This window comes from Geoalkalibacter sp., from assembly GCF_030604225.1.
Lineage (GTDB): Bacteria > Desulfobacterota > Desulfuromonadia > Desulfuromonadales > Geoalkalibacteraceae > Geoalkalibacter.
This window is the reverse complement of record NZ_JAUVWH010000007.1, coordinates 1-46,698: the sequence shown is the minus strand read 5'-3', so window position 1 is coordinate 46,698 and position 46,698 is coordinate 1. Positions and strand designations below refer to the sequence as shown.

The following is a 46,698-nucleotide window of genomic DNA, read 5'->3' as shown; positions in this document are numbered from 1 at the left end:
GAGGCTTGCCGCCAAGCCTTGGGCGAGGGTCGGATAGCGCAACTCCACCCCCAGCTCGCGCAGCATCCTGTCGTTGCACAGCAGACGTTCCTCGGTGAAATAACTCAGCAGCAGGGGCTTCATCACCCGGCGCGCCTCGTCCAGGGGAATCCGCGGCGGGCAGGCCAAACCCGCCGCCGCGGCCACGGCGGCAAAGTAGGCGGTGGCCGAACAGGGCTCCAGATCGCAGACGTTGTACACCGCCCCCGCCGCGCCCCGCTCAGCCGCCAGACAGACGCGCGCCAGATCCTCCACGTGAATGCGGCTGGTGGGACGGGATTGCTCCTCGACCAGCAGGGGATGGCCGGTCTGCAAGTGGTAGAGGGGCAGCCGACCCGGCCCATAAATGTTGGTGACGCGCAGGGTCACGACGGCCACCGCCTGGTCCTTTCCCCAGGCGCGCAGGGTTTCCTCGGCATCCAGCCGACGCCGGGCGCGGGAGGTCAGGGGATGCGGCGCCACCTCTTCCGTCGCCGGCAAACCGCCCGTATCGCCGTACACGCCGCTGGTGCTCAGGTAAACCAGCCGCGCCGGCATCTCGCCGGGGGTCAGGGCAGCGAGGAAATTTTTCACCCGCGCATCGCTGTAGCCTCCGCCCTGAGGCGGCGCGAAATAATAGACCGTCGCTCCGCCGACAGGCAGCGACGGCAGACTCTCCCGCCGGTCCAAATCACCCACCAGGGCCGTGATCCCCAGCCCGCGCAACGTCTCGGCCTGCCGGCCATCGCGCACCAGGGCCCCGACCGGACGGCTGTCCGCCAAGGCAAGCCGCGCCAGGCGGCGCCCCAGATCGCCGCAGCCGACGATGAACAGAGCGCCCGGGGTCGTCTGATCCTTCATAGCTGATGTCCCTTGATGCAATTGCGCCCCTCGCTCTTGGCTTCGTAGAGGCGGCGATCGGCGCATTCGATGAGGGTTTCCATGGGCAAGCGCTGCTGCGGCGCCATGCGGGGCAGGCTCGCGACGCCAAAGCTGGCCGTCACCCGCAGGGCCCCAGCCGTCGTGAGGATGTCACGCTCGGCGAAACAGCGACGCAGCCGCTCGGCCACGACCAACGCCCCTTCCAGAGGAGTTTCCGGCAACACCACGAGAAACTCCTCGCCCCCGTAGCGAACCGCCCAGTCCAGATCCTGGCGCAGGGCTTCGCCCACGCAGGACGCGCACTGTCGCAGCACCTCGTCCCCCACCAGATGGCCGAAACGATCGTTGACGTCCTTGAAATGGTCGAAGTCGAACAGCAGGATGGACAGCGGACGCCCGTAGCGCACCGCGCGCTTGATTTCCTGGGGCAAATGCTCCACCAGGTAGCGGCGGTTGAAAAAGCCGGTGAGCGCATCGATCACCGAGAGGCTCTTGAATTCCTCCAGGCTTTTTTTCAGGGATTGCTCGAGGGCGAGGATACGCCGGGCGATCTTGAGGCGCGCCCGCAGCTCGGCCGCGCCCACGGGCTTGACCAGATACTCGTCGGCGCCGGCTTCCAGGCCCTCGAGGAGATCCTCCTGGGAGTCGCGCGCGGTCAGCACGATGATGTAGATGTAATGGTTCTGAAAGCGCGCGCGGATGGTGCGGCACAGATCCAGGCCGTCCATGCCGGGGATAGCCAGATCGGTGACGACGATGGGGAAATACTCCCCTTCCAACTGGGCGAGGGCCTGCGGCCCGCTGCCGACGCAGACGGAAGCGTGGCCCGCCTCGCCGAGCGTTTCCTGCAGCAGGCGGCACAGGGGCGGATTGTCCTCGACGATGAGCACCGGATAACCGGGGGGTGAACTGCTTGGGGCATGCATCATGGAACAGGACCTTTCCTGAGAAAGAAACCTTTGACGAGCTACGGGTTTTCCTCACCCTTGCGGCGCCCGCGCCAATCGCGGATGCTCCAACTCAACTGGTTCCACATGCCGCGCAGCATGCCGGCTTCCGCCACGGACAGTCCCGCCCGGCGAAAAATGTCGCGCAGCGGATTCATCACCGCCTCGGGGCGCGCCGGGTTGAGAAAGGCGATGCGCTGGAGAACCGCTTCCATCTCGGCAAACAGGGCCGTCAGTTCGCCCTGGGCGGCGGGTTCCCCGGCCTCCGGCGCGCCGCCTTCGCCAAATGCGCCGCGACAGGTTTCATAAAGACAGACCAGCACCGCCTGCGCCAGGTTGAGGGAACCCTGGCGCGCACTGGTGGGGATGGTGACGGCATGGCTGCACAAGGCCACCTCGGCATTGGTCAGCCCGGCGTCCTCGCGGCCGAACACCAGGCCGGCGCGACCGGCGGCGGAGAGTCCGGCCAAGTGCGACGGCAACTGGGCCACATCCAGCAGCTCGCCGCGCAAACGCCCGGCTCGCCGCGTGGTGGCCACGCTGATTTCGAGATCGGCCAGGGCGTCCTCGAGACTCCCGTAAAGCTGTGCTTGTCCGAGCAGATCGGCGGCGAACACCGCCATTTTATGCGCCTCGGGATGCAGATGCGGACAGGGATTGACCAGACGCAGGTCGCTTACCCCGAAATTGGCCATGGCGCGACACACCATGCCGATGTTGCCGGGATGGCGGGGTTCGACCAGAATGACGGCCAGGCGCTCAGGCAAGGACAAAGAATTCATGACGGACAGACTCGACGGATCAACGCAAAAAGGGGAGCGGCGGGGCTCCCCTTTTTGCTGGTTGCGCAAAAATTTCAGGCACCGGTCACGGTCAAACCGGCGGGCGGGGTGAAGGTGCGCGTCCCGGCCTCCTGATCGAGCATCAGCAAGCCGCGGCCGTCGCCCTCGACGCGCTTGAGCTTTTTCTTCATCAGCCCGAAGCTCGCCTCTTCCTCCACCTGCTCGGTGACGAACCACTGCAGAAAGATCTGGGTGGCATGGTTGCTTTCGGCGCGGGCGAGATCCATGAGTTTGTTGATGCGATCGGTGACGAAATACTCATGCTCCAGGGCATACTCGAAGACGTCGTAGGGCGAGGCATAGTCGCCCTTGGGCGCGTCAATGGCGTGGAGCACCGCCCGTCCGCCGGCCTCGCAGATGAAGTTGAAAAACATTTCGCCGTGGGTCATTTCCTCCATGGCCTGCACCCGCATCCACACGGCAAAGCCGGGCAGATCCTCGGACTCGAAATAGGCGGCCATGGCCTTGTAGAGATAGGCGGAGAAAAATTCGTTCTTCATCTGCTCGTTCAGGGCATCCTGCAGGGTCTGGCTCAGCATGGCAAATCCTCCGCAAAGGTTGAATAAAGGCTTGGGGTCGTTGAGAGACTGACCGATCCGGTCAATTTATACCAGGCATGTCGGGTTTGTCCAGGCAGGGCCAATAACGAAAAAAGGCAGATCCACCCGCGGCGAACCTGCCCTTGAAACCCTTGCACGGAAACGCGGCTCAGCGATCGTCGAAGACGATGCGACGCAGGCCGTCGATGGCGATGTTGCTGCGATTGATTTCGTCGGTGAAGGGATTGCGAAAGGCGTAGGTCAGATAGGTGCAGTCACAATTGGAAGGAAGAAAGGCGTCCTGCACGATGAACTTGCGACCGTCGACCTTGCGGGTCAATTCGATCTCGCCGGCGCTGATGTCGTTGCCGAACATGCTGTAACTGGCATTGGGGCTTTCGAAAAAGACGACCTCGCCGACGGAATCCATGGGAACCTCGATGGCGGTGCCATTCAGCCAACCCTTGATGACGCTGCGGTCCTCGATGCGAAAAAAGCTGATTTCCTGCCCATCGATGGTGACAAATTTGCCCGAACGGGCGGAGGCCCCCACGGCGGTACCGACCAGCAGGGCCAGGACCAGCATAGGGATGGCGACAAGGCGCAGCCACTTGCAGACATTCATTTCAAAAATCTCCTTTTTATTGTTAATCAAATGACAGAAGTTCTGAAAAGAAAAATTCCGTCGGGCATCCTAGGATCAAGCGGAAGACGTCCTTGACCGACCCTGGAGTCAAGCCGCCGAATATTGCCCGGCGAATTAGCTACCTTTTAAATGGCTGCTGCCAGCATCATCTCTTAGCAGTTTTTGAAAAAAAATTCAACGGTTTTTCCCCGTTTCCACCTGCGGTCAGCCCAAGAAAATCGAGGTCGCCCGAGCTTGATCGGCGGGACGTACGCCCGGTGTCGCCCGCGGAAAAAACCCCGGATTCTCTCGCCCCTGAGCCCTAAACATGCTAACATGCGCGCCGCGCTTGCCAAGCAGCCACATGCAAACCTTTTATTCCTTGAGGTTCCAATTTGCACATAAAATCCGCCGAATTTCTCAAAAGCGCCGTCCACCCCGAGCACTATCCCGAGGAAAGCCTGCCGGAAATCGCCTTTGCCGGACGCAGCAACGTCGGCAAAAGCTCGATGATCAACTGCCTGCTCGGGCGCCGCGGCCTGGTGCGCACCTCCTCGACGCCGGGGCGCACCCAACTGCTCAACTTCTTTACCGTCAACGACGCCTTCCAGTTGGTCGACCTGCCCGGCTACGGCTTCGCCAAGGTGCCCCTGGCGGTCAAGCGCGCCTGGGGACCGATGATCCGCACCTACCTCGAAAAGCGTCGCAGCCTGCGGGCCGTGGTGCTGATCCTCGACATCCGGCGGATTCCCAGCGAGGAGGATTTGCAATTTCTCGATTGGCTCGAGGAATACCAGATCCCGACCATCCTGGTGGTGACCAAGGCGGACAAGGTGACACGGGGCCGGCGGCCGGCTCTTCTTAAGAAAATCGCCGAGGCCTGCGCCCTGCCGGTGGATGCCTTCACCCTGTTCTCCGCCACCAGCCGCGAGGGTCGCGAGGAAGTCTGGGAGCGGGTCGCCCAGGCCCTTGCCCCGGAGGAAAATCCTTGATTTTTCGACCATTGACAGAATTCCATGCCTCTGCTACAAGAGGCTTTGTCTCTCATTTACGTCCATAGAACCATTTTTGTTTCGGGTGCCCGCCCCAGCCACGGCGACGGCGGGAGAATAGGGAAGAGGGTGCGAATCCCTCGCTGCCCCGCAACTGTAAGCGGTGACGAACGCCGGACGACATGCCACTGTTTCCTCGAGAAACGGGAAGGCCCCGGCCAGTAGGAGGATCCGCAAGCCAGGAGACCTGCCCGAACGCCGGTTTGCTCATCCTTCGCGGGAAGGGGTGGGGCCTGTCGTTCGCCTTCATGAACCCCGGCCTCTTTCGCGGAGACCGGGGTTTTTTCGTGGCACACGAAAAGGATGCGCGTGGAAGCGGGATTGATTCAGGTCTATACCGGCGAGGGCAAGGGCAAGACCACCGCCGCCCTGGGGCTGGTGGTGCGCGCTCTCGGTCAGGGACTGCGCGTTCTGCTGGTGCGCTTTCTCAAGACCGAGCAGCCCGCCGGCGGGGAAGTGAGTTTCCTGGAAAAGAGTCCCGGTCTGGACATCCTCAGCGCCGGGGTCGGCGGCATTTACCAGAGCCGGGACCGGGAGTTGCTGCGGCGCAGCGTCACGGAAACCTTTGCCGAGGTCAAACGGCGACTGGCGAAGGAACCCTACGACCTGGTGGTGCTCGATGAGATCAACGGCGTCCTGCACCGCGAATTGCTCGACCTAGGCGACTTTCTGCAATTTCTCGACGAGCGCCCCCCCGGCACGGAACTGGTGTTGACGGGGCGCAACGCCCGGCCCGAGGTGATCGAACGCGCTCACCTGGTCAGCCGCGTCGATAAGATCAAGCATCCCTTTGATCAGGGCATCGCCGCGCGACGCGGCGTGGAGTTCTAGACGCCATGGCACCTGTGGTTTTCATCACCGGCGGGGCACGCTCGGGCAAGAGCGGCTTCGCCCAGCGCCGGGCCGAAGCCTGCTCCGGCCCCCTGCTCTACCTGGCCGCCGCCCAGGCCGCCGATGCGGAGATGGCCGAGCGCATCCGCCTCCATCAGGCCGAGCGCGGCGTGCGCTGGCAGACCCGCGAGGAACCCCTGGAGATTGCCCGCGCCCTGGCAGAGGCTTCGGGTTACGGCGCAGTGCTCTTCGATTGCGTCACCCTGTGGTTGAGCAACCTGCTCTTTCAGCACGAGGAAGATCAGGACAAGATTCTTGAAGCCGTCGACCGCTTGGCCGCCGTGCTGCCGGGCATAAAGATCCCGGTGTTTCTCGTGAGCAACGAGGTCGGCAGCGGCATCGTGCCGGAAAACCGCTTGGCGCGCCTGTTCCGCGACCTGGCCGGCACCGCCAACCAGCGCCTGGCCGCCGTGGCCGACGAGGCCTGGCTGGTCGCCGCGGGCTGCCCATTGCGCCTAAAATAACCTTGTATTTTTTGGAGAAAATCCCCATGCCCGCCCCCACCCTGGTCCAGGCCCTGTCGGCCATCCGCCCCGTCGACCTCGAGCGCATGGCCGCCGTGCAGGCGCGCCTCGACCGCCAGACCAAACCGCGCGGCTCCCTGGGCCGACTGGAGGAATTCGCCCGCCGCTATGTCGCCATCACCGGCCGCGAGGATATCCGCCGCAAGGAAATCTACACCTTCGCCGGCGACCACGGCGTGGCCGAGGAAGGGGTGAGCGCCTTCCCCCGCGAGGTGACGCCGCAGATGGTCTACAATTTCCTCGCCGGCGGGGCCGGGGTCAACGCCCTGGCCCGGCACGCCGGCGCCGAGGTGCGGGTGGTGGACATGGGCGTGGATCATGATTTCGGCGCGCAGCCGGGCTTGATCGCCCGCAAGATCGCCCCCGGCACCGCCAATTTCCGCCGCGGCCCGGCCATGACCCGCGCCCAGGCGCTTGCGGCGGTGGAAACGGGCATCGCCCTGGCCGATGCGGCGGCGGACGCCGGCGTCGACCTGCTCGGCACCGGCGACATGGGGATCGCCAACACCACGCCTTCGGCGGCCATCGCCGCGCTGTTCAGCGGCTTGCCCGTCGCCCAGGTGACCCATCGCGGCACGGGCATCGACGATGCCGCCCTGCGGCACAAGATCGCCGTCATCGAGGAAGGCCTGCGCGTCAACCAGCCCAATCCCCAGGATCCCCTCGACGTGCTGGCCAAGGTCGGCGGCTTCGAGATCGGCGGCATCGCCGGACTGGTGCTGGGCTGCGCGGCGCGTTCCCTGCCGGTGGTGGTGGACGGCTTCATTTCCACCGCCGGCGCGCTCATCGCCTGCGAACTGCACCCGCAGGTACGCGAGTATGTGTTCGCCGCCCATCGCTCGGTGGAAGTCGGCCACGCGGTCTTGCTCGAACGCATGGCCCAGCAGCCCATTCTCGACCTGCACATGCGCCTCGGCGAAGGCACCGGCGCCGCCCTGGCCATGAGCCTCATCGAAGCCGCCCTGCGCGGCCTGCGTGAAATCCAGACGTTCGACGAAGCCGGTGTCAGTCGCGGGAGGGACCAATGAAAACAGAATGGCAGGAACTACGCATCGCCGGGGCTTTTCTGACCCGCTTTCCGGTGGCGCGCGGCGTGGAAGCGCCCCCGGAGCGCCTCGGCCGCAGCATGGCATTTTTTCCCGCCGTCGGCCTGATCCTGGGTCTGGGCCTGGTGGTGCTCAACTGGGCGCTGGGCGCCTTTCTGCCGCGCGCGGTCCTCGACTGCCTGCTGATCCTGCTGCTCATCGCCGCCACCGGCGCCCTGCATCTCGACGGCATGGCGGATCTGGTCGACGGCCTGGCCGGCGGCAAGGACCGCGAGGGCATCCTGCGCATCATGAAGGACAGCCGCGTCGGCGCCATGGGCGTCATCGGCCTGGTCATGGTGCTGTTGCTCAAGTACCTGTCCCTCTACAACCTGCCCGAGGGATACAAGGCCGCGGCCCTGCTCTTCATGCCCTGCGCGGGGCGCTGGATTCAGGTGGTGCTGGCTTCCTTCTGCCGCTACATCCGCCCCGAGGGCGGCACCGGCGGCGCCTTCGTCGACCATGCCGGCGAGCGTGAATTTCTCATCGGCACGGCGACCCTGCTCCTCGCGGCGCTGGTCCTCTTCGGCCTCAAGGGCATCTTCCTCGTGTTCCTCATCGGCCTGGCGGCCATGGTGCTGCTGCGCTTTTTCGAGGCGCGCCTCGGCGGGGTGACGGGCGATGTTCTCGGCGCCGCCACGGAAGTCGTGGAAGTGCTGACCCTGCTGCTGATGCTGGCGGTTCTCGGCGCATGACGTCCCACACCCGCGTCTACCTCATGCGCCACGGCCAGGTCGAAGGCTTCGGCAACAAGCGCTACAACGGCCAGGCCGACGTGGCTCTCACGCCCCTCGGGCGCAGCCAGTCCGAGCAGCTTGCCGCGCGTCTCGCCGAGCGCCCCCTCGCCGCGGTCTACAGCAGCGACCTGTCGCGTTGCGCCTACGCCGCCCGCTGTATCGCGACCGCCCGCGGCCTGGAGCCGGTCTTGCTGCCGGAGGTGCGCGAACTGCACATCGGCGCCTGGGAAGGACGCACCTGGCAGGAATTGCAGGATCTCTACCCCGACCAGTGGCAGGCGCGCCTCAGCGACCTGGTCAACTACCGCGTGCCCGGCGGCGAGAGCCTCGCCGAGATGGCGAAGCGCGTGCGACCGGCCCTGCACGCCCTCGTCGCGCGGCATCGCGGCGAGGAAATCGTGCTGGTGGGCCATGGCGGCGTCAATCGCGTGATCCTCCTCGACGCCATCGGCGCTCCCCTCAAGCAGATGTTCGCCATCGAACAGGATTATGCCTGTCTCAACCTCATCGACTATTTCGCCGACGGCAACGCGGTGGTGAGACTGCTTAATGGCTGAGGCGATTCCCAGCGTCCTGGTCGCCGCCCCGGCGAGCGGCAGCGGCAAGACCACCCTGACCCTGGCCCTGCTGGCCGCCCTGCGCCGACGCGGGTTGCGGGTGGCACCTTTCAAGGTCGGTCCCGATTTCATCGATCCCGGCCACCATGCCGCCGCCTGCGGGCGCCCGTCGCGCAATCTCGACGGCTGGATGTGCGATGAAACAACCGTGCGCGATCTTTTTGCGCGCGGCAGCCGGGACGCGGATATCGCAATCATCGAAGGCGTCATGGGCCTGTTCGACGGAGCCTCCGGCCATGATGACCAGGGCAGCAGCGCCGAGATCGCCCGCTGGCTTGGCGCCCGGGTGCTGCTGGTCATCGACGCCCGCGCCCAGGCGCGCAGCGCCGCCGCCCTCGCCCAGGGTTTCACCCGTTTCGATCCGCGCCTGCAATTTGCCGGGGTCATCTGCAACCGCGTCGGCAGTCCCCGCCACGCCGCAATCCTGCGGCAAGCCTTTGCCTCCGTGGCTGGCCTGCCGCCCCTGCTCGGCTGCCTGCCGCGCGACGCCGAATTGAGCCTGCCCGAACGCCACCTCGGCCTGGTCACCGCCGAGGATGCCGCGCCCGGCGAGGATTTCCACCAGCGCCTCGCTGACTGGCTGGAGCGCCACGTCGATCTCGACCGACTTGTCCCCTGCGTCCCATCGGCCCCCTGCGTCCCATACAACTGCGCCCCGGCCCCGCGGGCAAACCACGGGGCGCGCATCGCCGTGGCCCGCGACCAGGCCTTCTGTTTCTACTACCCGGACAACCTCGAACTGCTGGAAGCCGCCGGCGCCCAACTGGTATTTTTTTCGCCCCTGCGCGACCAGCGGCTGCCGGACAACATCGACGGCCTCTACCTGGGCGGCGGCTACCCCGAACTCCACGCCGCGCAGTTGGCCGCCAATACCACCCTGCTCGCCGCGCTCCGCCAAGCGGCGGAGCGGGGACTTCCCATCTACGCGGAATGTGGCGGTCTGATGCTGCTTGGTGAAAGCATCGACGGCCAGGCCATGGCCGGGGTATTTCCCGCCCGCGCGACGCTGCTCAAACGGCGCAAGGCCCTCGGCTACCGGGAAGTGACCCTGACCGCCGACGGCCTGCTGGGACCGGCGGGCACGCGCCTGCGCGGCCACGAATTTCACTACTCGGAGATGGCCATGCCGCCCGAGGTCGCGCGCACCTATCGCCTGACGCGCCGCGACGGGGAGCTGTTGCCCGACGAAGGCTACCGCCGGGGCAACGTGCTGGGCAGCTACGTTCATCTGCACTTCGGCAGCCATCCCGCGGCTGCCGCCCATTTCGTCAATTTTTGCCGCAAAGGAGCATGATTTCCATGAAGACCGCCATTTTGCTCATGGGCCACGGCTCGCGGGTCGCCGCCGCCAACGACGCCCTGCACGCCATTGCCGCCATGGTGCGCGAGTGCACCGGCTTCAACATCGTCGAAGTCGCGTTTCGCGAACAGCACGCGCCCAACATCCAAAAGGGCATCGACGCATGCGTGGCCCAGGGCGCGCAACGCATCCTGCTCTATCCCTATTTTCTCTTCGCCGGCGCCCACGTGCTCGAGGATCTGCCGGAAGAAATGGCGGAAGCAGCCGCCCGCTATCCCGGCCTGGAAATGGCCCTCGGCGAGCCCCTCGGCGTGCACCCCAAGCTCGGCGAAATCGTCTGCGAGCGCATTGATCACGCCCTGGCCCGGGCCGGCTGGCAGGCCTCGCTCAACACCGCCAAGGCCGGCTGAGCCGCGGCCATGGACGACACCGCGATTCTGCGCGACCCGGCGGCCATCGAGGCGCAAAGCTTCGCCATCATCGATGACGAGGTCGGCGCCCATGCCTACGACAAGCAGCAGTGGCCCGTGGTCCGGCGTGTGATCCACACCACCGCCGACTTCGAATTCGCCCGCACCACCTGGTTCACCCCGGGAGCGGTGGACGCCGCCCTGAACGCCCTGCGCGGCGGGTCGCGCATTCTCTGCGACACCAACATGGTTCTGGCCGGGGTCAACAAAACACGCCTCGGCGCCTTGGGCGGCCGCCTCGCCTGTCATGTGGCCGACGCCGATGTCGCCGCCGCGGCCAAGGCCCAGGGCATCACCCGCTCGATTCTCGCCACGCGCAAGGGCGTCGCGGATGGGGCATCAATTTTTCTCATCGGCAACGCGCCCACCGCGCTCTACGAACTGCTGCGCCTGGCGGCGGCCGGGGTGGTGCGCCCGGCCCTGGTGGTGGGCGTGCCGGTGGGCTTTGTCGGCGCCGAGGAATCCAAGGAGGCACTGCTCGCCTCCGGCCTGCCGGCCATTGTCTGTCGCGGCCGCAAGGGCGGCTCGGCCATCGCCGCGGCCATCCTCAACGCCCTGATGATCCTCGCCGAGGAGGATTGAGCATGGCAATGTCAGGTCCTGTCCGCCGATCCCTCCCCCCCCCCTTTGCCAAAGGGGGAGGCCTCGCGGTATGTTTCCTGGTTCTGGTCATGGGGGTGATCCTTGTGCCCGCCAACGCCGCGGCCATGCACATCTCCGAAGGGATCCTGCCCGCCGGCTGGGCGCTGTTCTGGTTTCTCGCGGCGGCCCCCTTTGTCGCGCTGGGGGTCCGCCAGATCAACCGCCGCAAGAAGATCGACCCCATGTACATCCCCCTGCTCGGCATCTTCGGCGCGGCGGTGTTTGTTTTCAGCTGCTTTCCCATTCCGGTGCCGGTGGCGGGCAGCACCGCCCACCCGGCGGGCACGGGCCTGAGCGCGATTTTTCTCGGGCCCTTCGCCAGCGTGGTCATTGCCTTCCTTTCCCTGCTGCTGCAGGCCCTGTTCCTCGCCCACGGCGGCCTCACCACCCTGGGCGGCAACACCTTTTCCATGGGTGTGGTCGGCTCCTTCGGTGCCTTCGGCGCCTTTCTCCTCACCCGTCGCCTCGGCCTGCCCCTGTTCTGGTGCGGCTTTGCCGCCGGGGTGGCAGCGGATCTGCTCACTTATCTGAGCACCTCCCTGGAGTTGGCCCTGGCCCTGCACGGGGACCATTCCTTCTGGGGGGTTCTGGGACAGATCTATCTGGCGTTCATGCCCACGCAAATTCCCTTGGCGCTGCTCGAAGGGGCCGTCACTGGCGGCATCCTCGTCTATGTGCGCAGGAACCGTCCCGACATCCTGCGCAAGGTCGGACTAACCCGGGAGGCGGCGACATGAAAAACGCCCTGGCCCTTCTGGCATTGCTGCTGAGCCTGGCCCTTGGCGCGGCGGCGGGCGCCGAGGAGGAGCGCCCCAAGTGGCCCGGCGTCGATGAAATGGTGGTGGAGAAATTCGCCCGGGAGTTGGGTCGTGAACCGCGCGAACCCTTCATCGACACCGATCAGGGCGATTTGCTGCTGTTTCTGTTCGCTCTGGCCGGCGCCGCCGGCGGCTTCGTCATGGGCTATTACTGGCACAAGATTTTCGTGGCCGGGAAAAAGGAACCGCCATCCCAATGAGCGGCGCTCATCAGTTCATCGACGCCCAGGGCGACAGCCGCCGCCTGCTGGTGGCCCTCGACGGCCGCGTCAAGCTGGTGCTGTTGCTTGCCGCCCTGCTCGTCAACCTGTTGGCCGGCGGCCTGCGCGTGCCCCTGCTGCTGTTGCTGCTGGCGGCGGTCTTGGTCATGGCGGCAGGCGTGCCGCCCCGGGCCTTCGCGAAGCGCATGGCGGTGCCGGTCCTCATCGCCCTGGTGGCCCTGCTCACCCAGCTGTTCTGGGTCAAGGACGGCGAACTCCTGCTGCGCGTGCCGCTTCTGGCCTGGGAATGGCTCATCACCAGCGGTGGCGTGCGGCGCGGTCTGGAGCTGGCCCTGCGCATCCTCGGCGGCATGGGCGTGCTGCTGTTCTTCGCCCTGACCACGCCCCTGCCCGAGTTGCTGCGCGCGGCGCGTTTCTTCCGCTGCCCGCCGGTGCTGGTGGAATTGGCCATGATCATGTACCGTTATATTTTTCTGCTGCTGGAGGAAGGGGTGCGCGTCCGCAACGCGCAGAAAAGCCGCCTGGGCTACGTCAGCCCGCGCGCCGGCCTGAACTCCTCGGCGATCCTCGGCGGCATGCTGATCCTGCGCACCTTCGACCGCGCCGAGCGCAACTTCGCCGCCATGCTGTGTCGCGGCTACCGAGGCGCCCTGACCGACGTCATGACGCGCCCGCTGCCCAAGCGCGACGCATGCGTCCTGCTTTTCGGCCTAGGCCTGCTGCTGACAATTTTCACCCTGCGCTGATGGTTTTTTCATCAGCTTTGGTCTTTGCCTTTCACCTATGACAAATGACCAAGGACAAACAACGGTTTTTCCCATGCCCCTGCTCAAAATCGAGAATCTGCACCATACCTACGAGGACGGCACCCCCGCCCTCAACGGCATCGACCTGGAAATCGAGCCGGGCGAGTTTCTCGCCGTGCTCGGCTCCAACGGCAGCGGCAAGACCACCCTGATCAAGCACCTCAACGGCCTGCTGCGTCCCACCCTCGGCCGGGTGCTGTTCACCGGCAAGCCCATCGAGAGCGTCGCCGATCGCGAGGTGTTCAGCCGCATCGGCATCGTCTTCCAGGATCCCAACGACCAGTTGTTCGCCTCCACCGTCGAGGAAGACGTCGCTTTCGGCCCGACCAACATGGGCCTCGCGCCCCAGCAGGTCAAGGAACGGGTGCACGAGGCCCTGCACCGGGTGGGCATGGAGGACTTCGCGCGCAAGTCGATCCATGCCCTCTCCCACGGTCAGAAAAAACGCATCTGCGTCGCCGGCATCCTCGCCATGGCGCCCCAGGTGATCATCCTCGACGAACCGACGGCGGGCCTCGATCCCATGGGGGTGCATTCCCTCATGCACCTGCTGGAGGATCTCAACAAGAAACAGGGCGTGACCATGATCATGGCCACCCATGTGGTCGATCTGGTGCCCCTGTTCATGAGCAAGATCGCCATTCTGAGCAAGGGCCGCGTCCTGCGCTTCGGCACCCCCGGCGAGGTGTTCGGCGATGCCGAGGCCATCGAGAAGGCCAAGCTGCACCTGCCCCTCATCGCCGAGCTGATGAACATTCTCAAGACCCGCGACCACGTCAAGCTGCACCACATTCCCCTCACCGTGGGCGAGGCGCGGCGCGAGATTCTGCGGCTGCTTTCGGTGCAGGATGTCATCGAACGTGTCTAAAAAACGGGGCCGCACCCTGCGCAGCGGCTTCACCACCGGCGCCTGCGCGGCCGCGGCGGCGCGCGGCGCGGCGCTGATGCTGCGCGACCAGCGGCGGGTGGACGAGGTCGACATCGCCCTGCCCGCCGGCTTTACCGCGACCTTTGCCCTGCACGGCCAGCGCTTCGATGGCCAAAGCGCCAGCTGCTTCGTGGTCAAGGATGCGGGCGATGATCCCGATGTGACCCACGGCGTCGAGCTCCATGCCGAGGTCCGTCTCGGGCGCGGTGAAGAGGATATCCTGATTGTCGGCGGGACCGGCATCGGGCGCGTCACCAAGCCGGGGCTGGCACTGCCCGTGGGTGAGTGGGCCATCAACCCCGTGCCGCGCCGCATGATCGCGCAGGCGGTGCTGGAGGTGCTGCCGCCCCGGTCCCCGTCGCTGAGGCCCCAGGTCGTTGTGAGCATCCCCGACGGCGCGCGGCGCGCGGCGCAAACCCTCAATGCGCGCCTCGGCATCCTCGGCGGACTGTCCATTCTCGGCACCAGCGGGGTGGTGCGACCCATCTCCCACCAGGCCTGGACCGACACCCTCGATGTCGCCCTCGACGTGGCGCGCGCCGCCGGTTGCCGCCGGGTGGTGCTCTCCACCGGGCGCAGCAGCGAATTGGCCGCCCGGAACGTCCTTGGCCTGCGCGAGGAAGCCTTCATCATGATGGGCGATTTCACCGAGTACTGCCTGACCGCCTGCCACCGCAAGGGCATCGCGGACCTGATCCTCGCCGCCCAGTTCGCCAAGCTGGTCAAGATCGCCTGCGGCCATGGGCACACCCATGTGCGCAGCGCGCGTCTCGACCTCCTCGAACTGGCCGGTTGGGCGGCAACCCTCGGCCTTGACGGATCCCTGATTAAAAAGATAGAGTTTGCCAACACCGCGCGGGAGGTGCTGGCCGAACTGGGGCCGCACCATCCTCTCGTCGACGAGGTGGCCCGGCGCGCCCTGATCTGGATCGGCCGGCGCGCCCCCGGCGCGGAGCGGGGCATCCTGCTGGTCGGTTACGATGGAAACGCGGTGCGCCGCTTCGGCCCCCCAGGGCTCTTTACGGAAGGAACGGTTCCATGAGCAAGAAAATTTACGTCATCGGCGCGGGCGTCGAGGGACAGGAAGGCTTCGGCCGCCGCGCCCTGGAACTGATCGCCCAGGCCCAGGTGCTGATCGGCGGCGAGCGGCAGCTGGCCCTGTTTCCCGAGCATCCCGGTCGCAAGGTGGCCGTCACCAACAATCTCGCCGAGATCGTCGAGCTGCTCAACGGCATCCAGGACAAGGCGGTGGTGCTGACCTCCGGCGACCCGCTGTTCTTCAGCATCGGCCGCTATCTGCTGCGCAACCTGCCCGGCGCGGAGCTGGAATTCGTCCCCAACGTCAGTTCCGCCCAGTACGCCTTCGCCAAGATCAAGGAACCCTGGGACGACGCGGTGTTCATCAGCGCCCACGGCCGCGGCCTGAAAAAGGCCGTGGACCGCATCGTCGCCAACGACAAGGCGGCGATTCTCACCGACGAGGTCAACACGCCCCGCGCCATCGCCGAGGAATTGGCGGCGCGCGGGCGCGAGGGCTATGCCGCCTACCTGTGCGAGGAACTGGGCACGCCGCGCGAGCGCATCCTCGCCACCGACGTCAAGGGCCTGCTGGAGATCGAGGCGGCGCCCCTCAACGTGCTCATCCTCATCAAGGAATACGACGCGGACGGCGACGCCTACGTTCCCACCCTGGGCATTCCCGACGAGGCCTTCGCCGCCGTCAAGAAGCTCATCACCAAGGAGGAGGTGCGCGTTATCACCCTGGCCAAGCTGCAGTTGCGCCACGACATGACGTTGTGGGACATCGGCGCCGGCTCGGGCTCGGTGAGCATCGAAGCCGATCACCTGCTGCCCAACGGGCGCATCTTCGCCGTCGAGCGCAATGCCCAGTGCCTGCAGTTCATCCGCGACAATCTGCGCAAGTTCAACACGCGCAACGTCTCCCTGGTGGAAGGCGAGGCGCCCGCCTGCCTGGAGGCCCTGCCCGACCCCGATCGCGTGTTCATCGGCGGCTCCGGCGGCAATCTCTGGGACATCCTGCACAGCGTCGACGGCCGCCTGAGCGCCGGGGGACGCATCGTGCTCAACGCCATCACCCTCGACACCCTCACCGGCGCCACGGAATTCTTCGACAACGCCGGCTATGACGTCGAGGTGACCGTGGTCAACATTTCGCGCACCCGGCCCCTCACCGACTACAAGATGTTCGAGGCCAACAACCCGGTGTTCATCATCACGGCCGCCAAGGGATGAAGATTTTTCCCCTGGCCATCGTCGGCGTCGGCCCCGGCGATCCCGAACTGGTAACCCTCAAGGCGGCGCGCCTCATCGGCGCCGCCGACGTGGTCCTCGCCCCCCTGGGCGACCGCTCGGACGCGAGCATCGCCGAGGGCATCATCGCCGGACTGGTCGACCGCGACCGGCAGCAGGTGATCCGCCAGGTCTATCCCATGTCCAAGAACCCGGCGGAGATGGAGGGTTTCTGGCGCGACGCGGCGCGCCAGGCGGCGGCCTTGGTGCGCGCCGGGAAAAAAGTGGTGTTCATCACCCTCGGCGACCCCCTGCTCTACAGCACGGCCCTCTACCTGGCGCGCGAACTGCGCGACCAGGCCCCCGAGATCGCCGTGGACTTCGTCTCCGGCGTCTCCTCCATCAACGCCGCCGCCGCCCGCGCCGGCCTGCCCCTGGCCCTCGCCGACGAACGCCTGGCGGTGCTGCCTGCCACCTTCGAGGGCGACAAGCTGCGGCGCGCCCTGGAGGATTTCGACACCCTGGTGCTCATGAAGGTGCATCGGGTGTTCGACAAGATATGCGCGTTGTTGCAGGACATGGATCTGTTGCGGCAGGCCGTTTACCTCAAGCGCGTGGGCCTGGCCGAGGAGCGCCTGTTCACCGACCTTACCCGCGTCACCGCCGAGGATCTGGATTACCTGTCACTGATCATCGTGCGAAAATAACCCGCCTGGAGAACATCGTGCCAAAAGTCCTCTTCGTCGGCGCCGGACCCGGCGACCCGGAACTGATCACCCTCAAGGGCCTCAGAAGCCTGCGCCAGGCCGATCTGGTCGTCTATGCCGGCTCCCTGGTGAATCGCGCGCTGCTGGCGGAACTCAAGCCGGAGGCCCGGGCGGTGGACAGTGCGCCCCTGGCTCTGGAGGAGATTGTTTCCTGCATGGCCGCGGCCGTGGCGGAAGGCAAAAGCGTGGTGCGCCTGCACACCGGCGATCCCAGCATCTACGGCGCCATTCAGGAGCAGATCGAGGCCCTGGCCGCCCTGGGCATCGGCGCCGAAGTGATTCCCGGCGTGACCGCCGCCTGCGCTGCCGCCGCCGCCCTCGGCCAGGAGTTGACTCTGCCGGAAGTCTCCCAGACGGTGGTCATCAGCCGCCGCGAGGGACGCACCCCGGTGCCCGAGCGGGAACAGCTCCAACGCATTGCCGCCTTGGGCGCAACCCTGTGTCTCTACCTGTCCGTGGGCATGATGGAGGAAGTCGTCGCCGAACTGCTCGCCGGCGGCGCCTACCTCCCCACCACCCCGGTGGCGGTGGTGAGCAAGGCGAGCTGGCCCGACGAACGGCGCATCGAGGGCACCCTGGGCGACATCGCGGATAAAGTCAAACAGGCAGGCATCAGCCGTCAGGCCATCATCCTCGTTGGCGACGTCCTCAACGCCCGCCGCCAGGGCGTCGGCGAAAAATCCAAACTCTACGACCGCAACTTCGTCCATGGATTTAGGGGCTAAGGTTTTCTACCAAGGGCCAAGGACAAATGACCAAGGACAGCCTTTAACCATGATCGCCATCATCGCCATTACCCCCGGCGGCGCGGCCCTCGCCCGTCGTTTGAGCCGTGAACTGCCGCACAGCGCGGTGTTCGCCCCGGCGCGCCTGGCGGAGGCCGGCGACCAGGTATTTCATCAGCCCCTCGCCGAGTTGCTGCCCGAGCTTTTCGCTCAGGCGCGCGGCCTGGTGTGCATCATGGCCGCCGGCATCGTCGTGCGCCTGCTCGCGCCGCATTTGAAAAACAAGGCGGAAGACCCGGCGGTTGTGGTCATGGACGAGGCCGGACACTTCGCCGTGAGCCTGCTCTCCGGCCATCTCGGCGGCGCTAACGACCTGGCCCGGCAGACCGCCGCGGCGGTGGGCGCCCAGGCGGTCATCACCACCGCCACGGACGTCAACGGACTCATGGCCTGGGACGACATTGCCCGCCGCGAACAGCTGACTATCGAACCCCTGAGCAACATCCGCCGTCTCAACCGCCTGCTTTTGGAGCGCGCGAACATCGCCCTGGTGGATCGTCGCCGGCGCGTCAGCCACTACTTTCTGCCCCACAGCGGCGTGACCCCCGTCGCCAATTTCGCCGAAGCCATGCAAAGCCAGTTTGCCGGACAGGTGTTCGTCACCCACCGTGTTCTGGGCCGGGTGGGCGCGCCGGACAATCTGTTGCTGCTGCGCCCCAAGGATCTGGTGGTGGGCATCGGCTGCAATCGCGACACCAGTGCCGCCGAGATCGAGGCGGCGGTGCTCGCCGAGTTCGCCGCTGCCTTTCTTGCGCCGGCCAGCATCGCCGCGCTTGCCACCATCGAAGACAAGGGCGATGAAGCCGGCCTGCTCGCCTTTGCCGAGAAGCTGGGCGTGCCCCTGCGGCTATTTTCCGCCCGGCAGCTCAATGCCGTCGAGGCGCCCTCGCCCCCTTCACCCCACGCCCTGGAAGCCGTCGGCGCCAAGGGCGTCTGCGAGCCGGCGGCCCTGGTGGCGAGCGGCGCACGCACGCTGCTGATCAAGAAAAAGAAGCGCGGCAACCTCACCCTGGCCGTGGCGGAGTTGGCCTGATGGGCAAGCTCTTCGTCATCGGCCTGGGTCCCGGCGGCCCGGAGCACCTGACCCCGGCGGCGCGCGCCGCGCTGGAAGAGGCGCAGGTGGTGGTCGGCTATCAGACCTACATGGATCTGGTGATGCCGCTGCTCGAAGGAAAAAAACTTCTGGTCTCGGGCATGCGCCAGGAGGTGGAGCGCGCTCGGCAAGCCCTGGCCGAGGCCGTGCGGGGCGAGGTCGTTGCCCTGATATCCTCGGGCGACGCCGGTATCTACGGCATGGCCGGGTTGGTGCTGGAGACGGCCCAGGGCAGCGACACCGAGATCCAGATCATCCCCGGCGTGTCGGCGGTGCAGGCCGCCGCCGCGGCCCTCGGCGCGCCCCTCATGCATGATTTCGCCGTCATTTCCCTCTCCGACCTGCTCACCCCCTGGGAGCTCATCCGCCGCCGCCTTGACGCGGCGGGCCGCGCCGATTTCGTCGTCGCCCTCTATAACCCACGCAGCCACGGCCGCGCCACCCAACTCGACGACGCGCGGCGCATTCTGCTGCGCCATCGCCACCCGGAAACGCCGGTCGGTCTGGTGCGTCATGCCGGGCGCGCCCAGCAGCAGGCCTGGGTCGCGGAACTGGGCTCATTCGACGACAGCGCAGTGGACATGAGCACCCTGGTGATCGTCGGCAACAGCAGCACCTTCGTCGACGGCGCGGGGCGCATGATCACGCCCCGAGGCTATGCAAACCGTTACCAAGAAGCCGGCATCGGGCAGCGACACTGCCAGACTCGGGCGGCGGCAACCGAGGCGGGGCAACCGCCGGCCCAGGCGTTGTTTGTCGGCGGGACCGGCTCGGACGTGGGCAAGAGCGTGATCGCCGCCGGACTGTGCCGCCTGTTCCGGCGCCGGGGCTTTTCGGTGGCGCCCTTCAAGGCGCAGAACATGGCCCTCAACTCGGCGGTCACGCCCGAGGGCGGTGAAATCGGCCGCGCCCAGGCCCTGCAGGCGGCGGCCTGTGGTCTTGCGCCGCACACGGACATGAACCCCATCCTGCTCAAGCCCAATTCGGAAACCGGCTCCCAGGTTATCGTCCAGGGTCGGGTGCTGGCCAACATGAGCGTACGCGACTACCACGCCTTCAAACCCGAGGCCTTCGCCCGGGTGCGGGAATCCTTCGCGCGGCTGGCCGCCGCCCATGAGCTGATCGTCATGGAGGGGGCGGGCAGCATCGCCGAGATCAACCTGCGCGAGCACGACATCACCAATCTCAAGGCCGCGGCGCTGGCTCAGGCGCCGGTGCTGCTGGTGGCCGACATCGACCGCGGCGGGGTGTTCGCCGCCATCCTCGGCACCCTGGAACTGCTGCGTCCCGAGGAGCGCGCCCAGATCGCCGGGGTGATCATCAACCGTTTTCGCGGTGACGCGAGCCTGCTCGCCCCGGGCATCGCCGAAATCGAGGAGCGCACCGGCGTCCCGGTGCTGGGCGTGGTGCCCTGGATCGATCTGCGCCTGCCGGAAGAGGACTCCGTGGCCCTGGCGCGCAAAAAGGCCCAGGGCGGACGCCCCCTGCGCATCGCCGTCATCCGCCTGCCGCGCCTGTCCAACTACACGGATTTCGACGCCCTGGAGCGCGAGGCCGACGTGGATCTGCTCTATGCGAGCAGCGCGGAGGAACTGGCCGACTGCGACCTGCTGATCCTGCCCGGCAGCAAGAATACCCTGGAGGATCTCGCCTGGCTGCGGGAGCGGGGGCTGGCGACTGCGATTCTTGCCCATTATCGGGCGGGTGGACGGGTGATCGGCATCTGCGGCGGCTTCCAGATGCTCGGCCAGGGGATCAGCGATCCCTCCGGCATGGAATCCGCCCAGGGCGAGATGGCGGGACTGGGCCTGCTTGACATTTTCACCACCCTACGCAGCGCCAAACAGACCCATTTGGTCAGCGCCCTGCCCCTGCCCGCCGCGACCGCCCTCGGCTTCGCACCCGAGGCAGTGCTCGGCGGCTATGAAATCCACCTGGGCGAAACCGTTCGCGGCGCCCAGGCGGCGCCACTGCTGAGGCTCAGACGCCAGGGCGAGGATCGGGAACTGGAGGACGGCGCCCTGAGCGCGGATGGCCGGGTGTGGGGCACTTATCTGCACGGCCTTTTCGACAATGCCGTGGCGCGCCGTGCCCTGCTCGCCCCCTTGCGCCAGGCACGCGGGCTGGCCGCGCCAGACGCGGACAGCCACGACCTAGATGCCGAACTCGACCGACTGGCCAATCACCTCGCCGCCCATCTGGATCTGGACCGCCTCGGCGCCCTGCTGCATCTTGACCTTCGGGAGACCTCCTCATGCTTGGCTGGCTGATCCTCTGCGCCTTTGCCCTCGACCTGCTCCTCGCCGAACCGCGCCGCATTCCCCATCCGGTGGTGGGCATCGGGCGGCTCATCGAAAAACTCGAAATCGCCCTCGCCGTGCTGCGCAACCGGCGCCGCGCGGGCATCATCCTGGTGATTCTCACCCTGCTCATCACCGGCCTGGTCACCTGGGGTCTGCTCGCCCTGTTCAGGGGCATCCATCCTTTCCTGGGCTTTGCCCTCGGGGTGTGGATCGCCTTCACCACCCTGGCGCTGCGCTCCCTGCACAAGGAAAGTCGCGAGGTGGTGCGCTGGGTGGAAAAGGGCAACCTGTCCGAGGCACGCCGCGCCCTGTCCCTCATCGTCGGCCGCGAAACCCGTACCCTCGACGAGCAAGGGATTCTCAAGGCCTGCATCGAAACCGTGGCGGAAAACACCTCCGACGGCCTGGTGGCGCCCCTCTTCTACCTGTTCATCGGCGGGCCGCTGCTCGCCATCCTCTACAAGGCGGTCAACACCCTCGACAGCATGGTCGGCTACCTCACCGACCGCTACCGGGAACTGGGCTGGGCGGCGGCCAGGATGGACGATCTGGCCAACTGGATTCCGGCGCGCCTCACCGCCTTTCTGATGATCGTGGCGGCCTTTCCCTTGGGCCTCAACGGCTTCAACGCCCTGCGCATCACCCTGCGCGACGCGCGCAAGCACCGCAGCCCCAACGCCGGCTGGCCCGAGGCGGCCGCCGCCGGGGCCCTGGGCATCCAGCTCGGCGGGCCGGCGGTGTATTTCGGTGAGCGGGTGGAAAAAGTGACCCTCGGCGACGCCGAGCAGCCCGTAACCCTGGCCAGCTACTACCGCATGGTGCGCCTCATGTACCTGACCGCCATTCTGGCCCTGGGGCTCGGCTTGGCCGTGCTCGGACTGATTTTCTGAGGAACGGGGCAGGTCATGAAATCCCCCGAGCACGGCGGCAACGTCCTGCAAACAGCCCGCGAACTGGGCCTGTCGCCCGAGGCCATCCTTGATTTCTCCGCGAGCATCAATCCCCACGGGGTGCCGCAAGGCGTCCTGGCCGCCATCCGCGCGTCCCTGGCACGCATCCAGCACTATCCCGAAATCGACGGCGGGTCCCTGCGCGAGGCCCTGGCCGCCCATCACCGCTTGCCGGCGGAGCATTTCCTGCCGGGCAGCGGCTCCACGGAGCTCATCTACCTCTTGCCGCGCGTGCTGCGTCCCCGGCGTGCCCTGCTGGTGGCGCCCTGCTTCAGCGAATACGAGCGCAGCCTGAGCCAGGTCGGCTGCGCCGTTGAATTTCTGCCCCTCTCCCCGGCCGACGGCTTCAGTTTCGATCCCCAGCGCCTACTCAACCGCCTCGAACCGGACACGGATCTGATCCTCATCGCCAACCCGGCCAATCCGACGGGTCGCGCCACCCCGCCCGAGGCGTTGCTGGACTTGGCCGCCCGCGTTCGGGAGCAGGCCCTGGTGCTGATCGACGAGGCCTTTGTCGATTTCTGTCCGGAGCATTCCCTGCTGCCGTACCTGGGCAAGGAGCGCAACCTGTTCGTGCTGCGCTCCCTGACCAAGTTCTACGCCATCCCCGGCCTGCGCGCCGGCTACCTGGCCGGTCCCCCGCGAACCGTCGCGCGCCTGGCCCAGGCCCGCGAGCCCTGGACGCTCTCGACGCCGGCACTGGCCGCGGCCCATGCCTGCCTGGCGGAAGAGGCGTTTCGCCGCCAGACCTGGGAGCTCATCCCCCAGTGGCGCGAGCAATTGCAGCGGGGCTTGGAGGAACTGGGGCTAAGGGTGTTTTCGAGCTCGGCCAACTACCTGCTGGCCCGTCTTGGGGAAGGCGCGCCGAGTGCCACGCAGGTGAGCGCGGGTCTGCGCGAAAAGGGCATCCTGCTGCGCGATTGCAGCAATTTTCCGGGGCTGGATCAACGCTATGTGCGCGCGGCGGTGCGCCTGCCCGACGAGAACCGTCGGCTGCTGGCGGCGTTGCGGCTCATTCTGCAAAAGTCCGACATCTAGAGGGTACCGCGCGGACCGGCGCCGCGTCTTTTCCAGTCGCTCAGCCGCATGGCCGGCGCTTCGATCCTGGCCAGCAGCCCCTCCAGCCAACGCCGGTACCAGGGGCGCCGCCGCCATTCCTCGTAGCTGATTTCCGCGCTCACCGCCAGGGCATTTTCAAACAGCACGTGCAGCTGCTCGGCAATCAGTCCGTCGGCAAGTTCCTGATTGGCCTCCAGATTCCAGCGATGATTCCAGCGGTCGAGGTTGCTCGAGCCCAGGCTCGCCCAGCCGTCGCACAGCACGAACTTGGCGTGCTGAAAGCGCGGCTGGTACTCGAAAATCCGCACGCCGTTGCGCAGCAGCGGTTCGTAGTAGCGCCGCCCCAGGTGGCGGATGCTGGGGTGATCGCTCAAGGGGCCGGGCAGCAGCAGGCGCACGTCGATGCCGCGCCGTGCCGCCTGCTGGAGAGCGCGCCGCAGTTTGAGAGGCGGCAGGAAATAGGCGGTGGCCAGCCACACCCGATAGCGGGCTTGGCGCACCTGCATGACAAAGGAGCGCAGGATTTCCGAACGGCTCATGGCCCGGCCGTGAATGGCGACACGCCCGGGACTGCCGGGCGCAAGCAGCGGCGGCGTCTCCAGGTGCAAAGCTGGAGGATCGTCCACGACGCGCCGCCAGGTATCGCAAAACAGAGCCTGCCAGTCGGCGACGCAGGCCCCGCGGATTTCGAGCATGGTTTCATGCCACCAGCGCTCGGGCGACAATTGCGGATCGAAATCGTCGCTAATGCCGGCCCCGCCGGTAAAGGCCACCTCGCCGTCCACCACCAGCAGCTTGCGGTGGTCGCGGATCAGCAGGCGCACGAATCCACGCCAGCGCAACGGATTGAAATAGGCCAGCCGGATACCCGTGGCGGCCAGCCGCTGACGGTCGGGGCGCCGCAGCCAGAACGCCCCCAGATCATCGAGCAGAACCCATACCTCCACCCCCCGCGCCGCCGCCTCCCCCAGAGCGGCAATGAAGCGATCGGCGGTTTTCCCCGAATCGACCAGGTACATTTCCAGGAAAATGTAGCGGCGCGCCCCGGAAATGGCTTCCAGCATGGCGGGATAGAACTCGTTGCCGTTCACCAACAGACGAAACTGGTTCCCCGCGCGCCAGGTGAAGCGATATTTGCCCTTCTTCTCCCGATGCATCCGCCCTCCTCAGCCGTCCCGCCAGTCGAGGCGTCCCTCGGGGCGCGCGCCCCGAAAGTCTCCCTACTTCAGACACTCGCGGATCGCCTCCTCTTTTCTCATCCGCTTCAGGATCTTCTTCTCCGCTTCCACCAGGATGAAGATCGATGCCGTGAGGATCAGGAGACGCAGCCAGTCCCCGAGAGGCAGTCCCGCCGTGCCGAACAGGGCCTGGAACGAGGGCAGGTAGGTAAAAAACAGCTGCAGAACGACGATGATCCCCACCGCGCCGAGGATGACCCGGTTTCCCAGCAGGCCCTCGCGGCTCAGCACCGATTGGTGCAGATAGCGAATATTGAACAGGTAGAAGATCTGATAAAAGATCAGGGTGTTGACCGCGGTGGTGCGCGCCACCTCAAGGGTTTCCCCGTGGAAGCGATCCCACAGGAAAAGTCCCAGGGTGCCCATGACCATGACCGCCGAGATAAAGACGATGCGCCACCCCAGGAAGGCCCCGATCAGGGGCTCGTCGGGGGAACGCGGCACGCGACACATGACGTCGCCCTCGGGCTTTTCAAAGGCCAGGGACAAGCCGAGGGTCACCGCGGTCACCATGTTGACCCACAGAATCTGCAAGGGCGTGATGGGCAACTCGATACCCATCATGACCGAGGCGATGATGATGCCCGCCTGCGCGCCGTTGGTGGGCAGAATGAAGCCGAGGGTCTTCTTGATGTTGTCGTAGATGGTACGGCCTTCCTCGACGGCATGGGCAATGGAAGCGAAATTGTCATCCGCCAGGACGACCTCCGCAGCCTCCTTGGCGGCTTCGGTTCCCTTGAGACCCATGGCCACGCCGACATCGGCGCGCTTGAGGGCCGGCGCATCGTTGACCCCGTCGCCGGTCATGGCGACCACCTCCCCGCCCTCCTGCAGGGCGCTGACCAGGCGCAGCTTGTGTTCCGGGCTGACCCGCGCGAAGATATCCGCCTTGCGTGCGACGACCTGCAATTGATCCTCATCCATCTCTTCGAGTTGCTTGCCCGTCACCGCGGCGCGCTGGGACTTCAAGCCGATCTGCTCGCCGATGGCGGAGGCGGTCAGGGCATGATCCCCGGTGATCATCTTCACCCGGATGCCCGCGTTGTGGCATTGCCTGACCGCCTGCACCGCTTCTTCCCGAGGCGGGTCGATGAGGCCGAACAGACCGAGCAACGTCATCTCTCCCGCCACATCGGAAAAACCCAGTTCGCGCTTGTCGCCGACCGGCTTGCTCGCCAACGCCAGGGTGCGTTGCCCCAGGCGCGCGATTTCCTCGATTTTTTCCTGCCAGAACCCTGGATTCAAGGGCTGGTCCTGCCCCTCGAAACGCTGCCGGGAGCAGATTTCCAGCACGCGCTCCGGAGCGCCCTTGAGGTAGATGAAGCCATGGCCCGCATGGTCATGGTGCAGGGTTGCCATGAATTTGTGCTCGGATTCAAAGGGAATGGTGTCGACGCGCGGGTACTCCTGCCGGCAGAAATCCTCGTTAAGCCCGGCCTTCATCGCCAGGGCCAGCAGCGCGCCATCGGTGGGATCGCCCTGGACCTGCCAGCTTCCGGAACGCTGCCGCAAGGCTCCATCGTTACAGAGCAGCGCGCCGCGTGCCGTTTCGAGCAGCAGCGCATCCTCATCGGGCGCCACCTCCCGTCCGTCGCGGGAAAAACCGCCGTGGGGATCATAGCCCACGCCCTCGATCCGATAGAATCCCTCGGCCGTCACCAGGGTGGTCACGGTCATTTCATTGCGGGTGAGGGTCCCGGTTTTATCCGAGCAGATCACCGTCACCGAACCCAGGGTTTCCACGGCGGGCAGGCGGCGGATGATGGCGTTGCGCCGCGCCATGCGTTGCACGCCCAACGCCAGGGTAATGGTGATGATGGCCGGCAAGCCCTCGGGAATGGCCGCGACGGCCAGGGCGACGGCGGCGAAAAAGAGTTCGACGAAGGAATAGTCGCGAATCAGCAGGCCGAATCCCAGGGTGCCCAGGGTCAGAGCCAGAATGACGGCGGTCAGCCACTTGCTGAATTCGCCAATGCGCCGGGTCAGGCGCGTCGTCAAACTCTCCACCCGCGCCAGCAGGGCGCTGACCTTGCCGAGTTCGGTGGCTTCGCCGGTGGCCGTCACCACGCCCGTGCCCTGGCCGTAGCTCACTAGCGTGCCGGAGAAGGCCATGCTCGCGCGATCGCCGAGGGCGGCGTCCGGCGCGACGGCCGCCGTCGTCTTTTCCGAGGGCACCGATTCCCCCGTCAGGGCCGCCTCCTCGATGCGCAGATCCTTGACCTTGATGAGCCGCAGGTCGGCGGGCACCTTATCGCCCGATTGTAGAAACACGATGTCGCCGGGCACCAGATCCTCGGCCTTGACGGCGACCCGGTGCCCGTCGCGCAAGACCATGGCTTCGTGAGTCAGGATGCCGCGAATGGCATCGACGGCTTTTTCCGCCTTGCCCTCCTGGATAAAACCGATCAGGGCATTGATCACCACCACGCCCAGTATCACGCCGGCATCGAGCCAGTCGGCCAGCAGGGCGGTGACGGCCGCCGCCCCCAGAAGCACATAGATCAGCAGGTTGTGAAACTGCATGAAAAAGCGCGCCCAGGCACTGCGCTGGCGCGGCGGCGGCAATTGGTTGGCTCCATAACGGCGCAGGCGCTCCTCGACCTCGGCGCCGCTCAGGCCCTCTTCCGAGCCACCGAGGCGATTCATCACCTCCTCGATGGTCAGGGCGTGCCAGATGGCACCAGGATAACCCTTGTCCGCGCCTTTTCCCACATCACTCATGCTCGCCTCCCCGCGCGACAGACCCTTGGGCCACCGTCCTCTCCCCCGGCGTCTCCGCTTCCACGACGGATCGGCCGTTCTTCAGCACGGAGCGCCATTTCAAGCGGCCCTCGCTGAAGGTCTGCGGCTCACCGTGGGAAACCACCAGCCAGTAGGCAATCGCCATGGCCAGGGTCACCCCCGCCGTCGCCCAGACATATTCAGGCGCGATGACCTCGAAGTCGAGAATGATGACCTTACGGGCGATGGCCATCAGCGCGGTGGCCAGGACGATCTTGACGTGGATCACGTCGTCGCGCAGGTAAATGATGATGTTGACGAAGATTTCGATGGCGATGAGCACCGCCATGAAGGCTCCGAAAGTGGCCAGAATATCGCTGATGGTGAGCATCATGAAGGGCGGCTGGGTGAGTTTCTTGTACAGCACCCAGCACACATCGACCACACCCCAGATAATAACGGCGGTCATCAGCACGGCCAGAACACGCACGGCCCAGCGGATGATCGCGCGCAAATGCTGCACCAGGGGTTCCTTGGGATTGTAAAATTCATCCATAAGTCGTTTCGCTCCCGGTCAATGGCAGTCGCAGTCGGCGAGCTGCTTTTGTGCATCGCACCGGCAGTCATCGCCCGAGGCCGAACACCTGCGGCGCATGGGGGGGCGCCGAAAAAAAAGCCCCATGGCGAGGCAGGCAAAGGCCATCAAGAATACAAATAAGACTGCAAGAAAAACCCTCATGTGACGAACATCTCCCTGTGGTCGAGATCCTGGCGGCGAAAAAACTTTCCCGGATGCGGGAGAGCGATCTACATTCCGAAATCGTCGTAAAAGATACTCTCGGGCTCGACGCCCAGATTCTCGAACATCTCACGCGCCGCCACCAGCAGCATGGGCGGACCGCACAGATAGTACTCGCAATCCTCGGGCGCGGGATGATCCTTGAGGTAGCTGTCGTGGAGCACCTGGTGAATGAAGCCCTTGGGGCCTTGCCAGTTATCCTCGGGCAGGGGTTCGGAGAGCGCCACATGCCAGGTGAAGTTGTCGTGTTCGGCGGCGAGTTTCTTGAAATCCTCGTCGTAGAAGAGTTCCTTGAGGCTGCGCGCCCCGTACCAGAACGACATCTTGCGCTTGGTTTTGACCCTTAACAGCTGGTCGAAAATGATGGAGCGCAGGGGCGCCATGCCGGCGCCGCCGCCGAGGAAGATCATCTCGGCCTCGGTGTCGCGGGCGTGGAAATCGCCGAAAGGACCGCTGATGGTCACTGCGTCGCCGGGCTTGAGGCTGAAGATGTAGGACGACATCTTGCCCGGCGGCACCTCGGGATGATGGGGCGGCGGGGTGGCGACGCGCACGTTGAGCATGATCACCCCCGGTTCCCCCGGATAGTTGGCCATGGAATAGGCGCGCTCCACGGGATTTTTCACCACCGAACGATACTGCCAGATGTTGAAGCGATCCCAGTCGGCGCGGAAGCGCTCGTCGATGTCGAAATCGCGATAGTCGATCTCGTGGGGCGGCGCCTCGATCTGGATATAGCCGCCGGCGCGAAAATCCACCTCCTCGCCCTGGGGCAGTTCCAGCACCAGTTCCTTAATGAAGCTGGCGACATTGCGGTTGGACTTGACGGTGCAGCGCCACTTGCGGATGGCGAAAATTTCCGGCGGCAGCTCGATCTTGAGATCCTGCTTGACGCTGACCTGACAGGAGAGCCTGAGCCCCTCGCGCTCCTCGCGCCGGTTGATGTGACCGGTTTCCGTGGGCAGGATCGCCCCGCCGCCTTCCTTGACCTTGACGATGCATTGACCGCAGGAACCGCCGCCGCCGCAGGCCGAAGGGATGTAGATGCCCTGGCCGCCCAGGGTCTGCAACAGCTTGCCGCCGGGGTTGACCCTGAGGGCCTTGTCCTCCTCATCATTGATGAGAATCCGCACCTTGCCGCGCGGCACCAGGAAAAAGCGCGCCGTCATGATGAGCGCCACCAGCAGCAGGATGATGGCGGTGAAGAGCGAGACGCCGAGAATGACTTCGATCATGGGCAAACCTGTAGCACCGTCATAACTGAATCCCCGAAAACGCCATGAACGCCAGGGACATGAGTCCGGCGACGATGAAGGTGGCGCCCAGCCCGCGCAGGCCGGCCGGGATGTTGCTGTAGTTGAGCCGGGTGCGGATGCCGGCCAGGGCGGTGATGGCCAACGCCCAGCCGGTGCCGCTGCCCAGGCCGAAGACCAGGCTCTCGGTGAAATCGTAGCTGCGCTCCACCATGAACAGCGAACCGCCGAGGATCATGCAGTTGACGGTGATCAGCGGCAGAAAGATGCCCAGGGCCGCATAAAGCCGCGGCACGTGCTTATCCAGAACCATTTCCAGGATCTGCACGATGGCGGCGATGACGCCGATGTAGCAGATCAGGCCGAGAAAGGTCAGGTCGATTTTGTCGAGACCCGCCCAGGACAATCCGCCTTCGCGCAGCAGGTAGCGGTAGATGAGGTTGTTGACCGGCACGGTGATGGTCTGCACCACGATCACCGCCAGCCCCAGGCCCAGGGCCGTGTCGACCTTCTTGGACACGGCGAGGAAGGTGCACATGCCCAGGAAGAACGCCAGGGCCATGTTCTCGATGAACACCGCGCGGATGAAGATGTTCAGATAATGCTCCATCAGCCCCGTTCCTCCACCTGTTCGGTCTTCCAACCGCGCAGCGCCCAGATGAGCAGGCCGATGATGAAAAAGGCGCTGGGCGGCAGCAGCATCAGGCCGTTACTGACATACCAGCCGCCGGCCTGGGCCAGGCTCAGCACCTGCACCCCGAACAGACTGCCCGAGCCGAAGAGTTCGCGCAGGGTCGCGACCAGCAGCAGCACCAGGCTGTAGCCCAGACCGTTGCCGATGCCGTCGAGAAAGCTCTGCCCCACGGAATTCTTCATGGCGAAGGCCTCGGCGCGCCCCAGCACGATGCAGTTGGTGATGATGAGACCGACGAACACGGAGAGCTGCCTGCTCACCTCGGGCAGAAAGGCCTGGATCACCTGATCGACGACGATGACCAGCGAGGCGATGATGGTCATCTGCACGATGAGACGGATGCTCTCGGGAATCTCTCGCCGGATGAGGCTCACCGAGGCACCGGCGCAGGCGACGACGAAGATCACCGCCAGGGACATGACCAGCGCCGTCTGCAAACGGGTGGTCACGGCCAGCGCCGAGCAGATGCCGAGAATCTGCAAAGCGATGGGATTGTTGTCGAACACCGGCCCGAATAGGGTCTTGCGCAAATCAGCCATGGAAGCCCTCCCGCCTTAGCCGCTCCAGGTAGGGACCGAAACCATCGGCGCCCAGCCAGTAGCGCAGCAGATTGCCCACCCCACGCGCGGTCATGGTCGCCCCCGACAGGCCGTCCACCTGGAACCGCGCCTGGGGATCGGCGGCATCGACCTGGCCGCGCAGCACCTCGATGCGCACCTGTCCCTGCTCGTCGAAGGCCTGCTTGCCGGGCCACTGGGCAAGCCAGCGCGGATTATCGATTTCGCCACCCAGGCCCGGCGTCTCGGCATGGTCGTAAAAACCGAAGCCGGCCACCGTGACCAGATCGGCTTCCAGGGCCAGATACCCATGAAGCGTCGACCAGAGCCCCTTGCCGTACACCGGCAGCACCAGCTGCCGCACCTCATCCCCCTCGCGGATCAGATAGACGGGCAGCAGGCGCGGCCGGCTGCGCAGGCCGGCCAGGTCGGCCTGGGAGGGAATGGCGCGGGCCAGGGCCGAATCACCGGCGGCGCGCTGGGGGTCGAAGGTGTTCGGATCGAAGTCCTCGCTGTATTGGGCGGTATCCAGCTCGACGAGACGCGCCTCGACCCGCTCGCGCCAGAAATCCGCGGGGTCTGTCCCCGGCGTGAGCAGCCCGGTGACGCGCAGCACATTGCGATAGTGGATGCTGAGGGCGTCGCGCTCCTTCTTGGCGCGCAAACCGGCGGCGGTGCCTGACACCAGCAGCGAGCAGACAAAGCACACCAGAAAAGCCACCAGGAAGGTGCGTCCCACGGAATCATTGGCCATAGCGCAGTCTCCGGCGGCGCAGTTGCGCCTTGAGCACGAAACGATCCATCACCGGCGCCAGCACGTTGCCAAACAAAATGGCGAGCATGGTGCCCTCGGGAAAAGCCGGATTAAGCACCCGCACCAGGATCAGCATGACGCCGACCAGCAGCCCGTAGCACCATTTGCCGGTGTGGGTCAGGGCCGAGGACACGGGATCGGTGGCCATGAACACCAGGCCGAAGGCCAGGCTGCCCAGCACCAGATGCCAGTGGGGCGGCACCGAGAAGAGCAGGTTGCTCTCGCTGCCGACGGCGAACAGCAGGGCGGACAGCCCCAGGACGCCGACGAGGACCGCGAGCATGGTGCGCCAGGACGCGACGCCGGTCACGAGCAGGATCGCCGCGCCGATGAGACAGGCCAGCGCCGAGGTTTCGCCGGGCGCTCCGGGAATCGTGCCGAAAAACGCCTGCGCCCAGCTCAGGTTCTGCTGCACCTCGGCAAGCCCCCCATGGGCCGCCAGGGCCAGGGGCGTGGCGGCCGTCACCCCGTCGATGGGCACATAGGAGTTGCCCGCGGAAAACTGCCCCGGATAGGCGAAATAGAGAAAAGCATAGGCGGCCAGGGCCGGGTTCATGAAATTGCGCCCCGTGCCGCCGAAAATCTCCTTGGCCAGAACGATGCCGAAGGTCACGCCCAGGGCCGCCTGCCACCAGGGCATCGCCGGCGGCAGGATCAGGGCCAGCAGCAGCCCGGTCACGCCCCAGCCCTCGCTCATTTCCAGGTTGCGCACCGAGGCAAAGAGCGCCTCCCAGAAAAAGGCCGTCGCCCAGCACACCAGCAGCAACGGCACGAAGTACAGAGCGCCCAGCAACAGGTTGTCGCCCAGGTAGGCGGGATCGTTGCCGACACCGAGAAAACGGAATACGCCTTCGCGCCAGGTGAAGAGTTCGTCGATCCCGTTGGCCTGCATGACCAGATGCATCTGGTAGCCGCTGTTCCACATGCCGAACAGGGCGCAGGGCAACAGCGCCAGGATCATCACCATCAGGATGCGCTTGAGATTGAGGGCGTCGCGCAGGTGAGGCGCACCTTGCGTGGGGCCGGGCGCGGTGCGCCAGTAGCCTGTCAGGGCGCGTTTGACGGGAGCAAGCCGATCCGCCGCCATTATCCCTCCTTCTCGATTTCGTCGAGCAGGTCCCGCAGCAGCGGACCGAAATCATTTTTCCCCGGACAGACAAAGCTGCACAGGGCCAGATCTTCCTCGGCCAGTTCCAGGCAGCCGAGGGCCCGCGCCTCATCCATATCGCCGGCAGCCAGGGCGCGCAGCAGGTAGGTGGCGGACAGATCGAAGGGCAGCACCTGTTCATAGGTGCCGATGGGATAAATCGCCCGCCGCTCACCACCCAGGGCCGTATTCAAGGCGCGCGGGCGGCGCCGCGCCAGGGCGCCGAGAAACAGGTTGCGCACCGAGAAGGCGTCGCTGCCGGGCCGCAGCCAGCCGAGCGCCTGGGGCCGCGCCTCGGCTTCGGGCAGCACGCAGGCCTGGGTGTGATAACGGCCGAGGAAGGCCAGCGGCCCCTCGGCCTGGTGACCGCTCAAGGGCGATCCGGACACCAGCCGCCAGCGCCCCTCGCGCAATTCATCGCGCAACAGATCCCCCAGATGGGCGCCCAGGCGGGTACGGATCAGACGCGGACGGCGGATTCCGGGACCGCCCAGGGCAAGAATGCGTTCGTGAAGCAGTTGCCCGGTGACAAACAGATGGCCGATGGCGATGACGTCCTGATAGCCCAGATGCCAGACGCAGCGTTCACCGTGTACCGGTAGAAGGTGATGGATATGGGTGCCCGGCAGCCCGGCCGGGTGAGGGCCGGTGAAGGCGACGCTTTCGGCGCGCCCGGCGCGGGGCAATGCGACGCCTGGGGCCTGGCACAGAAAAAGCGGACCTGCGCAGAGATGCCCAAGCACCCGCAGGCCGTTGGCGAAGTCCTTGGGCCGCTCGGCAATCACCAGGGCCGGATCGGCGGCCAGGGGGTCGCTGGCCAGGGCGGTGACGAAGAGCGCCGCCGGGGTCTCCTCGGGATCGGGCACGCGCTCGAAAGGCCGGCGGCGCAAGGCCGTCCACAGGCCCGAGGCCAGCAGGTTTTCGACGACCTCGGCGCGCGAAAGCTGCTCCAGGCGGCCCTCGCCAAATGCGGGAAAGCTTTGCGCATCCTCGCCGTCAAGGGCGATCTCCACACCCAGCAGCACCCGCTTGGGGCCGCGGTGAACGGCCGTGACCCGCCCGCTGCCGGGCGCGGTGAAGCGCACCTCCGGGCTGCGCTTGTCGGTGAACAGTACCTGGCCGGCCCGCACCTGCTCGCCCTCGCTGACCGCCATGGTCGGCTTGAGCCCCGCGTAATCGGGCCCCAGCACGGCCACGCGGCGGACGAAGGTCCCCTTGTCGATGTGCGGCTCGGGTGCCCCGACAAGGGGCAGATCGAGACCGCGGCGTATTCGTATGGTTTTCATGGCTTCGTTTTCGGCGTTGGAATTTCAGGGGACAGGATCGGCATCCAAAGTCAAATATCCAGCAGCCCCAGGGCGCTTCGGATGAGTTTCTGCTTTTCCTTCATTTCCTGGAGCAGCAGGCTGTTGAAGATGTCCTTGACCTCCGAGGACGCGCTGCGCTCGGCCATTTCCTCATAAAGCTCCAGCAGCTTGGCATCGAGTTCGACGGCCAGGTCGAGCACATCGTCGAAGGGCAGGTCCGCGTCGGGATCCACTTTGCGCAGGGGCGCGAAGATATCCTCGTCGTGGGTGTACTTGAACCAGCTCGACAGCACCCTTTCGGGAGAATCGGCGCGAAAGGCGGCGATGCTTTTTTCCAGGTTGAGCTCGTGGCGGGCCATGTAGTCGAGCAGCATGCGCACCCGCGCGCTGCTGCAGTGCTCCATCAACTGGCGGAACAGCAACCCGGCCTGACGATGGAAGGAACCCACATGGTCCAAAACGTCCCTCGTTTGTTCAAAACGCATTCAAGGCTCTCCGTTGCGGTAATTTGGTTGACCGGCGGGGGGCGAGATCATGGGTAACAAGTATAGCGGGCCGGGTGGGGCTGTCCACCACAGGGCAAGGAGCCCCGCCGGGCGGGCTGCCGCTCAAGGGCAAAAAACGCCGTCGATTCAACACATTTTTCATGAACAATACAACCCTGACCTTGTTTGACAGGAGGCGATTGCGTGGCAGAATTCTTCGCAGAAACAGAGAAATAAAGCGGATCATCAAAAGCCTGTTCCAGCAAGGAACAACCAGAAACAAAGGAGGTCCAAATCATGAGACTCATGAAAAAATCAATCCTTCTCGCCCTGCTCCTGATGCTCGGCGCGGCGCTCGCCTTTGCTCAACCCATGGGCAAGCGCACCTTTGTCGCGCACTTATCCGGCAGCGCGGAAGTGCCGCCGGCCGATACCCTGGCTCGCGGCCAGGCTATCTTCAAACTCGCCAAGGACGGCCAGACCCTCGAATACAAAGTCAATGTCGCCAACATTGAAAACATCACCATGGCCCACATCCATCTCGGCTTTGCCGGAACCAACGGTCCGGTGGTGGCCTGGCTGTATCCGCCCGCTCCCCCGATGATGCTCATCGAGGGCCGCTTTGACGGCATCCTCGCCGCCGGAACCCTGAGCGCCGCGAGCCTGGTCGGGCCGCTGGCCGGCATGGACCTTGGCGCCCTCATGGACGCCATCCGCAACGGCGAAGCCTATGTCAATGTGCACACCCTGCAATATCCGCCCGGGGAAATTCGCGGCCAGATCGACTAAGACGCGAAGCAGCCCCGCGCCAGTGAAGCCCGGCCCCGCAGGCCGGGCTTTTTCGTGAAGAATCAGGGAATCAACTGGGCGATCAGATCGAGGAGGGGCGCGGGCAGGATACCCAATCCCAGGGTGGCCAGCGCGCACAGGGCGATGGCGGCTCCCTCGCCGCGGCTTCCGCCATGCAGCGGCACGTCATCCGCGGCGCTCATGAACAGAACCACGACGACGCGCAGATAGTAATAAACCGAGACCAGGGAGGCGAGTACGCCCAGCACCGCCAGGGCGATGAACCCGGCGTCGAGGGCGGCAATGAAGATCGCGAACTTGCCGATGAAGCCGGCACTGGGCGGGACCCCCGCCAGGGAGAAGAGAAATATTGTCAGCGCCGCGCCGCGCAGGGGATGGCGATAGCCCAGGCCGCGCAAATCCCCCAGCCACTGCGCTTCGCCCGAGGCGCGGGAAAAGGAGGTCAGGACGCCGAAGGCACCGAGCGTCATGGCGGTGTAGGCCGCCAGGTAAAAGACCAGGGCGGTGCGCCCCGTCGGCCCCGCCGCCAGCAGCGCCATGAGCGCGTAGCCCATGTGCACGATGGAGGAATAGGCCAGCATGCGCTTGAGGTTGTCCTGGCGCAGGGCGCAGAAGGTGCCGACCAGCATGGACAGCACGCACAGCAGCCAGAGCAGGGGCACGAGATCGTCCCAACCCACCTCCAGGCCCGCCGTGAGACCCAACAGCGCGGCGAACACCGCCCCCTTGGAGCCGGTGGCGAGCAGGCCCGCCACCGGAGCGGGCGCGCCCTGGTAGACATCGGGCGTCCACAGGTGAAAGGGCACCAGGGACACCTTGAAGCCCAGGGCCAGGAGCAGCATGGCCCAGCCGAGGAGCGCCACCGGACGCATGCCCGAAGCCGGATCGAGCCCGGACAGGGCCTCGGGCAAATGAAAGGTGCCCGTCGAAGTGAAGATCAGAGCGATGCCGAAGGCGAGAAAACCCGTGGCCACCGCGCCCATGACCAGATACTTGAGGCCCGCCTCGGCGCCGGCGTCATCCTCGCGATGAAAGGCGATGAGGATGTAGAGCACCAGGGTGAAGGCTTCCAGCCCCAGAAACAGGCCAACCAGGGAAGTGGCCCCGGAGAGCAGGGCCATGCCGGCCGCGGCAAACAGCACCAGGGCGGTGTATTCGCCGCCGGAAAAGCGCCGCTCCGCGCCGTAACGCCGCGAAAGCAGCAGGGTCAGGGCCGCCACCAGGGCCCAGAGGGCGGTGAAAAAGCGCGCGTAGGGTCCGGCGCCGAACAGGCCGCTGATCTCAGTCACCGGCGGTGTCAGGGCGATGGCGGCCAGGACGGAGAGCCCCGCCACCAGGCTGCCGAGCCCCATGAGTTCGCGGCCCCTCGGCCACCAGGCGCCGAGCATGAGCAGCGCCGCCGAGCCCAGGGCCAGGATGAGAATGGGGAAAAGGGCGACGAGATCGTTCCAGGTCACGGCAGCCCTCCCTGCGGCAAAACGTTGAGCAAGTCCGCCACCGGCTCGCGCAGGGGCGCGAGAAAGGGCGCGGGATAGAGGCCCAGCCACAGGACCAGCAACGCCAGGACCACCAGCACCGCCCCTTCGCGCGGCTCCAGGTCCGGCCAGAACAGCGCGCCCCGCGCCGCGCCCCAGAGCACGCCCTGCACCAGGCGCAGCATGTAGGCGGCGGCGAACACCACCCCGGCGAACGCGGTCGCCCCCCACACCGGATTGGTCTGGAAAGCGCCGATGAGAATCAGGATTTCCCCGGCGAAGTTGTTGAGGCCGGGCAGGCCCAGGGACGCCAGGGAAAAGAACAGAAAGAAAAAGGACAGGCGCGGCACCTTGCCCCAGAGGCCGCCGAGCTCGTCGATGCGCCGGGTATGGGCGCGCTCGTCGATCATCCCCACCAGGGCGAAGAGCGCGCCGGTGGTCAGGCCGTGGTTGACCATCTGCAGAATGCTCCCCTCCACCGCCGTCTGGTTCCAGGCCGCCAGGCCCAGCACCACGAAGCCCATGTGCGCCACCGACGAATAGGCCACCAGGCGCTTGGCGTCGGGCTGGAGGTAGGCGATCCAGGCGGCGTGGAAAATGCCGATGAGCGCGAGCAGCGCCAGCCAGGGCAGGCTGGCGGCGGCGGCGTTGGGAAACAACGGGAAACCGAAGCGCAGCAGGCCGTAGACGCCGGTCTTGAGCAGCAGTCCGGCGAGAATCACCGAGCCGGCGGTGGGGGCCTCGGTGTGGGCGTCGGGCAGCCAGGTATGCACCGGCACCAGCGGCACCTTGACGAGGAAGGCCAGCAGAAAAGCCGCATACAGCCAGGCTTCCAGGGACGGCGAAAGCTCAAGTCCGCGCAGGTTGTCCAGGGCGAAGCTGGGCGCGCCGCCCGCGGCGGTGTGCAGCAGGTGCAGGCCGATGATGGCCAGCAGCATGAGCAGGCTGCCGGCCAGGGTGAAGAGAAAAAACTTGATGGCCGCGTAAATCCGGCGCTCGTGGCCCCAGACGCCGATGAGAAAGAACATGGGAATGAGCATCAGTTCCCAGAACAGATAGAACAGCACCAGATCCAGGGCGAGAAACACGCCGAGAATTCCGGCCTCCATAAGCAGCAGCAGGGCGAAGAAAAACCCCGTGTGGCGCCGCACCCGCCAGGAGACCAGCACCGCCACCAGCATGAGAAATCCGCTGAGCAGCACGAGCAGCAGGGACATCCCGTCCAGTCCCAGAATGTAGCGCACCCCAAGGCGCTCGATCCAGGCATGATCCTCGTAAAGCAGCCAGCCTGAACCGCCCGCGCGAAAGGCGGCGAATAACCCCGCCGTGAGCACGAACACCCCCCAGCTCACCGCCAGGGCCAGCCAGCGGCACAACTCTTCCCGCCGCCACAGGACCAGGCACAGCAGGGCGCCGGCCAGGGGCAGGAAGATAAGAATGCTCAACCAGGGGATGTGGGTAAATTCCGTCATGATTCCGTCACAAGATCCGCCAAGCAAAATAACCTAGCATCACCACCAGACCCCAAGCCAGAGCCGTTAAATAGGTGCTAAGGCGTCCGGTGGCGAGGCGGCGCAGGCGCTCGCCGCCGCTTAGGCACAGGCGCCCCGCCCCTTCCAGGGTGCCGTCGATCAGCCGCCCGTCCCCCCACTGCCAGCACCAGCCGGCCAGAACCTGGAAAGGCCGCAAAATGCCGCGTTCCACCAGGCGGTCGGCCCGCCAGCCGCTCAACAAAAATGCGGGCAGCGCCCCGACCGGCTCGGGCGCCGCGCGGCGATGGCGCCAGTGCACCAGCGCCCAGCCCAGGAAGAACAGCGCCACGGCGAGAACCGCCAGCGCCCACTCCACGGCATGACTGGCGTGAATGCGGGTGCCGGCCAGGGGACCAAGAAATTGATGGAGGTGCTCCTTGCCGCCGTAGAGAGGCGGCAGATTGAGCAGGCCGCCGCCCAGGGCGAGAAGCGCCAGGGGCGGCAGGGTCCAGCGCATCGGCCCGGGCAGGGCATGGCCATGAAAATGGCTGCGCGGCTCGCCGGCAAACACCATGTAGACCAGGCGAAAGGTGTAGATGGCGGTGAGCAGCGCGGTGCAGGTGCCCAGCAGCCAGATGCCGCGGTAGAACAGGGTGGCGCGGGCGAAATCGGCGAGCAGGATCTCATCCTTGGAGAAAAAGCCGCCCGTGAGGGGCGCACCCGCTAGGCACAGGGCGCCGGCAAGGAACAGCCAGAACACGAAGGGCGACTGCTTGCGCAGCCCGCCCATGCGCGTGATGTCGTTCTCGCCGCCGGTCAGATGAATGACGCAGCCCGCCGCCATGAACAGCAGCGCCTTGAAAAAGGCATGGGTGAAAAGATGGAACATGGCGGCGGAGACGGCGCCCGCGCCGACGGCGAGCATCATGAAACCGACCTGGCTCATGGTGGAAAAGGCCAGCACCCGCTTGATCTCGCGCTGCGCTAGGGCGCAACTGGCGGCGTAGAGGGCGGAGAGCGCCCCCACGGCGGCGATGGCCATCATGCCGGTGGGCGAGAGCGACACCAGGGGAAACAGCCGACAGAGAAGATAGACACCGGCGGTGACCATGGTGGCGGCGTGAATCAGGGCCGAGACCGGCGTCGGTCCGGCCATGGCGTCGGGCAGCCAGGTCATCAGGGGCAATTGCGCCGACTTGCCGCAGGCGCCGCCGAGCAGCAACAGGGTCAGGGCCAGCAGGGTGCCGGAACCCAGCAGGGACGCCTGGGCATTGATGGCGCTGATGCTCAGGGTGCCGCACAGGGCAAACAGCCAGAGCAGGGCGATGCCGAAAAACACGTCGCCGACCCGGGTGACGAGAAACGCCTTGCGCCCGGCGGCGGCGTTTTTCTCCTCGGCGTACCAGAAGCCGATCAGGGCGTAGGAGCAGAAACCCACCCCTTCCCACCCCAGAAACAGCAGCAGCAGGTTGTCCGCCAGCACGATGCACAGCATGGCGAAAACAAACAGATTGAGCAGCACGAAAAAGCGCGTGGTGTCGACCTCGTCCTCCATGTAGCCGGCGGCGTAGAGATGAATCAGGGTCGAGACCAGCGTCACCATGAGGGTCATGGAGGCCGACAGGGGATCGAAGAGGATGTCCACCGACACCTGGAAGGTGCCGCTCTCGAGCCAGGTGAACAGGGTGGCGCGCGTCCCCTCCCCCGCCGCCAGCGGCCAGAGCAGCAGGCAGGTCAGGGCGCTCGCCGCCACCGCGGCCACCGCCACGGCCGCGCGCACCCGCCGGAGCAACAGCTCGCCGAGGAGCAGGTTGCCCAGGGCGCCCAGCAGGGGGAATGCGAGGATCAGGAACAGCAAGCCCGCGCTCATCAACCCTTCATCCCGTCAAAGGCGTCGGCTTCGAGGGTGCCCTTGCGCCGCCGCAGATACACCACCATGGCCAGGGAAATACTGACCTCCGCCGAGGTCATCGCCATGAGAAAAATTACGAAAATCTGCCCGTCGACCTTCTGCCACAGGGCCGAGGCGCCCACCAGGGTCAGGCCGACGGCGTTGAGCATGATCTCCACGCCGATGAGAATCATGATCAGGTTGCGCTGCGCCAACACGCAGGCCAAGCCCATGACGAACAGGGCGGCGGAGAAGGCGAGGATGTGCGACATGGGCACGATCATGGCGTCTCCTCCCCTTGCGTGCGGCGGCGCAGGCTGCCCTTGCCGACGTAGAAAGCACCCACCGCCGCGTAGAGCAGCTGAAACGAGACCACCTGAACCGCCAGGGCGTACTGGTCGAAGAGCGCGGCGCCGAACGCGCGCGGCGACACCCAGAAGGCGGGCACCCCGTCCTGGTCGGCCTGGATGCCGAGCAGCGCCAGGGTGCAGCCGAGGATCACCAGGGACAGCAGCAGCACCGGTCCCCAGCGCCGCCAGCCCGGCCCCTGCATCTCGGCGCTGGCGGGCGCCAGTTCGAGCATCATGATGATGAAGAGAAACAGCACCATGACCGCCCCGGCGTAGATGATCACCTCCCAGGCCGCCACCAGCGGCGCGCCGAGCTGGTAGAACATAAGGGCCAGGGCGAACAGGGCATTCACCAAATAGACCACGGCGTGCACCGGATTGCGCCGGGTGATGCACAGGGCGGTGGCCGCCAGGGCGGTGAAGCCGAGAATGTAGAAAATTGCAGAGGCCATAAAATTTCCCCGTAGGGGCGACCCGCTGGGTCGCCCTGGGCGAGGCACCGCCTCGCCCCTACAACATCACGGCAGATTTGATTTCACATCCACCGGTCCGTACTCGTCGTCGTTGCCGCCACGCGGGTTGACCACCCCGATGCCGGCGTGGCGGTAGAAATTGTACTCCCGATCCTTGCCGCCGTCGTTGATGAGCAGATCCTCCTTCTCGTAGACCAGGCGCAGGGGCTCGTCCTTGCAGAAGGCGAAATCGGGCGTCATCTGGATGGCCAGGGTCGGACAGGCCTCGGCGCACAGGCCGCAGTAGATGCAGCGCGCGAAGTTGATGCGGAACCAGGCGGCGTGGCGGCGGCCGTCGGGAGCTTCCGCCGCCTGCATGGAGATGCAGTCCACCGGGCAGGCGGCGCTGCACAGGTAGCAGGCCACGCAGCGCTCGCCTCCGTCGGGATCGCGGGTCAGCACGATGCGCGCCCGGTAGCGCGGCGGCGGGGTGCGCTTTTGCTCCGGATAGCGCACCGTCACCGGGCGCCGCAGCATGTTGCGCAGGGTCACCCAGAAGGGCTGCACGGTGCCCTTGATGTCACGCCATAAGTTCATCCGTTCATCCTTGCCGCCACAGCAGCACCGCTCCCGTCACCACCACGTTGAGCAAGGAGAGGGGAATCAGCACCTTCCAGCCGAAATGCATGAGCTGATCGTAGCGCAGACGCGGCAGGGTGCCGCGCACCCAGATGAAGAAAAACGCCACGGCCAGCACCTTGAGCAGAAACCAGACGATGGGCGGCAGCCAGGGCCCCAGCCAGCCGCCGAGGAAAAACACCGTGATCATGGCGCCGAGGATCATCATGTTGATGTACTCGCCGACAAAGAACAGACCGAAGCGCATGCCCGAATATTCCGTGTGAAAACCCGCCACCAGCTCGTTTTCCGCCTCGGGCAGATCAAAAGGAATGCGCTTGGATTCGGCCGCCACGCTCACCAGGAAGATCAGGAAAGCCAGGGGGTTGAGCAGGGCGAAGGGCACGCTCTGCTGCGCCAGCACGATGTCGGTCAGGGAAAAGGAGCGCGCCATGAGCACCACCGGCACCAGGGACAGGCCCATGGCCAGCTCGTAGCTGATGAGCTGGGACAGCCCGCGGATGCCGCCGAGCAGGGCGTACTTGGAATTGGACGCCCAGCCGCCCAGGGCCACCCCATACACCGCCAGGGATGAGAGTCCGAGAAAGTAGAGAACGCCGATGTTGAGGTCGCACACCACCATGGGCACCTCGCGTCCGAACAGGGTGATGGGCGGGGAAAAAGGCACCACGGCGAAGGCGAGCAGGGCGGTCACCGCCGCCAGCCCCGGCGCGACGAAAAACACGAACTTGTCCGCCTGGGCGGGGATGAAATCCTCCTTGGTGAGGAGCTTGACGGCATCGGCCAGGGGTTGCAGCAGGCCGAAGGGCCCCACGCGGTTCGGGCCGTAGCGCAGCTGCATGCGCCCGAGCAGCTTGCGCTCGGCGAGCACCAGGTAGGCCGCGCCGGTGAGCAGCACGAAGAACACCAGACCGAGCTTGACCAGGATCAGCGTCAGGGTGATGAGCCACTCAGGCATGGTCCACCTCCCGGTTGATGCGGCAGGGCTGCGGCCCCACCCCCGGCACGAAGGCCTCCACCAAAGAACCCCGCACCCGGGGCAGGATCGCCACCCCCGGCGCGCTGTCGGCGCGGATCTCCACCGGCAACACCACCTCTTCCACCGCGCTGTGCAGGCGCACCTGCTCTCCGGGAGTCACGCCAAGCCGCCCGGCGTCGCGTTCATGCAGGATCAAGCGCGGCTCAGGTCGCACCGGATCCAGGGGCGCGGAATAGAAGGCGGTCTCTTCCGAGCCGAACAGTGCCTCGCACACCAGCAGGGCCAGTTCTCCGTCCCGCGGCACATAGTCCTCGACACGCGTGGCGGGCAGGGCCAGGCCGGCGTCGGCAACCCGCTGCCCTTCGCTTTCGGCCGCCAGCGCCGTCAGTCCGGCAAAGCGCACGTCCTCTCGCGCCAAGGCGTCGCGCAGCTCGGCCAGGGACGCCGCGCGGCCCTGCAGCCCGGCCAGGATCTCCCAGGCGGGACGAGGAGCGGCGCCCGGCGTATCCGCCATGAAGAGGCGCGGCGGATGGCCGCCACCGCCCGTTTCGCGCAGGGGCAGGCCCGGCGCCAGGACCCTCATGAAGGTCTGCATGCGCCCTTCGTTGTTCACGAAACAACCCGCTCCCTCCGCCGTCACGGTGGTCGGCAGGATGATCTGGGCATGGCCCAGGGTCTTGGTCGGCAGACTGTCGAGGGCCACCAGCAGATCGAGCCGCGCCAGGGCCAATCCGGCATGGGCGGGATCGGCGGCCTGGGTCAGGGGATCGCTTTCCAGGCAGATCAGCGCGCGAACCTCGCCGGTGATCATGGCATTGCTCAACTCCTCGAAATCAGGGCCGTCCCCCGCCAAAAGCGCCGCACCATAACTGTTGGGGCCGCTGAGCACCCCCATCGCCCCGCAGGGACGGTCCTCCCGGCTCAGCCGCCGCGCCAGCTCCAGCAATTGCCGCATGCCGGCCGGACCCAACAGATCGGCGCCGCCGATGACTATCGGGTGCCGCGCCCCGGCCAGGGCTTCGTGCACGCCTTCGAGAAACACCGCTTCCTGGCCTTCGAAGCGCGACCAGTCGTTGTCGCCCAAAGCGGCAAGGGCTTGGCCCAATCGCCAGGGCGCCAAGGGCAGATGGGCAGTCGCGCAGGGCAAGGCCACCGGGCGCGGATCGATGATTGCCGCCCGGGCGCCGCCACGCACCGCCTGACGCACCGCCAGGGCCAGCAGAGGCGCTTCCGCCAGGGGGTCGGCGCCGATCAGCAGCAGGCAATCACTGCGGCGCACGTCGTCGAGACTGCTCGCCTGCGCGCCCAGCCCCGCCGCCAGGGTGCGCGCGGTCCAGTCGCGCGGCGCGTGGGCCGCGAAAACCACCCGGTCCGTCCCCAGCAACCGCGCCAGGGAGCGAAGTTGCGCGTTGGCCTCCAGGCCGGCGCGCGACGATCCCAGGAGCGCCACGGAGCGCGGCCCATGGGCGGCAATGATTTTATCCAGGCGCGCGCGCGCCGCCGCGAGGGCCTGCGTCCAGTCGACCTCTTGACCGTCCACCAGGGGCACCCGGGGCCGTGCGGCGTGAGCGGCGTGGCCGTAGCCGAAGCGCCCGCGATCGCAGATGAAAAAGCCGTTGGTCTGGCGGTTGCTGCCGGCGCGCACGCGCTGCAACTCCCGGTAACGCCCGCCGGGAATGGTCGCGCAGCCCAGGCCGCAGTGCGGGCAGACAGACGGCGCCTCCTCCAGATCCCAGTAGCGGCTCTTGAAGCGAAAGGCCTTGTCGGTGAACACGCCCGTGGGGCACACATCCACCAGGTTGCCGGAGAAGGGACTCTCCAGCCGCCCATCGCGGAAGCGCCCGAAGTAAACGCGCTGGTTGGTGCCGAGCACGCCGAAATCCTCGCCGCCGCAGTAATCCTGATAGGTGCGCGCGCAGCGGTAGCACTGGATGCAGCGGTTCATCTCGTGCTCGATGAAGGGGCCAAGCTGCTGATTGGGGTAAGTGCGCTTGAGCCCGCGATAGCGGCGCAGGGTGTGCCCGCCGGCCACGGTCATGTCCTGCAGCTGGCATTCACCGCCCTCGTCGCACACCGGACAGTCGTGGGGATGATTCATCATCAGCCACTCGATGACGTGGGCGCGAAATTCCACCGTCGCCGCATCCAGGGTGGACACCACCATGCCCTCCTGAGCCGTCACCATGCACGCCATCTGGATGCCCTTGACCGGGCCGTCCTCGAACTTCATGGCGCACAGCCGGCAGGCCCCCACCGCCCCCAGGGCCTCGTGGTAGCAGAAATGGGGAATGACGATCCCCAGCCGCTTGGCCGCTTCGAGGACGTTGGTGCCGTCGGGCACCTCGACGCTCTGGTTGTCGATGGTCAGCTTGGGCATGAGAGTTTCCATGTAGGTGCGGACTGCGTCCGCCCGGGCGCACGTCGGTGCGCCCTACGATCAATTGAACGGGCAGCGGCCCTTCTTCACGTGATCTTCCACTTCGTCCATGAACAGGCGCAGCAGCGCCTCCACCGGGCCCATGGCCCCTTCGGCGAGGGCGCAGAAGGAGCGGCCGCTGATATTGCGCAGCTGATCCTGCAACATGGGGATGTCATCCGGCGTCCCGCGCCCGCTCTCGATCTTTTCCAGCAGCCAGCTGACCATGGCCAGCCCGTCGCGGCAGGGCGTGCACCAGCCGCAACTTTCCCGCTGGAAAAAGCGGTTGAGGTTGAGGGTCGCCGCGACCATGCAGGTACCCTCGTCGAACACCGTGACGCAGGCGGTGCCCAGGCGGCTGTGGGCGGCGGCCAGGGTGTCGAAATCCATGGGCAGATCCCAGTGCGCGCGGGTCAGAAAGGGCGTCGAGGCGCCCCCCGGCAGGCAAGCCTTGAAATTTCGGCCCTGCCAGACGCCGCCGCCGTGGTCGCTGATAATCTCGCCAAGGGGAACCCCCAGGGGCAGCTCGACGCAGGGCGTGTGGTTGAGATGCCCGGAGAGCCCGAAGAGCTTGGTGCCCGCGCCCTTTTCGGTCAATGCCAAGCCCTGGTACCAGTCGGCGCCGTGCACGATGATGTGCGGCACGTTGGCCAGGGTCTCGACGTTGTTGACCGTGGTCGGCTTGCCGAACAGCCCCTTCTGCGCGGGAAAGGGCGGCTTGCTGCGCGGATTGGGGCGGCGGCCCTCCAGGCCGTTGAGCAGCGCCGTCTCCTCGCCGAGGATGTAGCGGCCGGCGCTGCGGTGCAGGTGCAGCTCGCAGGAAAAACCCGACCCCAGAATGTTGGTGCCGAGAAAGCCGGCGCGGCGCGCCTCGCCGAGGGCGCGCTCGACATTGCGCGCGCAGTCCTCGTAGGCATAACGCAGAAAGATGTAGCCCACCGGCGCCTGCAAGGCGTAGGCGGCGATAAGCATGCCCTCGATCAGCTGGTGAGGATCGGCCAGCAGCAACTGGCGATCCTTGTAGGTGCCCGGCTCCATTTCGTCGCCGTTGCACACCAGGTATTTCTCGCCCGGTTGATCCGCCGGGAAAAACGACCACTTGAGGCCGGTGACGAAGCCCGCCCCGCCGCGCCCGCGCAGCCCCGCCGCCTTGACCGTCGCCGTCACCTCGGCCGGCGTCATGGTTTTGAGAGCCTTCCGGAGCCCGGCGTAGCCTCCCGCCGCCAGATAGTCGTCGAGAAAAAGCGTCTCGCCGGGACGGCGGTTCTTGAACAGTACCCGGGGATAGCCGCTCATGGCGCCGCCTCGCCGCTTTCCGCCGCAAGGATCGCCAGAATCCGCGCCGGCGTCAGGTTGCCATGGGTGGTCAGGCCGATCATCATGGCCGGCGCCTCGCCGCAGGCCCCCAGGCAGCAGCTGGGCAGCAGGGTGAAGCACCCATCGGCGCTGGTCTCGCCAAAGCCGATGCCCAGTCGCTCGCGCAAGAAACCCACCACCTCCTCGGCACCGCGACTCCAGCAGCAGATGGAATCGCACACGTGAATCACCCGCCGCCCCACCGGCCGGCGGTAGATCTTGTCGTAGAAGGTGGCGATTTCCTCGACCCTGAGGGGCGTGGTGCCGAGAATCTCCGCCGCCAGCTCCACACCCGCGTCGGGCACCCAGCCATGGTGGGCCTGGATGGCGCGCAGCACATCGACCACCAGCTCCATGGGATGCGCATGCCCGGTCACCCGCTCCTTCCAGGCGTCGATCTGTTCTTGCGGCAAAATCTGTGACATGAAGCAAATCCTCAATCAATTTCACCGCAGAGAACGCGGAGTACGCAGAGGAACCCTGATGAAGCGTTGTTTTTACACATTATTTAAGGTTTCTCCCCGACCTCAGCGCTCTCTGCGGTAAATACGAGTTTTTCCTTACCGATCCAGATCCGCCAGCACGAAATCAATCGAGCCGAGAATGGTGATGAGGTCCGCCACCAACCAGCCGCGGCTCATCAGCGGCAGCATCTGCATATGGGCGAAGCTCGGCGTGCGGATGCGCACCCG

At 66.1% G+C, this 46,698-nt stretch carries 48 protein-coding genes, 1 pseudogene and 1 riboswitch; of the genes and pseudogenes, 22 read left to right on the top strand and 27 right to left on the bottom strand.

Features of this window, described 5'->3' with window-relative positions; translation table 11 throughout:
* The 5 genes from QAT43_RS01995 to QAT43_RS01975 all read right to left on the bottom strand — a co-directional run.
* On the bottom strand, nucleotides 1-879 hold an 879-nt coding region (locus QAT43_RS01995; protein WP_305041355.1), incomplete at its 3' end, for an NAD-dependent epimerase/dehydratase family protein.
* The gene (locus QAT43_RS01990) at nucleotides 876-1,829 is read right to left on the bottom strand and encodes a diguanylate cyclase (RefSeq protein ID WP_305041354.1); all 954 of its coding nucleotides are present in this window, start codon (nucleotides 1,827-1,829) and stop codon (nucleotides 876-878) included. The genes QAT43_RS01995 and QAT43_RS01990, both read right to left, overlap by 4 nt.
* Before the next feature lie 38 nt (nucleotides 1,830-1,867).
* On the bottom strand, nucleotides 1,868-2,629 hold the full coding sequence (locus QAT43_RS01985) for an RNA methyltransferase (RefSeq protein WP_305041353.1): 762 nt from the start codon (nucleotides 2,627-2,629) through the stop codon (nucleotides 1,868-1,870).
* A gap of 74 nt (nucleotides 2,630-2,703) precedes the next feature.
* Entirely contained in the window at nucleotides 2,704-3,228 is a 525-nt protein-coding gene (locus QAT43_RS01980) for a ferritin (RefSeq protein WP_305041352.1), read from the bottom strand.
* A 169-nt stretch (nucleotides 3,229-3,397) separates the two neighbouring features.
* The gene (locus QAT43_RS01975) at nucleotides 3,398-3,853 is read right to left on the bottom strand and encodes a hypothetical protein (protein ID WP_305041351.1); all 456 of its coding nucleotides are present in this window, start codon (nucleotides 3,851-3,853) and stop codon (nucleotides 3,398-3,400) included.
* Nucleotides 3,854-4,248: 395 nt separating this feature from the next.
* Between QAT43_RS01975 and yihA the strand changes: the two genes are divergently transcribed.
* From yihA to cobD, 21 genes are all read left to right on the top strand, one after another.
* Complete coding sequence (gene yihA, locus QAT43_RS01970) at nucleotides 4,249-4,845, top strand: ribosome biogenesis GTP-binding protein YihA/YsxC (protein WP_305041350.1); 597 nt, start codon at nucleotides 4,249-4,251, stop codon at nucleotides 4,843-4,845.
* 66 nt (nucleotides 4,846-4,911) lie between these two features.
* A riboswitch (cobalamin riboswitch) is annotated at nucleotides 4,912-5,114 on the top strand.
* Nucleotides 5,115-5,214: 100 nt separating this feature from the next.
* Entirely contained in the window at nucleotides 5,215-5,736 is a 522-nt protein-coding gene (locus QAT43_RS01965; RefSeq protein ID WP_305041349.1) for a cob(I)yrinic acid a,c-diamide adenosyltransferase, read from the top strand.
* Nucleotides 5,737-5,741: 5 nt separating this feature from the next.
* On the top strand, nucleotides 5,742-6,260 hold the full coding sequence (gene cobU, locus QAT43_RS01960) for a bifunctional adenosylcobinamide kinase/adenosylcobinamide-phosphate guanylyltransferase (RefSeq protein ID WP_305041348.1): 519 nt from the start codon (nucleotides 5,742-5,744) through the stop codon (nucleotides 6,258-6,260).
* Nucleotides 6,261-6,286: 26 nt separating this feature from the next.
* On the top strand, nucleotides 6,287-7,348 hold the full coding sequence (cobT, locus tag QAT43_RS01955) for a nicotinate-nucleotide--dimethylbenzimidazole phosphoribosyltransferase (protein WP_305041347.1): 1,062 nt from the start codon (nucleotides 6,287-6,289) through the stop codon (nucleotides 7,346-7,348).
* Complete coding sequence (cobS, locus tag QAT43_RS01950; RefSeq protein WP_305041346.1) at nucleotides 7,345-8,100, top strand: adenosylcobinamide-GDP ribazoletransferase; 756 nt, start codon at nucleotides 7,345-7,347, stop codon at nucleotides 8,098-8,100. Before cobT ends, cobS begins: the two co-directional genes overlap by 4 nt.
* Nucleotides 8,097-8,699: an alpha-ribazole phosphatase gene (cobC, locus tag QAT43_RS01945; RefSeq protein ID WP_305041345.1), complete on the top strand. Its 603-nt coding sequence runs from the start codon at nucleotides 8,097-8,099 to the stop codon at nucleotides 8,697-8,699. Before cobS ends, cobC begins: the two co-directional genes overlap by 4 nt.
* The gene (locus tag QAT43_RS01940) at nucleotides 8,692-10,053 is read left to right on the top strand and encodes a cobyrinate a,c-diamide synthase (RefSeq protein ID WP_305041344.1); all 1,362 of its coding nucleotides are present in this window, start codon (nucleotides 8,692-8,694) and stop codon (nucleotides 10,051-10,053) included. Before cobC ends, QAT43_RS01940 begins: the two co-directional genes overlap by 8 nt.
* 5 nt (nucleotides 10,054-10,058) lie before the next feature.
* Nucleotides 10,059-10,469 (top strand): sirohydrochlorin chelatase, encoded by a 411-nt coding sequence (locus tag QAT43_RS01935; protein WP_305041343.1) that lies wholly within the window; start codon nucleotides 10,059-10,061, stop codon nucleotides 10,467-10,469.
* A 9-nt stretch (nucleotides 10,470-10,478) separates the two neighbouring features.
* The gene (locus QAT43_RS01930; RefSeq protein WP_305041342.1) at nucleotides 10,479-11,111 is read left to right on the top strand and encodes a precorrin-8X methylmutase; all 633 of its coding nucleotides are present in this window, start codon (nucleotides 10,479-10,481) and stop codon (nucleotides 11,109-11,111) included.
* An 89-nt stretch (nucleotides 11,112-11,200) separates the two neighbouring features.
* On the top strand, nucleotides 11,201-11,908 hold the full coding sequence (locus QAT43_RS01925) for an energy-coupling factor ABC transporter permease (protein WP_305041341.1): 708 nt from the start codon (nucleotides 11,201-11,203) through the stop codon (nucleotides 11,906-11,908).
* Nucleotides 11,905-12,189 carry a hypothetical protein gene (locus tag QAT43_RS01920; protein WP_305041340.1) on the top strand — a complete coding sequence of 95 codons (285 nt, stop codon included), beginning with the start codon at nucleotides 11,905-11,907 and terminating at the stop codon, nucleotides 12,187-12,189. The genes QAT43_RS01925 and QAT43_RS01920 overlap by 4 nt, the downstream gene beginning before the upstream one ends.
* Entirely contained in the window at nucleotides 12,186-12,956 is a 771-nt protein-coding gene (gene cbiQ, locus QAT43_RS01915; protein WP_305041339.1) for a cobalt ECF transporter T component CbiQ, read from the top strand. The genes QAT43_RS01920 and cbiQ overlap by 4 nt, the downstream gene beginning before the upstream one ends.
* A gap of 73 nt (nucleotides 12,957-13,029) precedes the next feature.
* Nucleotides 13,030-13,884: an energy-coupling factor ABC transporter ATP-binding protein gene (locus QAT43_RS01910; protein WP_305041338.1), complete on the top strand. Its 855-nt coding sequence runs from the start codon at nucleotides 13,030-13,032 to the stop codon at nucleotides 13,882-13,884.
* Entirely contained in the window at nucleotides 13,877-14,986 is a 1,110-nt protein-coding gene (cbiD, locus tag QAT43_RS01905; protein WP_305041337.1) for a cobalt-precorrin-5B (C(1))-methyltransferase CbiD, read from the top strand. Before QAT43_RS01910 ends, cbiD begins: the two co-directional genes overlap by 8 nt.
* Nucleotides 14,983-16,197: a precorrin-6y C5,15-methyltransferase (decarboxylating) subunit CbiE gene (gene cbiE, locus QAT43_RS01900; RefSeq protein ID WP_305041336.1), complete on the top strand. Its 1,215-nt coding sequence runs from the start codon at nucleotides 14,983-14,985 to the stop codon at nucleotides 16,195-16,197. Before cbiD ends, cbiE begins: the two co-directional genes overlap by 4 nt.
* Entirely contained in the window at nucleotides 16,194-16,901 is a 708-nt protein-coding gene (gene cobI, locus QAT43_RS01895; protein WP_305041335.1) for a precorrin-2 C(20)-methyltransferase, read from the top strand. The genes cbiE and cobI overlap by 4 nt, the downstream gene beginning before the upstream one ends.
* Before the next feature lie 14 nt (nucleotides 16,902-16,915).
* Nucleotides 16,916-17,686: a precorrin-4 C(11)-methyltransferase gene (gene cobM / locus QAT43_RS01890; protein WP_442900180.1), complete on the top strand. Its 771-nt coding sequence runs from the start codon at nucleotides 16,916-16,918 to the stop codon at nucleotides 17,684-17,686.
* Nucleotides 17,687-17,735: 49 nt separating this feature from the next.
* Nucleotides 17,736-18,779 (top strand): cobalt-precorrin 5A hydrolase, encoded by a 1,044-nt coding sequence (locus tag QAT43_RS01885; protein ID WP_305041333.1) that lies wholly within the window; start codon nucleotides 17,736-17,738, stop codon nucleotides 18,777-18,779.
* Nucleotides 18,779-21,109, top strand: a complete 2,331-nt coding sequence (locus QAT43_RS01880) for a cobyric acid synthase (protein ID WP_305041332.1) — start codon at nucleotides 18,779-18,781, stop codon at nucleotides 21,107-21,109. Before QAT43_RS01885 ends, QAT43_RS01880 begins: the two co-directional genes overlap by 1 nt.
* Nucleotides 21,094-22,032, top strand: a complete 939-nt coding sequence (gene cbiB / locus QAT43_RS01875; protein WP_305041331.1) for an adenosylcobinamide-phosphate synthase CbiB — start codon at nucleotides 21,094-21,096, stop codon at nucleotides 22,030-22,032. Before QAT43_RS01880 ends, cbiB begins: the two co-directional genes overlap by 16 nt.
* 15 nt (nucleotides 22,033-22,047) lie before the next feature.
* Entirely contained in the window at nucleotides 22,048-23,130 is a 1,083-nt protein-coding gene (gene cobD, locus QAT43_RS01870; RefSeq protein ID WP_305041330.1) for a threonine-phosphate decarboxylase CobD, read from the top strand.
* Here the strand turns inward: cobD and QAT43_RS01865 are convergent.
* The 11 genes from QAT43_RS01865 to QAT43_RS01815 all read right to left on the bottom strand — a co-directional run bounded on the left by QAT43_RS01865 (nucleotide 23,127) and on the right by QAT43_RS01815 (nucleotide 34,474).
* Nucleotides 23,127-24,308, bottom strand: a complete 1,182-nt coding sequence (locus QAT43_RS01865) for a phospholipase D-like domain-containing protein (protein ID WP_305041329.1) — start codon at nucleotides 24,306-24,308, stop codon at nucleotides 23,127-23,129. The two genes, cobD and QAT43_RS01865, sit on opposite strands and share 4 nt — an antisense overlap.
* 63 nt (nucleotides 24,309-24,371) lie before the next feature.
* A complete protein-coding gene (locus QAT43_RS01860; protein WP_305041328.1) occupies nucleotides 24,372-27,110 on the bottom strand; it encodes a cation-transporting P-type ATPase in 2,739 nt (912 codons plus the stop codon).
* Nucleotides 27,103-27,666, bottom strand: a complete 564-nt coding sequence (locus tag QAT43_RS01855; protein WP_305041327.1) for a phosphate-starvation-inducible PsiE family protein — start codon at nucleotides 27,664-27,666, stop codon at nucleotides 27,103-27,105. The genes QAT43_RS01860 and QAT43_RS01855 overlap by 8 nt, the downstream gene beginning before the upstream one ends.
* A gap of 251 nt (nucleotides 27,667-27,917) precedes the next feature.
* Nucleotides 27,918-29,144, bottom strand: coding sequence for an NADH:ubiquinone reductase (Na(+)-transporting) subunit F (gene nqrF, locus QAT43_RS01850; RefSeq protein WP_305041326.1), 1,227 nt, complete (start codon nucleotides 29,142-29,144; stop codon nucleotides 27,918-27,920).
* Nucleotides 29,145-29,163: 19 nt separating this feature from the next.
* Nucleotides 29,164-29,772: an NADH:ubiquinone reductase (Na(+)-transporting) subunit E gene (gene nqrE / locus QAT43_RS01845; protein WP_305041325.1), complete on the bottom strand. Its 609-nt coding sequence runs from the start codon at nucleotides 29,770-29,772 to the stop codon at nucleotides 29,164-29,166.
* Complete coding sequence (locus QAT43_RS01840; RefSeq protein ID WP_305041324.1) at nucleotides 29,772-30,395, bottom strand: NADH:ubiquinone reductase (Na(+)-transporting) subunit D; 624 nt, start codon at nucleotides 30,393-30,395, stop codon at nucleotides 29,772-29,774. The genes nqrE and QAT43_RS01840 overlap by 1 nt, the downstream gene beginning before the upstream one ends.
* Nucleotides 30,388-31,167 (bottom strand): Na(+)-translocating NADH-quinone reductase subunit C, encoded by a 780-nt coding sequence (locus QAT43_RS01835; RefSeq protein ID WP_305041323.1) that lies wholly within the window; start codon nucleotides 31,165-31,167, stop codon nucleotides 30,388-30,390. Before QAT43_RS01835 ends, QAT43_RS01840 begins: the two co-directional genes overlap by 8 nt.
* Nucleotides 31,157-32,314, bottom strand: a complete 1,158-nt coding sequence (locus QAT43_RS01830) for an NADH:ubiquinone reductase (Na(+)-transporting) subunit B (RefSeq protein ID WP_305041322.1) — start codon at nucleotides 32,312-32,314, stop codon at nucleotides 31,157-31,159. The genes QAT43_RS01835 and QAT43_RS01830 overlap by 11 nt, the downstream gene beginning before the upstream one ends.
* Nucleotides 32,314-33,660: a Na(+)-translocating NADH-quinone reductase subunit A gene (locus tag QAT43_RS01825; protein ID WP_305041321.1), complete on the bottom strand. Its 1,347-nt coding sequence runs from the start codon at nucleotides 33,658-33,660 to the stop codon at nucleotides 32,314-32,316. The genes QAT43_RS01830 and QAT43_RS01825 overlap by 1 nt, the downstream gene beginning before the upstream one ends.
* A gap of 50 nt (nucleotides 33,661-33,710) precedes the next feature.
* Nucleotides 33,711-34,166, bottom strand: a complete 456-nt coding sequence (locus QAT43_RS01820) for a hypothetical protein (protein ID WP_305041320.1) — start codon at nucleotides 34,164-34,166, stop codon at nucleotides 33,711-33,713.
* Nucleotides 34,167-34,213: 47 nt separating this feature from the next.
* Nucleotides 34,214-34,474, bottom strand: a complete 261-nt coding sequence (locus QAT43_RS01815; protein ID WP_305041319.1) for a hypothetical protein — start codon at nucleotides 34,472-34,474, stop codon at nucleotides 34,214-34,216.
* Between QAT43_RS01815 and QAT43_RS01810 the strand changes: the two genes are divergently transcribed.
* Entirely contained in the window at nucleotides 34,473-34,955 is a 483-nt protein-coding gene (locus QAT43_RS01810; protein ID WP_305041318.1) for a CHRD domain-containing protein, read from the top strand. The genes QAT43_RS01815 and QAT43_RS01810 overlap by 2 nt on opposite strands.
* 62 nt (nucleotides 34,956-35,017) lie before the next feature.
* On the opposite strand, the gene QAT43_RS01805 is transcribed toward QAT43_RS01810, so the two are convergent.
* The 11 genes and pseudogenes from QAT43_RS01805 to QAT43_RS01755 form a co-directional block, all read right to left on the bottom strand.
* Nucleotides 35,018-36,433: an NADH-quinone oxidoreductase subunit N gene (locus tag QAT43_RS01805; protein ID WP_305041317.1), complete on the bottom strand. Its 1,416-nt coding sequence runs from the start codon at nucleotides 36,431-36,433 to the stop codon at nucleotides 35,018-35,020.
* Nucleotides 36,430-37,923, bottom strand: coding sequence for a complex I subunit 4 family protein (locus QAT43_RS01800; RefSeq protein WP_305041316.1), 1,494 nt, complete (start codon nucleotides 37,921-37,923; stop codon nucleotides 36,430-36,432). The genes QAT43_RS01805 and QAT43_RS01800 overlap by 4 nt, the downstream gene beginning before the upstream one ends.
* 7 nt (nucleotides 37,924-37,930) lie before the next feature.
* On the bottom strand, nucleotides 37,931-39,793 hold the full coding sequence (gene nuoL / locus QAT43_RS01795; RefSeq protein ID WP_305041315.1) for an NADH-quinone oxidoreductase subunit L: 1,863 nt from the start codon (nucleotides 39,791-39,793) through the stop codon (nucleotides 37,931-37,933).
* The gene (nuoK, locus tag QAT43_RS01790; RefSeq protein WP_305041314.1) at nucleotides 39,793-40,098 is read right to left on the bottom strand and encodes an NADH-quinone oxidoreductase subunit NuoK; all 306 of its coding nucleotides are present in this window, start codon (nucleotides 40,096-40,098) and stop codon (nucleotides 39,793-39,795) included. The genes nuoL and nuoK overlap by 1 nt, the downstream gene beginning before the upstream one ends.
* Nucleotides 40,095-40,616: an NADH-quinone oxidoreductase subunit J family protein gene (locus tag QAT43_RS01785; RefSeq protein ID WP_305041313.1), complete on the bottom strand. Its 522-nt coding sequence runs from the start codon at nucleotides 40,614-40,616 to the stop codon at nucleotides 40,095-40,097. Before QAT43_RS01785 ends, nuoK begins: the two co-directional genes overlap by 4 nt.
* 66 nt (nucleotides 40,617-40,682) lie before the next feature.
* Entirely contained in the window at nucleotides 40,683-41,213 is a 531-nt protein-coding gene (nuoI, locus tag QAT43_RS01780; protein WP_305041312.1) for an NADH-quinone oxidoreductase subunit NuoI, read from the bottom strand.
* A 4-nt stretch (nucleotides 41,214-41,217) separates the two neighbouring features.
* Entirely contained in the window at nucleotides 41,218-42,213 is a 996-nt protein-coding gene (gene nuoH / locus QAT43_RS01775; RefSeq protein ID WP_305041311.1) for an NADH-quinone oxidoreductase subunit NuoH, read from the bottom strand.
* Entirely contained in the window at nucleotides 42,206-44,611 is a 2,406-nt protein-coding gene (gene nuoG / locus QAT43_RS01770; protein ID WP_305041310.1) for an NADH-quinone oxidoreductase subunit NuoG, read from the bottom strand. The genes nuoH and nuoG overlap by 8 nt, the downstream gene beginning before the upstream one ends.
* A gap of 60 nt (nucleotides 44,612-44,671) precedes the next feature.
* The gene (nuoF, locus tag QAT43_RS01765; RefSeq protein WP_305041309.1) at nucleotides 44,672-45,946 is read right to left on the bottom strand and encodes an NADH-quinone oxidoreductase subunit NuoF; all 1,275 of its coding nucleotides are present in this window, start codon (nucleotides 45,944-45,946) and stop codon (nucleotides 44,672-44,674) included.
* Nucleotides 45,943-46,431 carry an NADH-quinone oxidoreductase subunit NuoE gene (gene nuoE / locus QAT43_RS01760; protein ID WP_305041308.1) on the bottom strand — a complete coding sequence of 163 codons (489 nt, stop codon included), beginning with the start codon at nucleotides 46,429-46,431 and terminating at the stop codon, nucleotides 45,943-45,945. Before nuoE ends, nuoF begins: the two co-directional genes overlap by 4 nt.
* A gap of 135 nt (nucleotides 46,432-46,566) precedes the next feature.
* A pseudogene (locus QAT43_RS01755) lies at nucleotides 46,567-46,698 on the bottom strand (NAD(P)H-quinone oxidoreductase subunit H); the annotation flags it as partial.

Bases quoted from the DNA above. Each gene is read 5' to 3' on its own strand.
- cbiE (WP_305041336.1), top strand. From the start codon at position 14,983: ATGAGCAAGAAAATTTACGTCATCGGCGCGGGCGTCGAGGGACAGGAA.
- nuoH (WP_305041311.1), bottom strand. From the start codon at position 42,213: ATGCCTGAGTGGCTCATCACCCTGACGCTGATCCTGGTCAAGCTCGGT.
- QAT43_RS01935 (WP_305041343.1), top strand. From the start codon at position 10,059: ATGAAGACCGCCATTTTGCTCATGGGCCACGGCTCGCGGGTCGCCGCC.
- QAT43_RS01865 (WP_305041329.1), bottom strand. From the start codon at position 24,308: ATGCATCGGGAGAAGAAGGGCAAATATCGCTTCACCTGGCGCGCGGGG.
- QAT43_RS01985 (WP_305041353.1), bottom strand. From the start codon at position 2,629: ATGAATTCTTTGTCCTTGCCTGAGCGCCTGGCCGTCATTCTGGTCGAA.
- cobI (WP_305041335.1), top strand. From the start codon at position 16,194: ATGAAGATTTTTCCCCTGGCCATCGTCGGCGTCGGCCCCGGCGATCCC.
- QAT43_RS01885 (WP_305041333.1), top strand. From the start codon at position 17,736: ATGATCGCCATCATCGCCATTACCCCCGGCGGCGCGGCCCTCGCCCGT.
- QAT43_RS01810 (WP_305041318.1), top strand. From the start codon at position 34,473: ATGAAAAAATCAATCCTTCTCGCCCTGCTCCTGATGCTCGGCGCGGCG.
- cobU (WP_305041348.1), top strand. From the start codon at position 5,742: ATGGCACCTGTGGTTTTCATCACCGGCGGGGCACGCTCGGGCAAGAGC.
- nuoI (WP_305041312.1), bottom strand. From the start codon at position 41,213: ATGAACTTATGGCGTGACATCAAGGGCACCGTGCAGCCCTTCTGGGTG.
- QAT43_RS01855 (WP_305041327.1), bottom strand. From the start codon at position 27,666: ATGGATGAATTTTACAATCCCAAGGAACCCCTGGTGCAGCATTTGCGC.
- QAT43_RS01920 (WP_305041340.1), top strand. From the start codon at position 11,905: ATGAAAAACGCCCTGGCCCTTCTGGCATTGCTGCTGAGCCTGGCCCTT.
- cbiB (WP_305041331.1), top strand. From the start codon at position 21,094: ATGCTTGGCTGGCTGATCCTCTGCGCCTTTGCCCTCGACCTGCTCCTC.
- cobC (WP_305041345.1), top strand. From the start codon at position 8,097: ATGACGTCCCACACCCGCGTCTACCTCATGCGCCACGGCCAGGTCGAA.
- QAT43_RS01840 (WP_305041324.1), bottom strand. From the start codon at position 30,395: ATGGCTGATTTGCGCAAGACCCTATTCGGGCCGGTGTTCGACAACAAT.
- QAT43_RS01880 (WP_305041332.1), top strand. From the start codon at position 18,779: ATGGGCAAGCTCTTCGTCATCGGCCTGGGTCCCGGCGGCCCGGAGCAC.
- QAT43_RS01925 (WP_305041341.1), top strand. From the start codon at position 11,201: ATGGGGGTGATCCTTGTGCCCGCCAACGCCGCGGCCATGCACATCTCC.
- QAT43_RS01830 (WP_305041322.1), bottom strand. From the start codon at position 32,314: ATGGCGGCGGATCGGCTTGCTCCCGTCAAACGCGCCCTGACAGGCTAC.
- QAT43_RS01990 (WP_305041354.1), bottom strand. From the start codon at position 1,829: ATGATGCATGCCCCAAGCAGTTCACCCCCCGGTTATCCGGTGCTCATC.
- QAT43_RS01980 (WP_305041352.1), bottom strand. From the start codon at position 3,228: ATGCTGAGCCAGACCCTGCAGGATGCCCTGAACGAGCAGATGAAGAAC.
- QAT43_RS01940 (WP_305041344.1), top strand. From the start codon at position 8,692: ATGGCTGAGGCGATTCCCAGCGTCCTGGTCGCCGCCCCGGCGAGCGGC.
- nuoK (WP_305041314.1), bottom strand. From the start codon at position 40,098: ATGATCGTGCCCATGTCGCACATCCTCGCCTTCTCCGCCGCCCTGTTC.
- QAT43_RS01825 (WP_305041321.1), bottom strand. From the start codon at position 33,660: ATGAAAACCATACGAATACGCCGCGGTCTCGATCTGCCCCTTGTCGGG.
- nqrE (WP_305041325.1), bottom strand. From the start codon at position 29,772: ATGGAGCATTATCTGAACATCTTCATCCGCGCGGTGTTCATCGAGAAC.
- nuoE (WP_305041308.1), bottom strand. From the start codon at position 46,431: ATGTCACAGATTTTGCCGCAAGAACAGATCGACGCCTGGAAGGAGCGG.
- QAT43_RS01815 (WP_305041319.1), bottom strand. From the start codon at position 34,474: ATGAGTCTCATGATTTGGACCTCCTTTGTTTCTGGTTGTTCCTTGCTG.
- QAT43_RS01910 (WP_305041338.1), top strand. From the start codon at position 13,030: ATGCCCCTGCTCAAAATCGAGAATCTGCACCATACCTACGAGGACGGC.
- cobT (WP_305041347.1), top strand. From the start codon at position 6,287: ATGCCCGCCCCCACCCTGGTCCAGGCCCTGTCGGCCATCCGCCCCGTC.
- cobD (WP_305041330.1), top strand. From the start codon at position 22,048: ATGAAATCCCCCGAGCACGGCGGCAACGTCCTGCAAACAGCCCGCGAA.
- QAT43_RS01975 (WP_305041351.1), bottom strand. From the start codon at position 3,853: ATGAATGTCTGCAAGTGGCTGCGCCTTGTCGCCATCCCTATGCTGGTC.
- QAT43_RS01820 (WP_305041320.1), bottom strand. From the start codon at position 34,166: ATGCGTTTTGAACAAACGAGGGACGTTTTGGACCATGTGGGTTCCTTC.
- QAT43_RS01860 (WP_305041328.1), bottom strand. From the start codon at position 27,110: ATGAGTGATGTGGGAAAAGGCGCGGACAAGGGTTATCCTGGTGCCATC.
- nqrF (WP_305041326.1), bottom strand. From the start codon at position 29,144: ATGATCGAAGTCATTCTCGGCGTCTCGCTCTTCACCGCCATCATCCTG.
- nuoL (WP_305041315.1), bottom strand. From the start codon at position 39,793: ATGAGCGCGGGCTTGCTGTTCCTGATCCTCGCATTCCCCCTGCTGGGC.
- QAT43_RS01785 (WP_305041313.1), bottom strand. From the start codon at position 40,616: ATGGCCTCTGCAATTTTCTACATTCTCGGCTTCACCGCCCTGGCGGCC.
- cbiQ (WP_305041339.1), top strand. From the start codon at position 12,186: ATGAGCGGCGCTCATCAGTTCATCGACGCCCAGGGCGACAGCCGCCGC.
- QAT43_RS01930 (WP_305041342.1), top strand. From the start codon at position 10,479: ATGGACGACACCGCGATTCTGCGCGACCCGGCGGCCATCGAGGCGCAA.
- nuoF (WP_305041309.1), bottom strand. From the start codon at position 45,946: ATGAGCGGCTATCCCCGGGTACTGTTCAAGAACCGCCGTCCCGGCGAG.
- cobS (WP_305041346.1), top strand. From the start codon at position 7,345: ATGAAAACAGAATGGCAGGAACTACGCATCGCCGGGGCTTTTCTGACC.
- QAT43_RS01835 (WP_305041323.1), bottom strand. From the start codon at position 31,167: ATGGCCAATGATTCCGTGGGACGCACCTTCCTGGTGGCTTTTCTGGTG.
- nuoG (WP_305041310.1), bottom strand. From the start codon at position 44,611: ATGCCCAAGCTGACCATCGACAACCAGAGCGTCGAGGTGCCCGACGGC.
- QAT43_RS01800 (WP_305041316.1), bottom strand. From the start codon at position 37,923: ATGACGGAATTTACCCACATCCCCTGGTTGAGCATTCTTATCTTCCTG.